Genomic DNA, 57,671 nt, shown 5'->3' on the forward strand with positions numbered 1-57,671 from the left:
GCGCCACAAAACGCAGGAATTCCGGGCACGTATCGCTGAGCATCTTGCCACTATAGATAAAGAAATAGCGGAAAAACAAGCCAATGCAGATAGCGAGGAAGATGTAACCGCAAAGGATACCATATACCAGGAAATAGATATTCTTAAAAAGGAGCGCGACAAGCAACTGGAAGTAGTACTGAAAGAATTACTGCCACAGGCTTTCGCGGTAGTAAAAGAAACAGCCCGCCGCTTTACCAATAATTCGACGCTGACCGCCACTGCTACCAACCTGGACCGCCAGCTGGCAGTGACAAAGGATTATGTTACCATTGAGGGCGATAAAGCCATCTGGAAAAACACCTGGAATGCGGCCGGCAGCCTTGTTACCTGGAACATGGTGCACTATGATGTACAGCTGATCGGTGGTACTGTACTGCATCAGGGTAAAATTGCGGAAATGGCTACAGGTGAAGGTAAAACCCTTGTATCCACCCTTCCTGCTTATCTTAACGCACTGGCAGGACAAGGCGTGCATATCGTAACTGTGAATGATTACCTGGCGCGTCGTGACTCTGAATGGAACGGACCTCTTTTTGAATTCCTTGATATTACAGTAGACTGTATCGATAAGCACCAGCCCAATACACCCGACCGCCGCAACGCGTACCTGGCGGATATTACGTACGGAACCAACAACGAATTCGGTTTTGACTACCTCCGTGATAACATGGTGCACAACCCGGATGAAATGGTACAGCGTAAACACCACTACGCAATGGTGGATGAGGTGGATAGCGTACTGGTGGATGATGCCCGTACCCCGCTGATCATTTCCGGCCCTATCCCCCGCGGTGAAGAGCAGGAGTTCCATGCACTGAAACCACGTATCGAATACCTGGTGGAAATGCAAAAGAAGGCTGTCAATCAATATCTGCAGGAAGCAAAGAAACTGATTGCAGAAGGTAAGGATGATCCGAAAACCGGTGGCCTGGCCCTGATGCGTGCCTGGAGAGGTTTACCAAAGAGTAGCGCGCTGATCAAATTCCTCAGCGAACCTGGTAACAGGGTGTTGTTACAAAAAGCGGAAAACTACTACTTGGCAGATCAGCAACGCGAAATGCCCAAAGTAGATGAAGGCCTGTTCTTCTCTATTGAAGAAAAACAAAACAGTGTAGATCTTACAGATAAAGGTATTCACCTGATCACCCAGGGTGGTGAAGATGCTAACTTCTTTATCCTCCCGGATGTGGGATCTGAGCTGGCAGAAATTGAAAAGCTGCCATTGTCGCCTGAAGAAAAGCTCCAGCGTAAAGATGTACTGCTGCAGGATTTTGCCGCTAAATCAGACCGTATCCATTCCGTTCAGCAGTTACTGAAAGCCTATACTTTATTTGATAAAGATGTAGAGTACGTGGTAATGGACGGTAAAGTGAAGATCGTGGATGAGCAAACCGGCCGTATCCTTGATGGACGCCGTTACTCGGATGGTTTGCACCAGGCGATTGAAGCTAAGGAAAACGTAAAAGTGGAAGCTGCCACCCAGACATTTGCCACCATCACATTGCAGAACTTCTTCCGTATGTATCATAAGCTGGCCGGTATGACCGGTACAGCGTCTACCGAAGCAGGCGAATTCTGGGAAATCTATAAGCTGGATGTGGTAACCATTCCTACCAACCTGCCTATTTCCCGTGTAGATGCGGAAGACCTGGTATACAAAACAAAAAGAGATAAATACAAGGCAGTTATTGAAGAGATAAAGCAACTGCAGGCAAAAGGCCGCCCTGTACTGGTAGGTACTACTTCCGTGGAAGTATCTGAGTTGCTGAGCAAAATGCTCACTTTCGAAAAAGTGCCGCATAATGTACTGAATGCGAAACAGCATGCCCGTGAAGCACAGATTGTGGCGGAAGCAGGTTTGCCGGGCGCAGTGACCATTGCCACTAATATGGCGGGTCGTGGTACGGATATCAAACTCGGACCAGGTGTGAAGGAAGCCGGCGGTCTGGCTATCATCGGTACGGAAAGGCATGAAAGCCGCCGTGTTGACCGACAGTTGCGTGGTCGTGCCGGTCGCCAGGGTGATCCCGGAACTTCCCAGTTCTTCGTTTCCCTGGAAGATGACCTGATGCGTATGTTCGGCTCAGAACGTATTGCGGGCCTTATGGACCGTATGGGTTATAAAGAAGGAGAAGTGATCCAGCACAGCATGATCACCCGCTCCATTGAAAGAGCACAGAAGAAAGTGGAAGAAAATAACTTCGGTATCCGTAAGCGTTTGCTGGAGTATGATGATGTGATGAACAAACAGCGTACTGTGATCTATGCGAAACGTAATCACGCCCTGTTTGGTGAGCGCCTGGCAATAGACATCGACAATGCCTTCTATGATGTGGCGGAAAACATGGTGTCTACCCATAAAGCCAGCGGAGATTATGAAGCCTTCAAGATGGATGCTATCATGAACTTCTCTATTGATACACAAATCACCAGTGAAGAACTGGCGAAGACAGATATTCCAAATCTGGCCAATAAACTGTATTACGAAGGAAAAGATAACTATACACGTAAGGTAAATGAGCTGATCAGCAATACACTGCCGGTAATTGAACGTATCTACCAGGAACAGGGGCACCAGATCGAAAATATCTCTATACCATTTACTGATGGTAAAAAAGGTATTAATGTATTGGCTAACCTGCAGAAGGTAGTGGAAACAAAGGGACATGAAACAATGAATGCCCTGGAACGCAGTATTACCCTGGCTTTGATCGATGAATCCTGGAAAGAGCACCTGCGTGCAATGGACGATCTGAAACAATCTGTACAGAGTGCGGTATACGAACAGAAAGATCCGTTGCTGATCTACAAGTTCGAGGCATTCAACCTGTTTAAGGATATGGACCGGGAAACCAGCCGGGATATTGTATCCTTCCTTACCAAATGCGGTATTCCTGTAAGCAACCAGGAACAGGAAGCTGCACCGGAAATCCGTGAAGGAAGGGAACAGAAAACGGATATGAGCCGCATGCGTGCCTCCCATGAAGAGCTGGCAGAAAACGGCAGTCACCAGAACAGCGGGCCTGAACTTCAAACCGCTGAAGAGGTAAAAGCAGAGCCCATCCGCCACCAGGGACCGCAAATAGGCCGTAACGACCTTTGCCCCTGTGGTAGTGGCAAAAAATACAAACAATGCCATGGTAAGAACGCATAAGCGTATCTGCCCGGAAAATGATAAGGAACGGATTACGGCAACGTAATCCGTTTTGCATTAATTTCGCTTTGTAATCAAGCAAATGAATGATGGAGATTAACCGTTATATAGACCATACCGTATTGAAGCCCACTACCACGCTGGAAGATGTTAAGCAATTGTGCATGCAGTGTGTTGAATACGATTTTGCTGCGGCCTGTGTGCCTCCTTTATACGTGAAGCTGGCTAAACAGTTCCTTGGCGCAACCAATACCAAAATAGCCACTGTTATTGGTTTCCCTTTCGGGTATTCCGCTATTGAAGCCAAAGTTGCGGAAACGGTGCTGGCTATTGTGGATGGCGCTGATGAACTGGATATGGTGATCAATATCTCGGCAGTAAAGAACAAAGACTGGGAATTCCTGGAGAAAGAGATTGCCAATATCATGTACCTGGTACGGGAGAAGCAGAAAGTGATCAAGATCATCATTGAAAGTGGCATATTATTGGAAGAAGAAATTGTGCAGTGCTGCCAGCTGTATGCGAAGTATGGCGTGGATTTCATGAAAACGTCTACAGGATATGCAGAAAGGGGGGCTACCGTGGAAGCTGTAAAACTGATGAGAGCTAATCTGCCTGCTAACATACAAATAAAAGCTTCAGGAGGTATTCGTACCTTTGCCCTGGCGAAAGAGCTGATAGCAGCCGGTGCCACCCGGATCGGCGCCAGCGCCAGTGTAGACATTGTAAAGGAAAGCAAAGAGGTTCAATGATAATTGTTCATACTTAATTATACGTATTCATGCAAAAGTTATTCATCCTGGTGTGTTGTCTGTTGGGGAGTGGAGTGGCCATGGCGCAGGACAATACAATCGCCGCCAATGGAAATGTAAGAGTGGTGAAAGATAGTCGTGTGGATGTGCTGATTAAGAAACAGATCTACATTAACACCCTGGCTATCCGCAACCAGTCCGGTTTCCGGGTACAGGTGATTTCTACCAACAAACGTGGTGATGCCAATGAAGCCAAAGCTAAAGTGATGCAGCTTTTTGGTGATTACCGTACTTATCTCGATTACCAGGCCCCCTATTTTAAAGTGCGCGTAGGCGATTTTAAAACCCGTGAGGAAGCAGCTGAATTACGGGACAAATTATCCGACCTGTTTGCGGGCGGTGTATTTGTAGTACCTGCCATTATTAACGTGTCACTGGATAAAGAACTATCGAATGAAGAACCGTATTAAAGAACTGGCGAAAGCATATGCACCGGAGTTTACTGCTATAAGAAGGCACCTGCATTCCCACCCGGAACTGTCTTTCCAGGAATTTGAAACTACTGCTTTCATACAAAAGCAATTAACTGCCTTTGGTGTTCCTTTTAAAGCAGGTATTGCCGGCACGGGGATCATAGCCCTGATAGAAGGTAAAAACCCTTCCTCCAAAACCATCGCGCTGCGTGCAGATATAGATGCGCTGCCCATCACTGAGGCTAACGATGTGCCCTATAAATCTGCCAATGTTGGCGTAATGCATGCCTGTGGGCATGATGTGCACACTTCCTGTGTACTGGGTGCTACCAAGATATTGAATGAATTAAAAGACGGGTTTGAAGGTACTGTCAAGGTGCTGTTTCAGCCAGGCGAAGAAAAGCATCCAGGCGGTGCCAGCATCATGATTGAAGAAGGCGCCCTTGAAAATCCGCGTCCCGACGCTATCCTGGGGTTGCACGTGCATCCTTCCATGGAAGCCGGTAAGCTTGGGTTTCATGCCGGTAAATATATGGCCAGCGCCGATGAAATTTATATTACCATTAAAGGTAAAGGCGGTCATGCTGCGCAGCCGCATCTTACGGTAGATACCATCCTGGTAGCCTCCCAACTGGTAGTGAGCTTACAGCAGATCATCTCCCGTAACAACAATCCTTTTTCTCCTTCTGTATTATCTATCTGTGCTTTCAATGGTGGATTCACTACCAATGTGATTCCCAGTGAAGTGAAGCTGATGGGAACTTTCAGGGCAATGGATGAAACCTGGCGTTTCAGGGCGCATGAGCTGATACGCAAACAGGCAACCGGCATTGCGGAAGCAATGGGCGCTGAAATTGATATCGAAATATTAGTAGGCTATCCTACTTTGTACAACAATGAAGAAGTAACCAATAAAGCCCGCGGCTTTGCTACGGAATACCTCGGCGCTGAAGCGGTAGGCGATACGGAAATCAGGATGGGAGCAGAAGATTTCGCTTTTTATTCCCAGGTGGTACCGGCATGTTTCTTCCGGTTAGGGACGGGTAATGCTGCAAGAGGAATTACCTCAGGTGTGCATACGCCTACTTTTGATGTAGATGAACAGGCCATAGAGATAGGTATGGGAACAATGGCTTACCTGGCAACACAGTTTTAAAAAGATATAACAACAACGTCCCGATGGAGATCGGGACGTTCATTTTTAACACAAAAATTTGTTATGTAAATTATAAACCAGCTGGAAAGCAGGTTTGTGCATTGATAGAATTTATTGCTAAAGAGTTAATTAAATCGTTTCAGGCTTTTCAGCGATTTGCCCGTTATATTCAGGTTATCTAAGCTATCCACACTAAAATCCCCCGCCTGATAAGGCGCATAAAAGTATAAAGACCCGCGTTTACCCATTGTTACCTTTACAGAGTCCAGCACATTGTCTTCAGTTACTTCCAGCGTATTGTTTTCTTTCCCTGTAAAGGAGAAGCTGTTGATTTTTGAATTATGCATGTATACACGTATCTGTCCGCCGGCGTTGATGCGCAGGCTGGGGGAGTTTACCTCTGAAACGGTAATGGCATAACCTGTTCTGTTGTCGATATAGCGGATAGCGGGACTAAATAACACTACATCGCGTGGTTTGCTGATCTCTATGTAGAGGGTATCACCCAATAGATTGTAGGTAGCATTCTTATAGAATTCGAGCTGATATTCCGGCGATTCGCGGATATAGACAGTAGCTTCACGATCATCAGTTTTTGCCACCGTACTTTTTAGCACCAGCGCCTTAAATGCAGGAATGGTTACTTTGGCGTAATCCGGATCCTGCTTTGGCTGGTGGCTAATAGTGTTTGTAATGCCTTTATTGTAATTGGCTTTTAGTATAATGGCAGAAAGCAGCATGAGTAATACCAGTACGCCTGAAAAGCCTGAGAATAATTTATTGCTGGTTTTCATGTTAATTGAAATTTGATTTTTTAAATTTCTCAAAATGAGGTTTCAGTTCATCGAGGTCAAGATCCAGCAGGTACATGCTTCGGAAAAAACTGGGCAATTCATTCTTTATAAAGGTTTCCTTCTTAAATTGCTTTATTTTCTTCACTGCATCCCCGCTGATAAAATAGCCGATCCCTCTTTTATTCTGGATGATTTCCTGCTGCTGCAGGAGCTCGCAGGTACGCATTACCGTGTTGGGATTTACTTCCAGCGAGACCGCCAGTTCCCTTACTGATGGAATACGCTCCTCCGGCTGCCATTTGGTAAGCAATATCTGTTCGCAGATATAATCTGCGATCTGTACATATATTGCCTGTGTCTCTTTAAATTCCATTTCACAGAGTTTTTAAATTTCTTGATCCTTCAACCGGAAATAAGCAATGGTCCAGAGTACGGGCGCAATCACAAATTTTATTATAAACAGGTAGGTATCCTGCAGCCATTTTGGGATCAGGTATATGGTTGTGTACAAGGAGAAAGGCCCGCCTTCCAGTTTGCCTACCAGCAGGAAGGGTACTGATCTTTTCCAGAATTCATTGCCGAACCCAAAAATAAGTGTGACGATCACACAGTTAATCAGCCACAGCGCGAATCCGAAAACGAAAACGGATAACACTGTTTTGATAAAACTGTACTTGTGGAAGTAGGTGGCGCCCAGCAGGAATGCCGCCTGCAAAATGAAGTATCCATAATAGATGTATACTTTTTCTTTAGGATTGTCCAGGAACAGGTAGTCTTTTTCAATTTTCACACCTATCGCTGCCTGTTGTGCGTTTTCAATAATTTTGAAGCTGAGGTAGCAGCTGATATGATAAGCAATGAAGTATCCGATGCTGCTGATGAGGAACAGGGTGATGAATTTCTCAAACTGTGAAGCTGGCAGCATTAAGAAATCCACACCTTTTTCTTTACTGCCCAGTTCATTAAAGGCCCTGCTGGTGAACAGCATGCCACCAAAGAAGAGGCCAATGTAATAAAAGGGTACCAGACCGCTCAGTTGCCGGAAGGGATCGCGGGCTACAGTTACCATCAGCACTGCTATTCCCGTCATGAGCCCGAATATGGTGAGTATGCCCATCCCGTAAAAGCGGTAATGGTCGGTAAAGTGTTTTTGCAGGTATAACTGCATACGGCGAACATTAAATATATTATTTGGTTGCATGGGTGAATCAGTTGAATATTTCCTGTATAGGTTTATGATTGGTGAGTACTGCATTAAAGAGCAGTTCCATATCTATTTTACTTTGTTCATGGCCTGCATTGCGGGTTATAATGGTATGTCCGCGCACGTTGCTGTCGGCGAAGAGGATGCCGGTGGTTTCTTCTATCCTGCTCACTGTTTTGAAGCTCAGTTTATCCGTCACCGTTTGCACATCTTCCCGGAAAATAATTTTGTGCCCGTCAATGATCACGATGCTGTCGATCAGGTTATCAAGATCGCGTACCTGGTGAGTGGAAATCACGATACATTTATCATTGCTCACCGCGGCGGCAATCACTTTGCGGAACTGGCTTTTGGAGGGAATATCGAGTCCGTTGGTAGGTTCATCCATAATCAGTGCCTTGGTGTTGGTAGCCAGGGCGAAGCTGATCAGCACTTTCTTTTTTTGCCCGTACGACATTTCCGTTAGCTGCTGATCCCTGGGGATCTCAAATTCCTTCAGATAGTTGTAGAATGCGGCTTCATCAAAGTTGGGGTAAAAAGGGGCATAAGTGTTTACATATCTTTTCACACTTACTTTCGGAAGATAGAATTCTTCCGGTACGAGGAATATCTCCCGGAGGAAGGCTGGTTGCCTTTTTGCGGACGGGTAGCCCAGTACTTCGCAGGTGCCGCTGTCGGGGAACAACAGGCCGGCTATTTGTTTAAGGAGTGTGGATTTGCCTGCCCCGTTTTTTCCAAGCAAACCATAAATGTGTCCAGCTTCCAGCTGTAGCTGTAAGTTTTCGAACAGGGGCTTGTTTTTCCGGTAACTGAATGTCAGGGATTGGATGTTAATCATATTTCGTGGTTTAGTGTACTACTTGACTAGTACACTATAAAGATAAGGGTATATTTTGAAATGCAAAATAAATTTTAATGGGAGCGGATTTTGTCCTGGAACACTGATTAGGATGATTATAATGATTACTGTGATTTTGTTTTTGGGGAGATGATAATAAGAGGAGATATAAGCGGGTGTACTACCTATTGGGATTGCCTTCCGAAGGCGAAGTTGTCTTGATCAAAGAAGTACATTTGTTGATTTGAGCTTAACAAAAAAAGGAGATGTAAGCGGGTATTTGTTCGCTTACATCTCCCTTTATATTATCATATCATCTACTTAAAAAATAATCAGGTAATCATTATAATCATCCTGATCAGTGTTCCAGGACAAAATCCGCGTCTACAGCTCGGGATACAGCGGGAACTGCTGCATAAATGTATTCACTTCGCCCCTTACTTTGAGGATCAGCGCTTCATTGTCCGCATCCAGGAGGAGTGCATCGATCCAGTCAACGATCTGACCCATATGGCTTTCGTTCAGGCCGCGGGTAGTGATGGCAGGAACACCGATACGGATACCGGAGGTGATGAATGCGGATTTATCGTCGAAAGGCACCATGTTTTTGTTTACGGTGATATCGGCTTTTACCAGTGTTTGTTCGGCTTTTTTACCGGAGATATTTTTGTTGCGGAGGTCAATCAGCATCAGGTGATTGTCCGTACCACCGGAAATGATCTCATATCCTTTGCTCACAAAGCTTTTAGCCATTGATTGTGCATTCTTCAGGATCTGGTTGGCGTACACGGTATAGTCGTCCGACAGGATCTCGAAGAAAGACACAGCTTTCGCAGCAATCACGTGCTCAAGCGGGCCGCCCTGGATGCCGGGGAATACAGCAGTATCGATGAGAGAGCTCATCAGGCGGGTTTCGCCTTTTGGCGTTTTCAGACCGAATGGGTTCTCGAAATCAGCGCCCATCATGATCATACCGCCACGTGGGCCACGGAGTGTTTTGTGCGTGGTAGTGGTTACAAAATGGCAGTGGGCAAACGGAGAGTTCAGCAATCCTTTGGCGATCAAACCTGCAGGGTGTGCTATATCAGCCAGTACAAAGGCGCCTACCTGGTCGGCTATCTCGCGGATACGTTTATAGTCCCAGTCGCGGCTGTAAGCGGATGCGCCGCAAACAATCAGTTTGGGTTTTTCGCGATTGGCTATTTCTTCCATCTTATCATATTCCACCAGGCCTGTTTCCTTGTTAACGCCATAGAAATGAGGTTGGTAGAGCTTTCCGGAATAGTTTACAGAAGAACCGTGGGTAAGGTGACCACCCATGCTCAGGTCCAGTCCGAGGATTTTATCGCCCGGCTGCAGGATAGCCAGCATAACAGCTGCATTGGCCTGTGCGCCGGAGTGAGGTTGTACGTTCACATAAGCGGCGCCAAATATTTGTTTTGCCCTGTCGATAGCCAGTTGTTCGCTCTGGTCCACAATTTCACAGCCTGCATAGTATCTTCTGCCAGGATACCCTTCGGCATATTTATTCGTCATCACATGTCCCATCGCCTGCATTACCTGTAAGCTGGTAAAGTTTTCAGATGCGATCAACTCGATGCCATGGCGCTGACGCTCCAATTCCTGGCCGATTAAATCAAATATTTGCTGGTCTCTTTGCATGTTGCCTTAAATTTGGTGCAAAAATAAATGAAAGCCAGATCAATTACAAGCTTAAAGCCTTGCGCTTTATGCTTTCCGCTTTTTATGTTAATTTCGCCGCATTCGAGCAGCAATAGCTAATCCTAACTACAACACTAAATGAAGGCAATAATACCAGTGGCAGGGGCAGGCACCAAGCTTCGTCCACATACATATACACAGCCTAAAGCATTAATACCTTTAGCCGGCAGGACCATTCTCAGTATCATCATTGATCAGCTGGTGGATGCGGGTATCACAGAATTCGTTTTTGTGGTAGGTTATCTCGGGGAGAAGATCCAGCATTATGTAGAAAAGAAATACCCGCAGCTTACCTGTCACTTTGTACAGCAGAACAGCCGGGAAGGCACGGGGCATGCTTTATCACTTACCCGCGATGTGGTAGGGAATGATGAAGTATTGATTGTACTGGGAGATACCATCTGTGAATGCGATTTCAAAGAGGTGATCGCTTCTCCTTTTTCCATGCTGGGCCTGAAGAAAGTAGATGACCCGCGTAACTTCGGCGTAGCTGAACTGGATGAACAGGGTAAAATTACCCGCGTAGTGGAAAAGCCACAGATCCCTAAGTCGAACCTCGCACTGGTAGGGCTGTACAAGATCAAGGAAACGCAGCAGCTGTATGAATGCCTGCAAAGCAATATCGACAACAGGATAAAATCGCACGACGAGTTCCAGCTTACAGACGCATTGGAATGTATGATTGAGCACGGCGTACAGTTTAACGGATTTAAAGTATCCAACTGGTTCGATTGCGGCAGGAAAGACACCCTGCTGGAAACAAACGCGATCCTGCTGAAGAAGTACAAACTGGCCAGTAACCCGGTATTACCATATGAAAATACGATCATCATCCCACCGGTGAGCATAGGGGAAGGCTGTAATATCAAAAATGCCATTATAGGCCCTAATGTGGCTATTGGCGATAATACGGTGATCAACTATTCTATTGTGAAAGACTCTATCATCGGTTCTTTCAGCAATCTGTATGAAGTAGTATTGAAATCCTCGCTGATAGGCAGTGATGCCAATATCCGCGGATTGAGCCAGAGCCTGAACATAGGTGACAATACAGAAATAGACCTGGGATAATACCGGCGCATCAAGCTATAGTATATTCGCTTATGAACAACCGTATCACTTCCTTATTCAATATTCAATACCCTGTGATCCAGGCTGGTATGATCTGGGCAAGCGGATGGCGTTTAGCCAGTGCTGTTAGTAATGCCGGTGGACTGGGCCTTATTGGCGCGGGAAGCATGTACCCTCCAGTGCTGCGTGAACATATTCAGAAATGCAAGCAGGCCACTGGTAAGCCTTTTGGCGTGAATGTGCCGTTGCTGTACCCTGATATCGACCAGCTGATAAATATTATCCTGGAAGAAGGAGTACAGATTGTATTCACCTCTGCGGGGAATCCTAAAACATGGACACCGGTATTGAAAGCAGCCGGCATCAAAGTAGTGCATGTTGTATCCAGTGCGGCTTTTGCATTAAAGAGCGAGGCGGCAGGTGTAGATGCGGTAGTAGCAGAAGGCTTTGAGGCCGGTGGCCATAACGGCCGTGAGGAAACCACTACCATGGTACTGATCCCCTCCGTATGCGAACAGGTAAAGATACCTGTTATTGCCGCCGGCGGCATAGGCTCAGGAAAGGCAATGGCAGCAGCCTTTGCACTGGGAGCTTCCGGGGTACAGGTAGGCAGCCGTTTTGTAGCAACGCCCGAAGCATCTTCCCATATAAATTTTAAGCAGGCAGTGGTAAATGCCAAAGAAGGTGATACCATGTTAAGCCTGAAGAAACTGGCGCCGGTGCGGCTTATCAAGAATAATTTTTACCAGGCGGTACAACAGGCGGAAGATAACGGCGCTGACGCCAATGCGTTGAGAACCTTGCTGGGAAGGGCCCGCGCCAAATCTGGCATGTTTGAGGGCAACCTTGAAGAAGGGGAACTGGAAATAGGACAGGTAAGCGCGCTGATACATGATATTAAACCTGCAGCAGCAGTACTGGAAGAAATATGGACAGAGTTCAGGGATACTATCCACCGGTTAAATAGCCTGGAGAACTGAATGGTTACCTGAACAAACGCTCCGGTAACCATCCACAAAAAATTATTGTTTTCTCACCACCCACTTCATCGCTTCTTTCAGCGTGATCTTCTTTCCATACATCAGGATACCTGTGCGGTAGATCCGGCCGGCCATCCAGGTGGTCAGCAAAAAACCGCCGATCAGGCAAACAAACGATAATCCCAGTTGCCAGTAAGGCACGGTGCCCGGAACACCATAAGGCAGGCGGGCCATCATTACCATGGGGGAAGTAAAAGGGATAATGCTGCCCCATACAGCCAGGGAACTGCCGGGATCCTGTACAGCCTTCATCATGATCATGATACCAATGATAATGGGTACCGTTACAGGAATAGTGAGCTGCTGCACATCGGAGGCATCCTCATTTACCAGGCTGCCAATGGCGGCATAAAGGGCAGAATAAAAGAGATAACCTCCCAGGAAATACAATACAAAGCAAGGTACCAGCAGGGCCCAGTTGATACTGCCTACCACATCCCTCATTTTATGGATCATTTCGGCGGTTTGTGCAGAATTACCCTGGGCAGCGGCAGCCTGCACACTTTCAGGCGAAAAGAACAGCGGTATCAGGGAATAGATAGCGGTAATAAGCACTCCCCATATAAAGAACTGTAAGAGGCCTACTGCCGCTATACCGGTAATTTTTCCCATCATCAGCTGGAAAGGCTTTACGCTGGAGATCATTACTTCTGCAATACGGCTCACTTTCTCTTCCATTACGCCTCTCATTACGGAAGTGCCAAACAGCAGGAGCACAAAATAGATGATGAACCCACTGGCATAACCTACGCCATAGGCCACCCAGGAACTGCCTTTCTTTTCATCCTTCCCGTTTTTAAAGGTCACTTCCACATCAGACCTGATCTCGTCCATCTTTGACTGGTCAATGCCCCGCAGCTCCATGCGTTTCTTTTCGATGATACTGTTGATATCCTTATTGATACTGTTCTCTATGGTGATGCTTGCCTGGCCGCTGCTGTAAAATTCAAATCCTGATGGTCTGCTGATATCGAAATCGGGGATATACAGAACCCCTTCGTATCCAAGTTCGCCGTAATGCAGCTTTAGGCTGTCGATGGGCTGATCCTGCACATATTTGAAATAAACGCCTTTGGAGTCCGGGAATTTATTTTCAAACAGCCCGCTCTTGTCCACCACGGCAATGAGCTTGTGCTCACTGGAGGAAGTAGACAGCAGGATGGGTACAATGATCATAGCGGCGAATGCCAGCGGTACCAGTAAGGTGGTAATGAGGAATGATTTTTTACGTACGCGGGTAAAAAATTCCCTTTTTATAATGAGCCAGATTTTTTCCATAAGTAGCAGGTTGATCAGGCCAGCGGCAGAGCAGCTACGGGTGTGTTGCTGTTTTCAGTTTGCTGTACCTGGGTGATGAATACTTCGTTGATAGAAGGCAGGATTTCCTCAAAATAGGTAACAGGAATGTCCTGGCGGATGAAATGCAGCAGGATATCGTTAGTACTGCTGTCTTCATTCATTTTCACGGTAAACGCTTTATCATGTGTTTGCACAATGTTAAAGTGATAGGTAGCCATTTGTGCAGGGTTAGGCATAGTGCCCAGTCCTATTTTGAAGAGTCCCTGTTTAAAGTCCTGCTGGATTTGTTTTACGCTGCCATCCAGTATTTTATGGCCCTTGTTGATCAGCATGATATGATCGCATATCTCTTCCACCTGTTCCATGCGATGTGTGGAAAAGATGATGGTGGTGCCTTGCTGACTGAGGTTGAATATTTCCTGTTTGATGAGGTTGGAGTTGATGGGATCCAGGCCGGAGAAGGGCTCATCGAGGATCAGGAGTTTAGGCTGGTGCAGGATGGTGGAGATGAACTGTACCTTTTGCTGCATGCCTTTACTGAGTTCATCCACGCGTTTATTGTACCAGGAATTGATGTCAAATTTATCGAACCAGTATTTGATCTTCTGCACGGCATCTTTCCGGCTAAGTCCTTTGAGCCGGGCGAGGTAGAGTGTTTGTTCGCCTACCATCATTTTTTTATAGAGCCCTCTTTCTTCCGGCATGTACCCGATGTGTTGCACATCGTTTTCGGGGTCAAATTTTTGTCCGTTGAAAAGGATCTGGCCTTCATCGGGGTAGAAGATGCCTGTAATCATGCGGAGCAGGGTTGTTTTACCGGCGCCGTTTGGGCCCAGCAAGCCGAAGATGCTGCCCTGTTGTATCTCAAAACTGACATCATCCACTGCTATGTGGGTTTCATAATGTTTTTTCAGGTGTTTGACTTCCAGTAGGTTCATGATGAAAAATTAGTGATTAATCCCCAATAAATAATCATAATATTTCTATGATAATTTTGCGGCGATGATAGCAGCTACGCGTTCTCCGTCCATTGCAGCAGACACTATCCCGCCTGCATATCCTGCGCCTTCTGCGCAGGGATAGAGACCGGCTACCTGCGGATGTTCCAGCGTGTCGTTGTTGCGTGGAATGCGTACCGGTGAGGAGGTGCGGGACTCTGTAGCAACCAGCACTGCGTTTTCTGTATAATATCCTTTCATTTTGCGGCCAAATGCTTTGAAGGCGCCGGCGAGGCGCTGGTGCACTACCTGGGGTAATACGCTGCGCAGATCGGCGCTGTTGAGGCCGGGCACATAGGAGCATTCCGGGAGGGAAGCAGAAATTTTTTTGTTGACGAAGTCGGTCATACGTTGGGCCGGCGCAACGAAGTTGCCGCCGCCGGCGTGATACGCCTGTTTTTCAACGGCCTGCTGGAAGTACATGGCTGCAAGCGGGCCGTGATGGGCAAATGGTGCGAAGTCGGATTCATCAACAGTGACCACAATGCCTGAATTAGCGAAGGGGTTGTTCCTTTTGGAAGGCGACCAGCCATTTACCACCAGTTCGCCCGGATCTGTAGCTGCGGGGGCAATTATGCCACCGGGGCACATACAGAAGGAGAATACGCCCCGGCCTTCCACCTGTTCCACGAGGCTGTAGCTGGCCGGCGGGAGATACTCGCCGCGCACGCTGCAATGGTATTGTGCGCTGTCGATCAGTTCCTGCGGATGTTCTACGCGTACGCCAAGTGCAAAAGGTTTGGCTTCCAGCAAAATGTTTTGCTGGTGAAGCATGATAAATATATCGCGGGCGGAGTGGCCTGTGGCGAGAATGAGTTGTTTGCCTTCAAATACCTGTCCTGTAGCGGTTTGTACGCCAGTAACCGCGCCATTGCTGATCTGTATGGCACTTACTTTTTGTTCAAAGTGTACTTCCCCTCCGCTGTTGATGATCTGTTCACGCATAGCCGTGATGATATGCGGGAGTTTATTGGTACCGATATGAGGATGCGCATCGATCATGATTTTATCTTCTGCGCCGAAGTGGACGAATATATTGAGGATGCGGTTTATATCGCCGCGCTTATTGGAGCGGGTGTATAGTTTACCATCAGAGTAAGTACCGGCGCCACCTTCGCCGAAGCAGTAGTTGGAGTCGGGGTTTACAATACCTGTTTTATTAAGTGCGGCGAGGTCGCGGCGTCTTGCACGAACATCCTTACCGCGCTCCAGTATAACGGGTTTTACGCCTGCTTCTATCAGTCGCAGTGCTGCGAAAAGCCCTGCGGGGCCAGCCCCTGCAATGAGCACCCGCGGTGCATTAGCTGGCAGGGAGGGATATACCGGATGGGTATGTGGCCTTTCTTCAAATGGCTCATTGACAAACACCTGTATGGTAAGGATAAAGAATACCTGTTTGGAACGCGCGTCTATAGAGCGTTTTAGGAGGTTGAACCCTGTGATGCTGGATGTTTTTACGCTGAGTGCAGCAGCGGCCTGCTGAATAATGTGGGTATGGGAAGCGGCATCGGCCGGCAGTAATTTGAGAGATATTTGCTGTATCATATTAACGGTTAGGTGTTTATCCTAAAACTGCAGCAAAGATAAGCAATACAGGGTTATGTATAAAAATGAGTAAAGCGAAGACACAAAGGGATTTTATCCGCTTATGTCTTCGCTTCAGCAGCTTTTATACTTTCAGCCTAGAAAGGGAGGTCGTCGCCGCCATCTCCGCCGCTAGCCGGCATTTGAGGAGTATTGTAGTTAGGCATTGGATCTGCGCCCGGAGCAGGTGCAGCCATAACAGATTCCATACGCCATGCATCCAGGTTGGTGATATAATTCACTTTACCATCTTTTTCCCATCTGGTGCCTTTGATATTGAAATAAACTTTAACGTTTTCACCCTCATTGAACCGGTCTACAATACCAGTGCGGTCTTGCACCGACTGAAACTTTATATAGTTGTTGATAACACGGCCATTGATGTCGTCAGACTTCTCAATAACGAACTCTCTTGTTTTAAAAGTTTCGCTACGTTGCACCGTGTTGTACTTCACAATCAGCTTTCCGGTAATTTCAAAACTCATAGAAAAATTATTTTAAATTCAGAAGGGTCAAAGATAAGGTTTTCGACTTAGTGCGGACAAATATTTTTTATTAATCCGGTGCGCGCGGATATAAATAAATACTTTCATAATTACTATCTCTTAATTCATTTTTTTAAATGGAGATACTAACATAGTTTTGCACCCTCTCCCAAAAAAGTGTGAATATCTCAGGCTTTATCAGTGAACGTTTTTTGTTGAGAGAAAGGATACAATATTATTTTATCAATTATATATCCATATTTATGATAAAAAGGAGAATGGAAAAGATAAATGTGCTGTTAATCAATGGGGTTCATAGTAGTGAAAACCTTGTCACGTGTGGGCTGTAAAGCCACAGCAGTAGTGGAAAAAGGGGTTTTGGTACTCTGTAATCAGGAGAATATAAACAAGGGTAGATAAATTTTTTTTTTCAACATTTTCTACAGATATTCGTCGTCCTGTCTGAAAATTTTTCAACATCCTGCGTTGGGGAATTTCGAATTCGAGAACTAAGCATCCTTAATTAAGAAACAACTAATTTTTTTTATCTCAATGAATAAAACTTGCGAACAAGTTTGGGAAAAGTGTCTTAATATAATTAGGGATATAGTAGAATGGCAGCCGTTTAAGACATGGTTTGAACCTATTAAACCCATTAAACTTGAAAACAATGTTTTAACCATCCAGGTCCCCAGCCAATTCTTTTATGAATACCTTGAGGAGCACTATGTGGGATTGTTAGGAAAAACCATCAAGAGAGAATTAGGTAAAGAGGCCCGGTTGGAGTATCGCATTGTAGTAGAGAACGGTACGCCACATCAGCATCCCAGAACAGTAAACATGCCCACGCAGTTTACCAAACCTCAGAAAGACAATGAAGTAGATTTTCCTTTAACGATCCACAACCCGGTTAAGAACCCCTTTGTTATTCCGGGCATTAAAAGGGTACAAATTGACTCGCAGCTCAATCCAAATTATACGTTTGACGCGTATGTAGAGGGAGACAGTAACCGTGTGGCGAGACGCGCAGGTAAAACAGTGGCTGAAAAGCCCGGTGGTACCTCATTTAACCCATTGGTAATATATGGTGGTGTGGGCTTGGGTAAAACACATCTTGCGCAGGCAGTAGGCAATGATGTGAAACGTATACACCCTAATAAAGCGGTGTTATATGTAAGTGCAGAGAAATTCATCAACCAGTTTATTGATCATTCCAAAAATAATATCATCAACGACTTTATCCACTTTTACCAGTTGATAGATGTGTTGATCGTAGATGATATCCAGTTCTTTGCACGTGCAGAGAAAACACAGGATGCCTTCTTCGCTATCTTTAACCACCTGCACCAGTCGGGCAAGCAACTGATCTTAACATCAGATAAGGCTCCCAAAGACCTTGACGGAGTACAGGAAAGGCTGCTAAGCCGTTTCCGCTGGGGGCTCAGTGCAGATATCCAGATCCCCGACTTTGAAACCCGGATGGAAATCCTGGAGATGAAGATGAGGAACGATGGGCTGGAAATGCCGAAGGAAGTAGTGAAATATGTGGCCTATAATATCCAGACCAATGTACGTGAACTGGAAGGCGCGCTCATTTCCCTGCTGGCGCAATCGTCGCTGAACCGTAAGGAAATAGACCTGGAACTGGCGAAGCGCGTATTGAAATCTTTCGTAAAAACATCTTCCAAAGAAATTACGATCGAGAGTATACAAAAAATGGTATGCGAATACTTCGATGTGCCTTATGACAAGCTGTTGCAGAAAACACGTAAACGTGAAATTGTACAGGCCCGGCAAATCACTATGTATCTTGCCAAATCATTTACTAAAAACTCTCTGAAAACAATCGGTGAACATTTCGGAGGACGGGATCATACTACCGTTATCCACAGCTGTCAGACTGTAAAAGACCTGATGGATACAGACAATAATTTCCGTGACAGTGTAATTGAACTACAACAGAAAGTACAACTGGCGGCTATGTAAGCCGGCCTTAGCCCCCTCGTAACCTATTTTAAAAGCCGTGCCGATACAGCACGGCTTTTTTATGCGAAATCCTTATCCGTACTGCTTTATAGCGCTTATTTAGCTGTAGCAGGTAAGTTTTTTTGTAAAAAGATGATTTTGCTTTTGGAGAATATAAAACTTTTCCTATTTTTGCAACCCCTTCAGGGAAATACGGAGAGATGCCTGAGTGGCCGAAAGGAACGGTTTGCTAAACCGTCGTACGGGTTAAACTGTACCGAGGGTTCGAATCCCTCTCTCTCCGCAAAGGGACCAATCATACTGATAGTGATCGGTCCCTTTTTCTTTTGAACCCTTGTTGCCCGAAAAGCTTCCATAACGCAAATACTTCATTTACTTTCGGAATACCTCACCCAGTGTTTTTGCAGTTCTTTTTCACATCTATATCACTGTATACCTTTCCTCTAACAATCAAAAGGCGCTTAAAAATTTTGGTAAGTTGTAGTTATTGTTTTGAAGACAATTTCCTGCTGATGACCGCCAATCACAAAAATGATGCAGGCAGCAGGGGAAGATGCTATCTTTTAAAAGATGGTTATTGCCTGCAACATTCAGGATAAGTAATATTTGTATTTTTATAGCCATTTAACGAATAAAAATGAGAAAGGCTAAAATTTTGCTGCACCAGAACGAGCTGAAAGCTACCGGAGTTGATATGGTGCCGATAAAAGGATTAGCACAAAAAGTACAGACGCCTCACCGAGACGACCATTATATGTTTATTATCCAGCAAAAAGGGCTGTCTGTTTGGGAACTGGATTTTAGCGCCGTTACTTTGAATGGGGCTTCATTATGCTTTATAGCACCCGGGCAGGTGCATCGTTACTTAGGTGGTAAAAGTAGCGAGGGCTGGTTGATCTTTGCAGATACAGCATTAATAGCTAAACCATACCGGGAAATATTCGATACATTTTTGCATAGCCGCCAGGTTGTTCATATCCAGAAGAATGATGACATTTTTTTAATGACATCTGCGTTTAAAAAACTTTTGGGGAATGAAATTATGCCATTGAAAAAAGAGGTAATCAATTCGCTGCTGGATACCATTACCGGTATGATTGCCTCTGAAATTATACCATTCCGGAATTCAACAGGGTTGATAAGTAGCCAGAAATATACAATTGCAATGAAGTTCAGGCAATTGATTAAAGAGCAATATAAAGATTGCAAACTGGTAAAAGACTACGCAGCCCTGCTCAATATCACGCCTTTGTACCTGAACGAGGTGATGAAGGAAATAAGCGGGTTTGCCGCGAGTTATTGGATACACCAGGAAATAGTGCTGGAAGCCCAACGCCTGCTTTATTATACAGGTCTGGATATAAAAGAAATCGCCTTTGAACTGGGCTATGAAGACCATGCTTATTTTTCCCGCTTCTTTAAGAAGAATACCGGTATGACCGCTTCTTCATTCAGGAATAAAAAACCATAATTTGTCCAATTATTGCCATTGAATGGCTACCCGCCAACCCAGCTTCCCACGTTAATTTTGTAATCGTAAAATTTAATAAAATGAATACGATACAAATACAGGGCAAAACAAAAATTATGGAAGTAATTCCTCCGGAGAATAATAACAACACGTTTTATAAAATAGTTATTCCTATCATCCTATCTGTTTTTGCGGTATATCTTACCATTGGAATGTCTCTTGGTATTCTCCCCAATTTCATAAAGGACGAATTGAAGTCCGGCAGTGTTATAGTAGGCGTAGTGATCGGCTTACAATCACTGGCCACATTATTAACAAGAGCTTATGCAGGCAGAGTTACAGATACAAAAGGTGCAAGAAAAAGTAGCAACCTGGGAATAATATTGGTGATCGTAACCGGAATATTTTATATGGCAACCACTGCTTTCCGCCATCATCCTCTTCCCGCACTGGCGCTGATAATGGTATCCAGGATCGTGCATGGCATATCGGAGAGTATGTTGGTAACCGGTGCATTAACCTGGGGCATTGGTTTGGCTGGCACCGGCAAGTCCGGCAAAGTAATGACCTGGAATGGAATTGCCATGTATGCAGGGATTGCCATAGGTGCGCCACTGGGGATCTGGTTACAGCATTCATTCGGCATACAAAGCGCTTTTGCAGCGATTATAATATTGTCGATAGTTGCATGGCTTAGCACCATCGGTCTTCCGGTGCTTGCGCCAGATCCGTCTCATATCAGGACACCCTTTTATAAGATAATCGGGAAAATTGCGGAACAGGGACTGGGTCTGGCATTTTCTTCCATCGGTTTTGCCTGTATCTCCTCTTTTATTGCTTTGCTTTTTATATCCGAAAACTGGGGAGATGCGTCTATTGCTTTTATGGCCTTTGGCTCGTGCTATGTACTTACAAGGATATGTTTCTCTTCATTCCCGGACCGGTTTGGTGGTTATCGTGTAGCACTGATTTCCCTTGTTATTGAAATAGCTGGTCAGCTTTTCATCGGGTTCGCTTCCTCCAGGGAAATGGCAATAACAGGATGTGCCCTTACCGGTGTAGGATTTTCTCTCATATTTCCTGCACTTGGCGTTTTAGCTATTAAGAAAGTAGACTCTCATATGAGGGGAACCGCTCTGGGAGCTTATGCCGCTTTTTTTGATCTCTCTTTGGGATTTGCTGCTCCGGTGGCGGGTATCATTGCCGGTTGGTATAATTACCACGCGGTATATCTGTTTGGAGGTGTTAGCAGCCTGTTAGCGATCGTTATTTTGTTTATTAAAGGAAAAAGATAATAATGGAAACAGCGCAAAAGAAAATTGTACGGTCTCTATTGACTGTTAAGAGAAAGGTTTTCGTTGGTCCGAACTATATACGGGTAATATTCGGTATGTCGGATGAAAAGATAGATCAGTTCCGGGATGTGAGAAGAGGCGACCACAACAAGATATTTATTCCGGCCATGGGCGTATCTGATATTAATGAGATATGGAACTCAGATTTATTTATTGCAAGAAGAACCTATACAACAAGGAATATTGATGTTGTAAATGTGGATCGATTTTGCCGTTCATAGTGATAAGGGGCTGGCATCATACCGGGCGCAGCAGGCCACTAAGGGAGAGGTACTGGGCGCTGCAATGAAAGAAAGCAGCAGGCCTTTGTTTCCGCGAGCTGATAAATACCGGCTGGTGGATTTAAGGAATTATTTTAAGACAGAAAAGGCATGGTTGCCCGGAGAATACGCTGCCACAGCCCATTGGCAAAGCGGATCTTCCGAAGATCAGTGATCCGCATTGCGCAGAATGGAGCGGAAGGGGTAACCTCCCGGAACCGGGTTGAAATAACAGCCATGTTTCAATCCGGTCCGATCAAAGGAAGGCACTACCCCGGAATGTTCCATCTCATCAATATCCGGCCTGCCACAACTCATCCGCCATTTCCTTATTTGCCATAGCGCCCGCAAGATTGCCAACAGCTACCGCATTAGCCACAGAGCGCATCATAGTCGTATTATCGCCGCATGCAAAAACTCCAGGCACATTCGTTTTTTGAAATGCATCTACTTTTATGAACCCTTGCTCAGTAAGCTCACAACCCAGTTTTTCCGGGATGTCTGAATGCTGTACGAAAGCTGGTTTGGCATAAAGTGCTTTTATAGGCTGAGCGTCGTCGTTCCTGAAAACGATCTGCTCAATGCTGCCGTTGTGATGCCGCAGCTCCTCAATTTCTGCTTCAACAACCGGGATACCCTGTTTCTTCAATTGAGCCATTTGTTCATCTGTGAATGCAGATGCGCCATTGGTGTAAATAGTTAGCTTTTTAGTAAGGTTATGTACTAATGGAGCAACGTGCATGGCTACTTCCCCATTTGCGAGAATGCCTGTCACTTCGTTCTTTACTTCATAGCCATGGCAATATGGACAATGTATCACCGAAATGCCCCAGCATTGCTCAAATCCTTTAATGGCGGGCATGATATCTTTGATACCTGTTGCAAAGATCAGCTTCTTTGCATGAAATTTTTCATCCAGCTTCGTGGTTATTTCAAAACCATTTTCCGTTTTCACCGCTGTTTCTGCAAGCCCGTTATGAAACTTAACAGTCGTATACTTTTCCACCTGTTGTTTGGCAAGAGCTGAGATCTCAGCAGGAGTTTTACCGTCCTGTGTAATGAAATTATGTGAGTGCGGGGTTTGCCTGTTACAGGGAAGCCCGCTGTCGATGATCAATACATTCCGTAATGACCGGCCCAGCGCCATTGCTGCGGAAAGTCCTGCATAACTTCCTCCTACTATGATTACGTCAAAGTTTTTACTGTCTGCCATCTTATTTATTTTTGTGGGAGAAATCAATGAACCAGGGATCATTAATGCAGGAATAGCCATACTGCTTTGCTGTATAAACTTTCTGCGATGTAACATCCCGGTCATTATTTTTTACAAAAGTAGATAATAATTTCATTATTGCGACATAATCGCGATAATATTTTTACCTTTGCGTATGAACAAGCGGAATACAAAAACAAAACAGCTGATTTTAGAGACATTGAAAAATGCGGAGACTGCTGTAAGCCAGGATATTTTACAGGAAGAGCTGGGAGATGCAGTGGACAGGGCAACTATTTACAGGGTGCTGAATAGTTTTTGTGATGATGGTATTGTTCATAAGATATTGGGAGATGATGGAAAATATTACTTTGCTTTTTGTGTAAACTGTACTGAAAAGAAGCATCATCACAATCATTTTCATTTCCGCTGCCTGGAATGCGGGAAAATAGAATGTCTGCCGAATGAAGTGGATATCAAACTTCCGAAAGGATACAGATCCGTGAATTTCAATGGCTTTATTTCCGGTTATTGTGCGGCCTGTTCGCCGGGCGCATGAATGAAGGATTGCAGACGCCGGGAATTTTGAACCGGTATAGTAATGCTTTAAGTAAATGAAAGCCTTGTTTCATAAACACGACCTCTTTATTTTTTACTGCCGCCCCGCAGCTGGACCGCACGCTTTGAGGCAAACTAAAAAGTAAAATGGAGGCTTTGAAAACCGCCTAAACGATAACAAGCCTCCACCTGAGCTGGAATAAGCCAGCGAATGTATCAAAATAAATGAACGCACTGAGCTTCGCTGAAACAGCAGCCGACTTCCATTATATACCTCAACGAATCAATACAGCTGCCCCAAGCGGTGTTCTCAGGGATGCAACAGGTAATGTAACAACCCGTACAATACGCTTAGCCCTATCAGGTAAAGAATATTCATCCTGAACTTCAGCATCAGCACCAGTGAAACAATAATCCATATTATGGCCAGGATATCCGGTTTGCTGAATAATACGCCACCGGGAAAAATCACATCTTTCCCCAGATATAAAGTAAGATTCAATATCACTCCTACTACAGCGGCGGTAATTAATCCGAGAATGCCTTCTATGATTTCAATGCCATGCGTTTTCTCAATAACCGGTGCGCCCGCAAAAATCATCAGGAAACAGGGCAAAAAGGTAAAATAAGTAGTGGCAAGTAGTCCGGCAGCTCCCATCCATAAAGAGCCGCCAAAATGGTTGTAACCGGCCATAAAACCCACAAATGATAATACAATGATCAGCGGGCCGGGAGTTGTTTCGGCGAGCGCAAAACCATCGATCATCTGCAGCTTGCTGAGCCAGTGCAGCTTTGTGACGCTGTATTGCGCCACATAGGGCAGTACGGTATATGAACCGCCAATAGTTACAAACGCAGTCTGCGTAAAGAACAATCCCAGGTTTTTCCAGAAAATGAAATCGCTGAAGAACAGCAGGAACAGCCCAAAGGGGAGCAGCCAGAGAAGCACTGTTACACCCAGTAACCTGAGCAACCGGCCTGCCTTGAACTTTCCCCCGGGTGAAACGGTATGCTTGTTCAGCACATAGGTATGCTCTTCATCACCCCCTGCTGCCGTATTGGTTGAACGGTGCTGTAAAGCCGCGGGCCATATCATACGGGCAATAGCTCCTGTAACAGTAGCGCCGCCAATGATGGCCAGCAGGGAAATATTGAAAAAGAAGATACATACAAACGCGACGGCAGCTACCAGGTAGTGCAATGGGCCGTGCAGGGCCTTCTGCCCGATCCTGAACATGGCAATAAAGATGAGGGCAATCACCGCCGGCTTTAACCCGCTGAACATGGCAGTAACCCAGGGAATATTGCCAAAAAGCACATAGATAATACTGAGTGCAAGTAAGATGAACATGGATGGTAAAACAAAGAGAATGCCTGCTGTAAGCCCGCCTTTTTTGCCATGCAGCAACCACCCGATATAGATAGCTAATTGCTGCGCCTCCGGTCCGGGCAATATCATACAGTGGTTCAGGGCATGCAGGAATTTGCTGTTGCTGATCCACTTTTTCCGGTCCACCAGGTTATCATGCATAATAGCGATATGGCCGGCAGTGCCTCCGAAACTTATCCATCCTAATTTAAACCAGAATTTAAGCGCTTCGTTAAACGCCGGCTTTTCTGTAAAAATCTGTTCTTCCATATGATCATTCATTTCGCCATCCGGGTTCCAAGCATATAGCTCCCTTGCAGAAACATCCATTAACCTGCTACTGCTCATTTACGGGATATGAAAATAATTGAATACAACCGGGCTGCACAGCCGGTCGGACGACGAAAAGTAGTATTTACGATTAAAAAAAGACTGTCTGATGGCTTCCGGTAAGCCGCACGAAGATACGAAAATGCCCCCGCTTATGCAAGGTTCCAGGGCATGTTTTACTTCAAAAAAGACTTGTTTCTTTAACCGGAAAAACAGCCGCTGATGAATGACTGAATTAGGTTCTGCCAGCCGGATGCAGGGTATGCAACAGCATCACCGATAAAGAAAACCGGTCAAAAGCAAACCGGTATACAAAGGAATATATACAGTTAACCACGGGAATCATCCGGACTGGATTTTATGAAGGTACTGAGAGATGATGTTTTTATCGGTAGATGTTTTGGCCAGCTGTAATGCAGTGGTAAAGTGGTGCAGTGCCCTGGCGTTATCAATGCCGGTATACAGGTAGCCTAACAGTGAATGAAATAAATGGTTGCCGGAGAGATTAAGTTTCTCAGCCTCTTTGATGGCAGTTGTTTTGCCGCTTACTTTCGATAAGGCATAGGTGCGGTTTAGCGCGGTTACAGGGGAATAAGACAATTGCAGCAACTGGTTATATAATTGGAGGATATTGTCCCACTTGTTTTTTACAGTGGTTTGGGTGCAGTGCCAGTAAGCAATGGAAGCTTCGAGATGATATTTGGAAAGTGCCGTTCCGCGGGCGCTTTCAATGAGATAATAATTACCGCGACTGATCAGTTCATCATTCCACAGGTTCCGGTCCTGTTCCTCGTATAAAATATATGCACCGGCATCGTTGGTCCTGGCCTCAAACCTTGAGGCATGAAAGCACATCAGCGACATCAGGGCATTTACGGCAGGGGTATTGGTAGCTGCATTTTCCAGCATGAAATAGTTGAGCCGCATGGCTTCCAGGCATAGCTCCTTACGCATCACCTGGTGTTGGGTGGTGGAGTAATAGCCTTCATTGAAAAGCAGGTAGATAGTGGTAAGCACATCATCCAGCCGCTGGGCAATGTCTGCTTCTCCAGGCAACGCAATCGTTATTTTTTCAGTTCTGAGTTTCTCTTTGGCACGGAACAACCGTTTATTGATTGTTTCCTTACTGGTTAAGAAGGTAGCTGCTATTTCTTCAATGCCGAAACCGCAGAGGATGCGGAGAGACAAGCCTATCCTGGCTTCAGGGGGAATGGCCGGATGGCAGATAGCAAACATCATTTTCAACTGGCTGTCCTGGATGTTGGCGGCGGAGAGATCAATATCAATTTCATCCGGTGGTGGTGGCTGCAACTTCAGCCCTGCGCTTACTTTTTCGCTGAATATTTTATCTCTTTTGAGATAATCTTTTGTTTTGTTTTTTGCAACTGTATAGAGCCAGGCTACCGGGTTCTCCGGAACGCCTTTTAATCCCCATGTTTCTGCAGCCAGCAGGAAGGTGTCGTTGGTAATATCTTCTGCTGTTTCAATGTGCGGCAGCCCAAATAATTTACAGAGCACAGCAATAATTTTGCTGTACTCTGTTTTAAATAACTGGGGAAGGAGATCGTTATTCACCGGTCCTCAACACTGGATGGTTAATTCATTTTTATCATATCCCTTACCTCTACATGGCCTCCCACAAAAAGAATTGGGCAACCCTCTGCCAGTGTAAGCGCTTCTTCCAGCGAAGTAGCCTTCACTATAAGATATCCTCCTATAATCTCTTTCACTTCTGCATAAGGTCCGTCGGTGACGACGTTGCCGGCCCGGAGGGTTTTGGCTTCCTGGCCCAGCTGAGCGGTGCTGAGGAATTTTCCCTGTGCGGCAATGCCGCCGATCCAGTCCTGCCACTGCCGGATAGCTGCCTGCATTTGTTCCGGGCTTACTTCCCTGTTGGGATCCGGTGCATGTCTGAAGATCATCATGAATTCTTTCATTTTTTTTGCATTTTGAGATGGAATGATGTTGTTTACGACCTTATGACGACTGACATCCGCACAATTGGACAAATACCCGGGAAATTAAGTTAAGGATTTTTGTAGGGACTTACCGGATCACTTTTACCGGATTTTTATCCCAGTTTACCGGGGCGGTTAAAACCGGACAGGATTTGTTTTAAAATCGAACATATTATAAATAATTTAAAGTATACTTGGTTGGTATAAAGATGCGTCGTGTCTGGCATTCTGTTAGTATCCGTCACAAAGATCAATCTGGTCCATATGCTCAGAAGTTATCTGAAAACAGCTATCAGGAATCTTTTCAGGAATAAATTATTTTCCAGTCTTAATATCTTCGGACTGGCTACAGGCATGGCCTGTAGTATCCTTATTTTCCTGTGGGTCCAGGATGAACTCAGTTACGACCGGTTTAATATCAATGCCGGGCATATTTACCGGCTCACAGCCCGTGTAGGGGATATTGAAGCTGCAGTGGTGCCTGTTCCGGCAGCGATGGCCATCAGGGATAATATCCCGATGGTAAAGAATGTTACGCGGCTGTCTGCCCTGCAAAGTATGGTAACAGTGGGCAACCAGAAGTATGAAGAAAAGAATATCTATTATGCCGATAGTAATTTTCTTCGCATCTTCAGTTATCCCCTGCTGCTGGGAGACGCAAGCCGGCTGCTGTCGGGGCCGGATGGCGTAATACTCACCGTGAGCGGTGCAAAGAAATATTTTGGCAGCCCGGAGAACGCTATGGGCAAAACCCTGCACATCGACAATGATTATAATGGCAATGATGTGGTAGTGGCGGGGATATTGAAAGATCCTCCCCATAATTCACACCTGCAGTTCAATATGCTGCTTCCTATCCAGCTCTATGAAAGAACCATAAACCTTGAGCAGGCCTGGGGCAATTTCGATGTATACACCTATCTCCGGATGGATGATCATTTTGATGCTACGCCTGCTGCTTTGGCATCGCTGGAACAGCGCATTATGACGCTTTACCGCCGCCTGGATATATCCAAAACCAACGGTTTCCTGTACCTGCAGCCGCTAACAGACGTGCACCTGCGCTCCCGCCTAATGCTGGATGTGCCGGGGCAGGGGAACTACCAGCAGGTGAAGATCTTTTCACTGATCGCCATTTTTATTTTACTGATTGCCGGGATCAATTTTATGAACCTTTCCACGGCTTTATCCGGGGAACGGGCAAAGGAAGTAGGTTTACGTAAAACAGTAGGCGCTTTGCGGTCGCAACTGGTGATACAGTTCTTAAGCGAATCGCTCCTCCTATCTTTTATATCCCTGCTTTTAGGCCTCGCTATAGCATGCGCGTTGATCCCGTTGTTCAACGAGCTGGCAGCAAAATCTATCTCCATTAATCTGCTGAGCATAAAATTTATTGCAGGTCTTTTAGGGATCGCAACAGGCGTGGGCCTGGTTGCGGGAAGCTACCCGGCGTTGTTCCTTTCATCTTTCAACCCGGTAAAAGTATTGAAAGGCGTAAAAATGCTCCACGGAAGGAAAACTTTTTTCAGGAACAGCCTGATTGTAGTACAGTTCTCCATTGCTGTTGTCCTGATAGTGGGCACCATTGTGGTGTACAGGCAACTGCAGTTTATCCGTACCATGGATATCGGGTACAATAAAGAAAACCTACTGTATGTGCCTATTCCCCGCCTGGGTGATCTGCAGCGGAACCAGGTAGCTTTGAAAGCCGCCATCAGCCAGTATCCTGAGATAGATGATTATACTTTTATCAGCCATCTGCCTACTGATCTTCCAACCGGCACCCGTTCAGTGGAATGGGAAGGGAAAGATCCTCAGTTAAACCTGGTATTCCCGCAAATGTGGGTGGATGATCATTTTGTGAATACTTTCCGGATGCGTATGAAATCCGGCAGATTTTTTTCCAAAGATTTCAAGGGAGATGAAAATAATTATGTGCTCAATGAAACAGCCATAAAAGCAATGAAGCTGAATATGGAAACTGCACTGGGAACCAGAATTACTATGGATAGCCGCACAGGCGTTATCATAGGAATAGTAAAAGACTTTAATTTCAAACCGGTACAACAGCCCATACAGCCGCTGATTGTAAGAAATGGCAGTTCCGGCAATTTTAACGGGAATACGGGATATATTGTACAGCGCACCACTCCCGCCAACATGCAACGGAACCTGGGCGTTATGAAAAAAGTATTTCAGCAGGTATATACAGATTTCCCTTTTTCTTTTGGTTTTGTGAATGAAGACTTATCGCGCTTATACCTGGCGGAGCAGCGTATGGGAAAGCTATTCAATATTTTTTCTGTGCTTTCCGTAATTGTTTCCTGTCTCGGCCTTTTCGGGCTTACCACTTTTGCCACACAGAGGAGGATCAAGGAAATCGGCGTACGGAAAGTACTGGGCGCCAGTGTAGCGGGAATCGTAGGGATGTTGTCGAAAGATTTTATAAAACTGGTAATATTTGCATTGCTCATTGCTTTCCCCGTAGCCTGGTGGGTGATGAACAAATGGTTACAAAATTTTGCCTATCACATTAACATCCGCTGGTGGTTTTTTGTGCTGGCAGGTGTTATCGCCATTGTAATTTCCTTTATCACGGTCAGCTACCAGTCAATAAAAGCAGCCCGGTCCAATCCTGTAAAAAGCCTGCGTTCAGAATAAAACAGCAACTTGCCGGCAATTATTGGTGACGCATCTTCTACTGAACACTGCCAACCTGTGTTATATCCCGGAAAAAATGCAGTGCCATGTAATGGTCTGCAGTAGCGGGTTTTGGCATAATTCTATCTTTTTACTAAAAAAAATTTGTTTTTATGTTAAACATTTCCCTACATTTGCACTCCGCAATTGAAGCAAAGGTGTTGTCGCAAGGGCTGCCGTTTAAGCTAAGATGTGGACTAAGAAGGGATTTCGGGGCGTAGCGTAGCCCGGTATCGCGCCTGCTTTGGGAGCAGGAGGTCGCAGGTTCGAATCCTGCCGCCCCGACTTAGAAAAGAAGCCTTACAGTATAATAGCTGTAAGGCTTCTTTATTTTTGTACAATTCGCGCGTAGAAAGCTGTGTATGGCGCCCCATCTTTAACAGGAAGTTCAGTACCTCAATTAAGCATATCAGAAAAAACAAAAGCCCCTGGTTTGGAAGCCGCGATATACAGGAAATCCGGCAGCCTAAGAATAATATCAGCTGAAACAGAAAAGCTTAAATCTGCCGGAATAACAAAAAACCAGAGAAACTACATCTTCCTCTCCCGAAAACTACTATTATCAAAAAATTGAAATCTCCCTAACGGAAAAAAAAGAGAGATTACGCACTTTCTCCGGCAGCAAAATCGAATATTGCAAGCAATAAGAGTTTAGGATGTTATAGTATTTTAAAAGATTTTACTCCGCAGTTACAGGATCAATAATAGTAGTCACCTCACTGACAGAATTGGCCGGAAACCCGCCCTGCTTTGCATGCTCCCGGATCATTGCTTCATCAGGAGCGATGTAAACACAATAAATTTTGTCGGCTGTTACATAACTATGCAGCCATTGAATTTCCGGGCCCATATTGCTTAAGACACCACAGGAAGTTTGTGAAATTGCTTTTAATTGTTCCCCTGATAGTTTACCTGCACCAGGGATTTCGCGTTCAATAACATACTTAGGCATAACTTTAGATTTTAATTTATCCTATGAAAGTTAAATCCGGATTGTTGTTGGGGCTTTTCGCAGGTTCTGGCGTTTATGGGGGCCAATAGGAGTAGTAAGAAATGTGATACCTAAATGTAAGTAATTATTTTAAAAGAACCGCTCCTTTTCTTATTTCCCTCATCCCTTTACCAAAGTATTTTTTCATCATCCTGTTCAAATGGCTGCTGTCAGTAAATCCCAGCTCCCAGGCAATTTCTGTTATAGGCGCATTGGTGTATAATGCACGGGACGATGCAATTTGTAAACGGGCTTTCAAAACAAAGTCCTGGAAACGTTCAGATGCATTTCTTTGAAAATACTCGCTGAAGTAACTTTCTGCAATATTAAATTTAGCAGACAGATAAGCAGGAGATATTTTCTCCCGGTCTAAAATATTAAAGGATATAAAGTTTATCAGTTCTATAAACCTGCTGTCTTTAAAAGTGCGTCCCTCCAGTATCTTTTTCTGAATATTGCGTGAGAGAATACCAAGAATAGATACCAGGGCATTTTGGATAATAAACGCAGAACAGCTGCTCCTCAACTGGTATTCAAAGAGCACAACATCCAGTAATCTTTTTATCTGTTTTTTCTCACTTGCCTCACTGATCACCTCTCCCGGGTAACGGTCATGATTGCTGAGAATGAAATTCAGCCGGCTAAACCAGGAGCTGTAGTCAACCTGCTGTTTACCATGGGCAGCAAAATAACTTCCGGTAAAACGGATAAAAAGGAAACGGGTCGGCTTTTCTATAATATACATATGACATTTAGCCGCCGGGAGAAGAAAGATACCGTTTTTAGAATATTTCTGTTTGACGTAATTCACACTTTGCAAACCCGCTCCACGGAGAATATATACCAGCTCAAAGAAATTATTCTTCCTGCTTCTATCGCTCCATTCTTCATATTCAGCAATTTCAATAGCAAATGTGTCGTCCAGTTGTTCCATATTCCAAATATACAAACTCTGATCCGGCGGGAAGTACTTTCCAATCAGGTTACTGTTTTTTCAAATGCTGTTACCGTTGATTGATGCCCGGGATCGCCAATTTTGTGAGATAATAAAATTACATGGACTATAAAGCAATCTCGAAAGAAACAGTTGGCTTCTTATATCAATCACATGCCAGTATCAGGAAATCCGGACTTGACAATAAGCTCGTCGCACTGGTGGAGCTGCGGGTGTCTCAATTGAACGGATGCGCATATTGCTGCAGTTTTCACAATACAGAGTTAAGACAAATGGGATTTAGCCAGGATGCCCTTGATAAACTGCCGGGCTGGAAGCATTCAAAGGCCTTTGACCATCAGCAGCAACTGGTTTTGTTATGGGCAGAAGCAATCACATTAATGCGGGATGATCTTCAGCCAATACGCGAAATGTTGGAACAACAATTTACCCAAAAAGAAATAGTGGAACTTACCGCGAGCATCTCCCTCATGAATGCGTTGAACCGGCTTCGTATCACACTTGGAGAGAAGGATTGATTTAATACAGCAGTTCCGGCGCTGCGTTATACTACGTATATCTGTAGCACCTGGTTTTATAATGCTATCTCAAACAGGCTGGAAGTGCCTTCCTTATAGTGTGCGGGCAACTCATCACTTACAACAGGCGCTATAATGCCCAGATAGTTAAAGCCGCAGCTGATATAATAATTGTTCAGTTTATCATTGCCACCACCTGTATCCATCCTGATATAGCTTTTACCCGTGCGGAGTGCATATTCCCTTGCCCATTGCACAATATGCCTTACATACCCGTTGCCCCTGAAGTCAGGATGAGTGGCAATACGGTGAATGTACACGGCTGGATCTTTATCCTTTTCCTTCCAGATGAATGGATCTTGTAAAGTAATGGAAAAGATACAGGCAATACGGTCATCTTCCATTATTTTAAACAATCGCTGTTCACTGATATCTGTTTCAATCAAAGCCCTGTCGAACCCTTTCCAATGTTTCTCCGCTACTTTCTTCTGGTGTTGTTTGCCGGCTTCATAAAGACTAAAAATAATATCGATATCTTCCCGTGTACTGTTAATTATCTGCATCATAGAACAAATATTGAGACCGTAAAATTCAGTTATTCGCTGTAAATAAAACAGATTCAGTTTTGTTTATTTTCACCATATCAGATTTGTTGCGATGCTTATCAGTGAAGCTTCTCTGAATTATTTCTATCTTTATAAAATAATAGGGAATTAATAATGAAACTGACAATATCGGGCTACTCTACAGCGCTGTTTTCCACCTGGTACTTCCTGGAGGAACTTGGTATTTTAATGGATGCAGGAGATGGGTTAACCGCCGCACTTTTACAAAAGAGCAGGAAAATTAATTACGTGTTTATTTCTCATGCCGACAGGGATCATCTGACCGGTCTGTTGCAGTTGAACCAGCTGAATGCAAGGGACGGCCTTCCGGTGATCTGCTATCCGAAAGACAGCAGCTCTTTCCCGGCGATGGAGGAGTTTTCAAAGAGATTTGATCCTCATATTTCCGGTGTGCAATGGAGGCCGGTGGCGCCAGGTGATGAGATATGGGTGAAAGACGATATTGTGGTGATCCCTGTTCGTAATGAGCATGTAACTGCCGGTGAACATATTATCAGGAGCCTGAGCTATAAGGTAATGCAGGTAAAACAGAAAGTGAAGCCGGAACTGGCATCACTTCCGCCGGAAACCATCCGGCAGATCATTATGGACCAGGGAAAAGAAAGCACCACTATTGAGGTAAGAACCAACCTGGTAGGTTATTCCGGCGATACGCCTGTACAGGACCCCGAACGCTGGAACAATACCGGCGTCCTGATACACGAAGCTACTTTTCTGGCCGGCGAAGGAGATGTAAAAGTGATTGCCCATAAAAACAAACATAGTAAACTGGAAGAAGTGATGGATATGGTAAGGCATATCCGGGTAGAACAGCTGGTATTGGGGCATTTTTCATCGAGATACAGCGCCGAACTGATTGATCATAGTATTAAAACATTGTGTGATAAATACGGTATCAGTATTCCCGTGTTCCGTTTACTGCCTGGTATAACGGTAAGGGATATACTTTCCGGCACGCCTGTTAATAAATAGACATGCGTCTTTTTTCAGAAGTATTTGTTTTTGTGGATATTTATTTCCTACATTTGCATCCCGCTACACAACGGGGCGTAGCGTAGCCCGGTATCGCGCCTGCTTTGGGAGCAGGAGGTCGCAGGTTCGAATCCTGCCGCCCCGACTTTAAAAAAGCCTTCAAATTTCTGAAATTTGAAGGCTTTTTTATTTGATACCTGATCAAGGTCCGAACTATTGCACAAAGTTGTATCTATATGAAAGGATAAACTACGATATAGAATGAGAGATCACGTTCGGGAAAAATGGGGATCACGCATAGATATTATTAGTACCAAATTTTCGGACACAAGCGTCGAGGTATCAAGGTAATATTAGCGCAATACAAGTCATAGTATCATTAGAATAGGATGATCGTTATAAAAGGGCTGCGCATTGGAATTGCCCCTGGAGACGCAGGTGATGAACCATGTTTTCATCTTGTTTAGTTTTTGGCTACTTAAAATTGGCGCAAATTGAGTTGGTTGGTTATACTGATAACACAGGAGATTTTACCAAAATCAAAGATTTGGATACAAAGAAGAAGGATTAAGCTACAAGGAAGTAGGTTAAGTTGTGGAGATTTGCAGTATGAAAACGATTCTAATCACAGGTGCCAACAAGGGTGTTGGTTTGGAGACAGCCAGGCAACTGGCACTGCTAGGTAATTTTGTATACCTGGGCAGCAGAGATATTAAAAAAGGACAGCAGGCTGTTGAACAATTGAAGGCAGAGGGGATTGACAATGTAACGGCTATCCAAATTGATGTAACGGATATTGTTTCAATTGAGCGGGCAAAAGCTGAACTGGAGAAACTGGACGTATTGATTAACAATGCGGGTATTTCCGGAGGGTTGCAGCAGCGGATGTGTGACAGTAGTATGGCTAGTATCCGGGCTTTGTTTGACACCAATTTCTTTGGGGCGATACAGACTACACAGGTAATGCTACCGTTGTTGCGTAAATCGGCGGCACCGGCTATTGTCAATATATCCAGTGAGGTAGGGTCATTGAGCATGCATATGAGTCCGGGTAAGAGTCCTCACTGGGATAGTATTTCGACTTATGGTGCAACGAAGACAGCATTGAATGCGTTTACGGTGATGTTGGCAAATGAACTGCGGGAAGAAAATATATTGGTGAATAGTGTGACACCGGGGGCAACACAGACGGATCTGAATTATTTTAAGGTGGGCAAGACAGTTGCAGAGGGTGCGCGGCCAATTGTGGCCCTGGTGATGCAGCCGGATAGAGGGGTGACGGGCAGGTTCTTTAAAGATGGCGGGGAAGTTGCGTGGTGAAATTGTAATTTTATATTTATGAAAAGCAATCATGTCTGCCGCGTAACGTCGATCAGTGAGTTTTACAAGGTGCGGAATCTGGGCGCGCCTGATCATCCATTGATAAGTTTGGTGGATTATAGTTTGAGCAGGCATTCAAAGGAGATGAACAGCATTAGCTGGATGCCTGATTTTTATTGTATTGCGTTGAAGCGGGGTTTGGATGCCAGGATTATTTACGGTCAGCAGGAGTATGATTTTGATAAAGGAGCGATGTTTTTTATAGCGCCCGGGCAGGTGTTTAAGGTAGAGGTGAATACGGATGCCCCGGGGAAGTCGGGATGGATGTTGCTGGTGCATCCTGATTTATTCTGGAATCTGCCATTGGCCCAAAGTATCAGGAAGTATAAATACTTTGGGTATTCTGTGCGGGAGGCGTTGTTTCTTTTGGAGAAGGAAGAGAGTATTCTTAATGGAATTGTGCAAACGATCCGGCAGGAATACCTATCTGTTATTGATAAATTCAGTCCGAAGATTATTGCTTCGCAGATTGAGGTATTATTGAATTATGCGGAGCGGTTTTATAACCGGCAGTTTCTGACACGGGAGGTGAGTAATCACCGGGTATTAGAAAGATTAGAGGCGCTATTGAATGAATATTTTGAGCAGCCGATTTTACAAAATGGGTTGCCTACGGTTCATCATCTGGCGGAGCAGTTGAATCTTTCTCCGGATTATCTGACTACCTTATTAAAGGTAACAACGGGTCTTAGTACGCAGCAACATATTCATGAGATGCTGATAAAGAAGGCGAAGGAGAAGTTGACGGGGACCCAATTGTCGGTGACAGAGATTGCTTATGCGTTGGGGTTTGAGCATTCACAGTCATTTAATAAATTGTTCAAGGCGAAAACGAGTTTGACGCCATCGGCGTTCAGGCAGGCGAACTGTTGAGGATTTCTTTTTCAATGCTGACCAAGTTATCGGATATCTCAAAAGATCGACAGCGCTTGGTCAAAAAATCGGGAAATAAAAAAGTATGATAACCGATTATATGTTGTTGAATAATAGCGGGTAAAAAATTACAATAGCCTTCGGCTTGAATAACGAGGATCATTCTGCTCTTAAACTTTTTACAGGATTAACAATTGCTGCTTTTATAGATTCATAACTAACAGTTATCCAAGCGACGCCCAAAGCAGCCACGGATGCCGTGAAATATACTAACCAACCAACATTTATATGGTATGCGAAACCAGCCAACCAACTATTAACTGCATAATATGAAAGTGGTATTGATATAACTATGGCAACCAGGATCAACCTGGTGAAATCGGAGGATAATAAATAGACGAGGTTTAATATTGAGGCCCCCAACACCTTCCGCACGCCAATTTCTTTGGTACGTTGTTCGGCCATAAAGGCGGATAAACCATATAAACCAAGGCAAGAGATAAAGATGCCCAGGAGAGCAAAAATGTTAAAAATGTTACCCATCTGTTGTTCACCTCTATAGAGATTGGCCATATCCTGATCGAGGAAATCAAATTTGAAGGGGTAGGTTGGGTTGAGCTGCTGGCTTATCTTTGACAGCGCCTGTATGGTTGCGTCAGTTTTGCCTGGCAATGTTCTCACCACTACAAAACCGCCGTCTTTATTATAGCGCAAGATCAGCGGCTCTATAGCCTGTTGCACCGGTTTAAAATTAAAGTCCTTTACAACACCAATGATCGTACCCTTAATTCCCGTAAATGAAAACGCCTTACCAACTGCTGTGGCTGCATTTAAGCCCATAATGCTCAGCATTTTTTCGTTGACCATGAAATTATTTGAGTCTGCCGGAAATGATCTCGAAAAACTTCTACCATTTACTAACTTCAGCTTAAATACATCTATAAAATCCTCATTAACATCCATCAATTGATAAACTATTTGTAAGTTAGGATCTTTACCTTCCCAGTTTGCACTTCCATTTCCGGAAAGCAGATTGGTGGGCAGGTCAGAAGTGATGGCGAAATCTCTGGTAAGTGGATTTTGTTTTAACTCATTTTTTAAGGCATGCTGTTTATTCCAGAGTTCCCCTTTGGTGGGCATATATAAAAGGTTGGCCTTTTCAAAGCCAGGGTTACGGTCTTTTACGAATTTAAGCTGGTTATAAATAACCACAGTGCCTACCAGCAATATGATAGATGTTGTGAATTGGATGACGACCAAAGCGTTACGAAACAGCAAACTGCCACCCATTGATCTTACGTTTCCTTTGAGTGCTTTAACTGGGTTAAAGCCGGAGAGAAATAAGGCCGGATAGCTGCCCGAAACCAATCCGGCTAACAGCGCTATACCCAGGAGGCTTAACCAAAAACTGGCATCTGAAAAAGGAATAGCCAATTTTCTATCGGCTATTTCATTAAATGCCGGCAAAAATAACCAGACAACCGCAAGCGTAAGAAATAGCGAAAGAAATGAAATAAAAACAGCCTCGCTTAAAAACTGGAGGACCAGTTGTCTGCGTATGGCTCCTGCGACTTTACGCAAGCCAATTTCTTTCGCCCTCCGGGCCGAGCGTGCCGTAGCCAGGTTCATAAAATTGATACAAGCCACTACAAGTATCAAAATAGCAACGATAAAAAAGATATTTACATATTGTGCATTCCCGTGGCCCGGGAAATCCCCCAGTCTTGCAGGTGCAAGATGGATTTTAGTTAGAGGCTGCAATTGGAATACAACCTGCATTGAACTATGATTTTGAAATAGCTGTGTCATTTGCTTTACCAGCCTGGATAAATTGGCAGCAGAAGGGTCAAAACTTTGAGCTAGTTGAATATAGGTGTAAAAATTAAAGTTCTCCCATTTATTACCTTTCGGATATTTATCCGCTTTTTGTAAGATAGCCATTGGCATGATAAAATCAAACTGCAGGTCTGAATTTGCCGGAATGTTGGCCAAAACGCCTGTTACCACCACATATTCACGATTGTCTTTTCGTAAGATCTTACCGATCGGGTTTTGGTTCCCAAAGTATTTTGCAGCCATTTCCTGCGTTATTAAAACGCCATTCTCTTGTTTTAACGCCGTACCACGATCACCCTGTACAAGTGGAAAAGAAAATACATCCATGAAACTGGGGTCAGTGTAGAACACGCGTTTTTCTTCAAATTTCTTGTTGCCTGCTTCAAGCAGAACTGTGGAGATCATGCTTAACCTGACGGTATTTTTAACAACCGGTATTTCTGCTTTTAGCCCGGCGGCCATAGCTTCCGCGTTTACCGCAACTTTATAATCACCAAAATCGCCGGTGATACGATATATCTGGCCGGCATTTTTATGTAACTTGTCATAACTCAATTCATTTTGTACCCAAAGCAAGATCAGTATACTCGATGCCAGGCCTATTGTTAAACCTGATATATTAATAATCGAATAAGCTTTATCCCTGATGATATTCCTGTAGGCGAGTTTGAAATAAGTTCTAAACATGCACGTATGATATTCTTGAATTGATACTATAGTGACTATCAATCGACTAAAATACATGCCAGTTACATAACATATTGACAATAAGTATTTCATACATTTTGGGATCCGGTGTATCGTTCGATAACGTACAGCAGGTGTGCGATTTTGTCGAAATTGTATTGTCCTGATATCGCTCTGCTCAGATGAGATTTGTAAGATTAAATTGTAGCATCCATTTAACCATTGAAAGACCAAATTCAGTCTTTTACAATTTAGTAGTATGTCGAAATTATGAAGCGTGTATTGATCCACACTCATACCGCCGCTGATAATTAGTTTGTCGCCAAAGTTAATGCACCTGATCAATTCCCCCGGTAACCGGTCCGCCTACATTATCAATAATACTATTTACGCTTTATTTCCGGTAATCTCCATGATGCGTTGTGCGATATTACCCTGTTCTGCGGAAAGGTCTATTACCACGGTGGCGTCTATTGGCTGACACCACTCATGATCTTATTAACGATGAGCCAGGTGTCATTGACCCGGTGCAATGACAGGAAATCATGATAGAGAACATCATACGCTTTTACATGTACTTCGGCAATGGCGATAGAATTTACCACTTTAATATTCAGGATATCTCCTTTGAATGGTTTGCCGGAATCCTTTGGGCTTTGCCGATTCGCTACTACATCCAGCCATTCATCCAATGTTTTGGCATAAGGTTGTCCTTTTACATCGCCAAACAACAGGGTGCCAGGGTGAAAGATGCGTTTCAGCTTACTCAGATCACCCTCATAACTACCTCCAAAATAGTATTCTTCCAGTGCCTGCGCAATGGCCGTTTCATCTGTTTGCTGTGTTGTCATTTGCTTCAGGTATTTAGTGCAAGGTATGACGGATGCAAAAGCAAATTGTGTGATGTAGGTCACATTTTTTCAGATGGCGTAATGTAGGTCCTGATCACATCTCAGGGGTTATGCAGGCGGCTGAGCGTTTCTCTCGAAACACCCAGATAAGCAGCTATTAATCGTTTAGGCACCATATTATACAACTCAGGGAATAACGTTATCAGTTCTTCATACCGGTATTTCACATTGTTGTTCATCGTACTCAGTAATCTTTTCTGTGAAGCCACATATTCCCCTGTCATACGGGCGCGGAAAAAATGTTCCACCTGGGGGATTCTTTTACATGCTTCTTCACGGGCGTTGTTCGACAGGCACAACACTTCTGTATCTGTGATGCAACCAACACCGATGGTAGCTTTTTCCCTGTTGTATAAGGCGCTGTAATCAGAAGCCCAACAGGCAGGCATAGCAAACTGCAGAACAAACATTTTCAGGTTATCATTTATATAGAAGGTTTTTATACAACCACTCAATACGAAGTATTCACAGTCTACCCTATCGCCTGCAGTAATAATATATTCTCCTTTTTTATAAGATTTAGCGGTGAAATAATTAAAGAAGTCATCGTGCTCATTATCCGAAAGCTTAGCGGTTTTCGCTATATGCTCTTTTAGTAGTTGCTTTGGATCCATACCTGTTAAGGGTTTAAACAAATTGAATTTTGGTATTGTAAAATCTTAAAGTTACAAAGTGAGATAGCTACATCCCTGCTCCGCGTTCTGCAGAGCAACGTCTTTAAAGTTTCAGAACGTGTTTCGGCAAGTTACCTTTTTCATAAATATTTCACTGAACCTTACAAGAGACTCAGCGATTTAAAATGTAACTTATAGAATAAATGCTATTTTCATAAGATAACTTTTTCGTTGCGCACGTTTCCAGGGTTGCAAAGTGGCTTACAAATAATTGAATATCATATGCCTGTGTTTACCGGGCCAATCCATTAAGAATAAGTTCGAATGCTGCACAGGTAGGTCAACCAGCCTTAAAACGAATGCAATAGTATGTTTAAAGTTTTTTATTTTTTATCGGTCAGGTAAGTTAACCTACCATATGCCACCAGGTCCGCGAATGCCCTATTTCAAGGGAACATTTTCATTTTCATACAAATAAATTTTGGATTATTGAAATTTATTACATTTACACTTAACATGTAATTAATAAACCGATGTTACTTTTGGGCGCACATGACTGCTAATCATATACCGGAAGCCCAGGCGATAATCCCATCAGGGCGTATTAGTGCGGCGCTTACATTCCACTGGTTGCCTGAAACATACCCGATTTGGTTGCGATAATTACCAGCCGAAACTCAAAGTTTAGAACGCTGTGGCCTGTCCGAGGGTGTGTACCACCAAGATTGTAGTGTGTAAATATGCCCGATACCCTTCCCGCAATATAAGTGGCGCCATCGCGTGTATTGATAGGGTCGCGGAAATGGCATTCAATGCATGGGCATGCAGATCGGAGTCATAATGGCAGCCCTAGCGCGGAGCAATCCGGTACCTACAGGCCAATCGGATGCCGTTCGGCGTATCTGCCCCAACTTGACGGAAGAAATAGAATTCATTCTCGTTTGTCCTGTGTTTATTTTGAGCAAAAACGTTGTCCGGCGTATATATGACACGCATGGCTTTCATTGGCAAGGGGAGTTTAGAGTATAAATCCGTCAAAGCTCAATTTTTCAGGATACATCGAATATTATAATTTCCCGCTTCTTTTCAATATCCCCGGTTTTATAAACATAATCCAGCTTTAAGAGGTCGTCCAGCCTCTTATCTAGTAGGCCGCTTTTTGCAGCAAACAAAGGAATAGCCAATGTTAAGCCGGATTGTATTGGACTAGAAAGATGAAAGAACTACTGTCTGAAAAAATATTATTCTGACAAAGGCTCCGAAGAAGTCATATGCCAGGTTAATAGATGACTTATCAAATTGAGAAAGGAGGTATACTGACTTTGGCAAGGGGAATTACTTCTCAAAAGTAAGTAAGGGAGACGGAATTCTCCATTGCCTAATTTCCCCATGCTTACTATAAAAAATTTTAAAAAGAACAGGCGAAATGACTTCCACCTGTTGTTATATGAATGTTTCACAAAAAATTAAAACAGATTGAGCAGCGTACTTTATTGCTGTTTTTAATCAAGGAGGGCCGTCGATTCCTCGAATTTCGGGGTCTGCTTAATTAGGCCTAATGTTTCTGGATCAGGTAAAGGACATAGATAAATAGCGGTAACAAGTCGTTGTTGAAGCACACAAAACGATAGCATGTCTTGCAATAACTCTTTGCTCACCTTCTTATCTTTAATGAGATTGGCATACAAGAGCCATATGTTATTTATGGCATCTGATATATTATACTCAGAATATAAATCATTTATGATCTCCAAAAATTCTGAACTGACATGTAACTTAATCGATAATTTCTCCATCATAAAAACAATAATTTAATCGTAATACACGTGGGCTTCTTACTTTAATTCTTATCTGGCAGTAGAGTATTATTCTGCTCCATAAAGGCCGCGTGATAGCCCGTGAAATTTAAATAGTTCGGCGTAAACTTTTCGGATCATGTGTTTTTCGGCATTGGAGAAACTTTGAATAACGTGGCTTTTCTCACCGTTAACTATTCTGACTGATGGTTGCAGATATCTGTAGTGCGTAGGAGTTGATAAACCGCATTCCCTAGTAATTTGCTCCCTAAAACGAACCGGCAAGTCTGTTAACATTTTGTGTAGATCAAAAAGCATATTGCCGGGATTTGTAAGTAGGTTGTGGTTTGTTTCTTTGCTCATATTCTTTTGTAAGGTTTTTTTGTTTGTCATAACCGATATTTTTAGAAAGTGATTTGTTCTCGATGTCTGATAAGCACATAGATAGTCGCTTCCATATGGCATGAAAGTGATGTTCCTCTGAAAGATTAAGAAGGTTAGAGAATTTATAAGGAGAGCCGAAGTCTTTTATAAATAAAAAGGCGCGGTACTCACTCGCTTTTCTCCATTGAGCTTGGCCACGCATGGATACTAAACAAGCAAGCCCATGCGCCTACACTGGTGAACCAGTGGTAACATGAGCATTGCTGTTTCTGTTCTGGGCGCGGCCAAGCTCACCGGAACGAAAAAAGGCAATGCGATTAATAAGTTTGAGGTCGCAAAGCTAGTTATTTTAACATGAATTGTTTGACATCTGATGATGTGTTATAAATCAATAGGTTAATCAACTTTTCATTTTTATTCTATGTGCTTTTCATTAACAAAGATAGCGTTTTTTTAATAATTAGGGTTAAAGCCCTAATTATTATTTAAAAAATCCTGCCATTTTTCATTTTTGAAATTATGGAGGAGACTAACGAAATGGAATTATTAAAACAATTGGGAGAAAACCTTCGAAGGACGAGGGAAGGAAAGAAATTTACGTTACTCCAAATTGAAGCATGGAGCGGTATTGATAAAAGTGATGTAAGTAAAATTGAACGTGGAATTATTAATCCGACCTATACTACTTTAATTAAGTTATCGGAGGCGTTGGAAGTGCCTTTATATAAAATACTTTCAATGGAATAGTTGATTGCTTTTTATCTCGTTGTAATAACGTTGATATACTTCTCATCATTTACCCTATCAAAAGGCCTGTTTGAAATGATGCTTTTTGATCAGCCTCAACAAAGTGAAATTTTTATTTCTTGGGTATGATATGCCCCTAAATAAATCGCTTGGACATCAAGCGCATTCAAGAGAATCATTTTTTCTTCTATATCCCTAGAGGCTTTCTTAAGCCTTTGCCTAGCGCGATCAATGAAGTCATTGACGGTTTGGATTTCTGAGGGCCTTGCTTCTACATACCCTCCTTTGGGATTCCATTTTCGTAGATAACCTTTTCTTTTAGGGATAGCTCCGTGTCTTCCTTGTCCTATGTAATACGGGGAAAAAGAGAAGCAACTTTTTTATCTGCCTTATCCCTTCTTGCGATGAAATCGATGCCAGAGTGTGTTGGTCTTGCACAGTTCATAAATTTTAAGGTTGTTGACTACCATTCACTTTCCTCTCTTTCTGTTCAGCAATCTGACTGCGAAATCCGACGCCAAAGGATACCCTAGGCCCTCAATAATATGATCTAACTTATTGGTATTAAATTAGCTGCGCGAGGTTTCATGAGTAAAATTTAAGATCAAAATTTACTTATGAGTTACTTACGGATAACTTGATATTGGCAAAAACAAGAAGGCCTGCAAACATTAAGTTTACGGGCTTTTAATTCGACTATAATGTCAAAAAAGTCGCCTCCCTGTACAAATTTTCGAACTTATTTTTAATGGATTTAAGACGGCTTGGTAGTATAGCTATTTAATAGCCAATCACTTGCAAGCCTTTTCTATTGTGCATAATTAATGTGAATCTGAAAACGTGTGCATGAAAAATTTAATGTGCGAAGGAAAAACAAATTGATCAGGTAGATTATTTAGCCTCATTGGGTCACCAACCGCTAAAAATAAGAAACCAAGACTGTTGGTATCTATCCCCATTGCGGAATAAAAAAACATCATCCTTCAGAGTAAACCCGCAGTTAAACATCCGGTACACAACCTAAAAATGTGATACGAAAATTCCAGCTGTTGCTTTTCCCGGAACAAGGTGCGAAATTGTTTTATAGGGTTGTTGGGGACCATTGATTCCTTTGGTAGTAATGCTGCTCCTCACGAATTTGTACAAATTTAATATTCATCGGAGCGACAACCAGACGGGAATAAACTGCAACAATTGGAAATGACAGGATAAAAAAAGCGTGGAATCATTTGCATCACCAGCAAGAAAGGTTGTGAAAAGGTTAATGGATAGCGCCTATATTCACACCAAAGAATAAATAATACTTCACGAACATATTTCTAGCTGTCTAGCTGTTAATTACACTATACTCGCAAATATAAAAAACATCGTAACTTTCTACTGTATATAGAGAAAATTAGACTAAACAACAAAAGCCAGACTTCGACAATACAAATGAATTACTCTAAATGAATATTATAATAACAAAATAGTAAAATAGCAAGATTTGAAGAAGCGAGACCAGCAAATACCACAAAATGAAATTGTGGTATTTCAAAATAAATTACTATCCTGGTATAAGTCTTTTGGACGTCATCATTTTCCTTGGAGAAGTAAAAATTTGGATACTTATCAAATTGTTATCTCCGAAATTTTACTCCAACGTACAAAGGCTGAAACCATTCAAAATTTCTATAATACTTTCTTAAGTACTTTCCCTAATTGGCAATCAATTGCAAGAGCGGAACCAAGTTTTATAGAAGAGTTCCTCCGGCCAATAGGACTGTATCGGCAAAGGGCCAAACGTATAAAAGACTTATCTAATGAAATGGTGCGACTTAAAGGTCAATTTCCCAGAAAAAGATCTGATTTAGAGGAAATCCCTTTTTTAGGTCAATATATCGCCAATGCAATAGAGTTACAAGTTTTCAATATGCCCAGCGCCCTGTTAGACGTTAATATGGCCCGAGTCTTGGAACGATATTTTGGTGAAAGGAAATTGTCAGATATTAGATATGATCCGTATTTACAAAATTTAGCATTCAGGGTTGTAAACCATACACTTTCCAAAGAAATAAACTGGGCTATACTTGATTTTGCATCTAGCGTTTGCAAAGCTAAAAAACCGCTATGTGAAAAATGTTTATTATCAACATCTTGTACTTTTAAGAATAAAGTATTAAATTGAGTATCTTTGCAAAGATTCTTCAGAATAATTATGATGCAAAAATATTCCTATATTGACCTATTTGCAGGTTGTGGTGGTCTTTCTCTTGGTTTGCACTATGCAGGTTGGAAAGGACTTTTTGCTATTGAGAAAAGCCCGGACGCTTTCAGTACATTAGAATATAATTTAATAAACAATAAGCAGCACTTTGACTGGCCGGACTGGCTACCTAAAGAACATTTGGAAATAGATAAAGTGCTTGATGACTATAAGGAACAATTAATCGGGCTGAAAGGTAAGGTCGATTTGGTGGCAGGAGGCCCTCCCTGTCAAGGATTTTCAACTGCAGGTAGACGTAAAGAGGATGATGTACGGAATGGGCTTATTCGTTCATATCTAAAATTCATAATGTATACCAGGCCTAAGGTTATTTTTTTTGAAAATGTAAAAGGGTTCACCCTCGAATTCAAGAAGAATAAAGCTAACCAAAAGAAGGCCACACAAGCTAAGGGAATAGCCTATTCTCAATATGTGCTGAGAGTGCTTCGCTTTTTTGGATATGAAGTGGAAGGAAGGATGATTGATTTCTCCAAATATGGAATCCCTCAAAAAAGAACCAGATTTATACTGGTAGGCATACAGAAAGACATAGCTAAGGAAAGATGTCTTCAAGCAAAGGATTTCTTTAAATTGATTACAAAAAGGAAAAAATACTTTCTGGAGCAAAAGAGCCTACCGCAGAATCCCAATCTCGGTAATGCTATTTCCGATCTCTTGAAAGCAAATGGTACTGGAATAACCCCTGATAGGTCAGGTTTTTTTACTGGGCTATATGCAACGCCAAAATCCAATTATCAAAAATATCTTCGAACTGGCATTGATCCCGCAGAAATGCCTGATAGTCATAGTTTTCCGAATCATAAGCCGCATGTAGTTCAGCGATTTAAGTATTTTTTAAAGTACCAGAAGGCGAATAAAAATATTAGTGCTAAAGCAAGAGCTCAGTTTCAAATAAGCAAACACACCATAATACCACTTGCAAAAAAAGGTAAAACACCAACAATTACTACCTTACCAGATGATTATATTCACTATTCTGAGCCACGCATTCTTACAGTGCGTGAGTATGCGAGAATTCAAAGCTTTCCTGACTGGTATAAATTCCGTGGCAAATATACCACTGGAGGTAAAAATAGAACTAAGGAGGTTCCCCGCTATACCCAAATTGGTAATGCCATTCCCCCTTTATTCGGAGAGCAAAGTGGCTTGATTCTAAAACAGCTAATCTCAACATGAAGAAGGAATTTTTCAAAGTCAGCTCAGGATTAAAAGATTTGATAGGAAGTGAGCTAATTACTGATAATTTTGTTGCCGTATTTGAGTTGGTAAAAAATTCTTTTGATGCTGGGGCTACCGAGGTGAAATTGACTTTTGAAAACATATACTCTGATAATGCCAAAATCATTATTCAAGACAATGGTAAAGGCATGAATGAAGAAGATTTATTGACTAAGTGGTTGTTTGTAGCCTATTCGGCAAAGAAAGACGATACTGAGGACAAAGAAATAGATTATAGAGATAAGATTCAGCCAATAAGGTATTACGCAGGTGCCAAAGGCGTAGGTCGGTTTTCTTGCGATAGACTGGGTCGCTATCTGAATCTGATATCTATTAAAAAAGAGCCTAAGGCAAAAATTGAAAATATTTTTGTTGATTGGAAAAAATTTGAAGAAGACCAAAAGAAGGAATTTATAACTATCCCAATAGATCATGAGGTTCTACATAAAACCAACTATAAGATCAAGCATGGTACTATTCTTGAAATTACCGGGATAAATAATGGCGACTGGAATCGAGAGAGCTTCATTAAACTAAAACAAAAATTATCCAAACTTATCCGCCCTGATCTGAACAAAAGTAGCACCAAAGATGAGTTCAAAATAATATTAAATGTACCTGATGAGGCAAAAAATGATGAAATAGAAATTGACAAAGGGAGAGCTAAAAGAGAGCCAGAGGGCTATTTTCATTATCATACAATTAATGGTGAAATTAGGAATTTCATCTTTGATGAACTTGGAATTCGAACGACTAAGATTGTAACCTCAATTGATGCAAGCGGAAATTTCATAGAGACTTCACTTACTGATAGAGATACATTTATTTATAAAATCAAAGAAAAGAATAAATACTCTCTCTTACAAGATGTTACTATAACACTTTATTTCTTAAATCAGCCAGCGAAAACTATCTTCTCCCGAAGAATGGGGATCCAACCTGTTGAGTATGGAAGCCTTTTTGTCTATAAGAATGGGTTTCGGCTTTATCCTTATGGAGAGCGGGGTGATGATTCTTTAGGCGTTGACAATCGTGCGGTGCAAGGCTATAACCGCTATATTGGCTTACGGAATCTTATAGGCCAAATTGATATTCAGGGACAAAATAGGGAATTGCGAGAGGCTACCAGCAGAGATGCTGGTATGGTAAAGACAAAAACATATTTCCAGCTTGTTGACACAAGCCCTTATGCAGATAGTATATTACTGACTACGCTTAAACGCCTCGAAAAATACGTAGTTGAAGTAACTCAATGGGGGATTAATGATGAAGGGTTTGAAATTGAAAATGATAAAGCGGGGAAAGAGAGGTTAGTGAAACTCATTTCAAATATTTTCGATGACAAAACCCTCGTATCAATTGATTATAATAAGGACATTGCAAATATACTTGATCAAAAAGAGGACAAGAGCGCTAAACGTCTTCTTGCAAATGTTAAAAGGATAGCGATTGAGTCAGAAGATAAGCAGTTGCTTACTGATGCAAAAAAGCTTGAGCGAAAAATAAGTAAGCAGACAAAAGCTCTTGAATCTGCCACTGAGGAGTTAAGGAAAAAAGAAGAAGAAGGTAAATCTCTTAAAAGCGAACTTGACTCACAAGAGAGTGAAACTTTATTTGCTCGCGCCGTTCTTGGTTCAGAAACAAAAGAGCTTATAAGTATCCAGCACCACATTTACCGACATTCAGCACAATATATTTCTAATTTTTTGAACCTCTTAATTGATTCAATCAACAAGGATGCGCCCAAGGATAAACTGCTTGATTTAGCAAACAAAATTGCCTTTGAAAATAAGAAGGTGATTACACTTTCAAGATTCGTATCAAAAGCTAATTTTGATACAACTACCACTAAGATAAAAGCTGACTTAGTAAAATTTGTTAATGAATATGTTACCAATGTATATCTTGAATATAAGCATCTTGCTGTAAATAATCACAATTTATCCATTACACACAATACACCGAAGGGCGTAAAATATGAGGTGTCTTTTAAGCCCATTGAGCTGATAATAATACTAGACAATTTATTAACCAATGCGTTTGTTGCAAAGGCAAAGAATGTTACACTAAATTGGGAGAAGGAAAGTGAATCGACAATGATTTTGAAAATAAGAGACGATGGAATCGGTATACCCGATAAAAATGTGGATAAAATTTTTGACTTTAGATTTACTACAACCAATGGTTCTGGTCTCGGTCTTTATCACGCCAAAGATATTATAAATAAGATGGGAGGTACTATAGCCGTAAACAATAAACTCAAAACAGGAGTTGAGTTTATTATAAAATTCAAAAAATGAAGTTACATTATAAAATCTTGTGGATTGACGACAATATTGATAGTTTTGTTGATGCCGGGATTAATACTGAATTTGAAAATTACTTGGAAAGCCTTGGCTTCGATCCAATTATTAGCTTGTTTGAAACTGGAGATAAAGCTCTTGAGAAATTATCTGAAGATAAAAAGTACGATCTGATTCTCTCTGACTATAACATAGCAGGAGGTGAACAAGGAGACTCCCTAATAAGAAGAATTAGAGAAGGAGATGTATTTACTGAAGTGTTATTCTATTCTGCTCAACCCAATTTTGATGATGTGGCACAAAAGTTATATCAAGACAGAGTCTCATTTTTAAGCTTGGTGGGGGATGATGGATTCAGGTATTTTAAGGAAAAAACTTATTGGCTCATTAATCTTACTATATCAAAAATACAAGAGCTTAATAATATCAGGGGGCTTGTAATGGCTGAAACAAGCGAGTTGGATAATACCATAGAGGGCATATTAATCGAACTAATGACTAAGGATAATGAGATCGCTAAAAGACTAAGAACGTACGCCATTAAGAAAATAGAAGAAAATAATACTCAAAGAATACAAAGCGTTTCTACAATAAATGATTTATCAAACATAGACCTGATAAAAAATCGACTTTTATTTGACGCCAATAAAAAATCTCGTACTTTGAATGAGTACCTTAAGATTACTGGACTGAGTTATCAAAGTGATACTCTGAAAAATTTCCATTCAAATTACGAGAAAGATGTATTGCTTATAAGGAATGATCTTGCGCATGCAAAGAGTGAAGTAATTGATGGGGTGGAGTGTCTTATTGTTACCAGAAAGGGAGAAGAACACCCGACAAAAATAGATCAAGAAAGATGTATTCAAATAAGAAGAGACCTACACAAATATACCTCAATACTAAAAGAAATACGTGATTCTTTAATTGCAATAGATGGCGAACAATAGCTCCACTTGATAGCAATATTTTTAACTTCTCCATAGACCTTATTGTTAATTCAACCTAAAAGCCCCATTTGGGGGGGGCAATTAAGCCCTATTCTTTCTTTCCGCCAATAGCTTCTCTTGCATTTCAACCTTTTTCCGTTCTGGTTGTAACAGGCGATACTATCTCATAAACTGTGTAAATATTAAGAATCGAGTTTTTGGCTTTGATTTTAATTTTAAATCATATGCAGTTTTGTGAAGACAGGAGATTTTTTTTAGACGACTTTGTGAAGCACAGCAGCACAGGTACATGACCTTCTAGCCCAGATTCAGAAGGTAATAACTGGAGATCCAGGAAATGAACATTTTTGCCCATTGCTGTCTGCCAGTGCTCTTTTTACTTCTGCAGTGAAATCAGCTCTTTTGGGGCAGAATTATTCATAACTATCTCTAAACTAATGTTTTTTTGGAATTTAAAAAATAACACTAGCTTTTAACTCAAATGAAAGTAAATTCATATTTTTATATAACTAATAACTTTTTTTAATCAAAATCAAATATTATAATTATGAAAAAACTAATTTTAAGTATTCAACAATTTGAATATGTTGAGTTATTAACAAGAGAACAACTTAAACAAGTTTTAGGCGGCAATATTTATACTAAAGGTAATGATACATGTGTAGCGAGTGTTGATTGTGGACCACGTCAAGGATTGATTTATTGTGAAGGCCCTCTTGGAACCTGCTTTGAAGGGGGGAGTGTAGGAACGGAATGGGTCAAATGCAACAATGTGACTTATTCCTGCTAGTGATTATTTCCCCAAACGTTATTAGATGTAAAATGTTGCGGATGACGTTTGGGGATTTTTAAAGAATTGCTTCTCATGCTTATGTAGACATTTATTTCAACTATCAAAAAGTTCAATCTTTACAATTATTACGCACAAGTAAACATATATTATTTACCTCTAGTTGAAAATAGATTAAGCATCAAAAGACTAATACAAGGGAATTATTCAAAAACTACGCAGTCGCCTGTTTGGTTACTAAATTTGGTAGTAGATATTTTCTCATTTAGAATTCCAATTATGATGGCAGTTAATTGCTATTACTGGGTAACAAGCGCCGCGATCTCCATTATTTCACTGATGCAAGTTATTTTTGTTACTTTCATGAAATCTGACGACTTTAAAGCCAGGAAAAAGAAGGGTATGATTTTATTTTAGTTTTGTAATTGCTAAAATAATCTGTTGCCATTTATCCCGATCTGGTTTTGAGACATAGTAAAACCGACCTTTAGGTTCGTATAAGAAACCTCCATATCCACTAACCTTTAATTTTATTTTTTTCCCATCCTTAAATTCCACTACTAACAAGTATTCGTCCATCCAGGTCGCAATTTTGGTGTCTTTGCAAACTGAACTTTGAAGAATTTTCAGCGCCTCATTGTTTCGCAGATGAGGCATTTTAGATATTTCGTCCCAACTGGTCTGTTCTGTTGATTTATCAGGAGGGAGATTATAAAAATCGAAATTTTTAGCCTCATGCCAATTCACGCAGCCATTTGATGGCATTTGGAGGCTGGAGAATATTATTAAGAAGATCAATGTATACATATAGTAGAATTTATGTTAGTTACAAGGTGCGCTATTTTCTGGTGATTTCCCACCATTTAGAACTTTGCCTATAATCTTTTCTGAGTTAAAAATCCGGATGTCTTCACCCAGGTCGGCAGGATTAGGACCTCCGCCTAACGGCCATGCTCCGTTGGTTCGGGGAATCTTTAAACCTGCTGTATTCACTACATCGATACAAGCAGTTGTACAATTATTCCAATTCAGATTATAAGGTCCCCGCACCTGGGCCTTAAACGCATCTAACATGGTTTTGAACTGAGCCGGCGAAACCTTAAAGGTAATGGAAACTGTATATGGTAGATTCGAATTGTCCGCAACCGCGCCTTCCGTTTCTGGAATAAATGGGGATACCATAGTGCCGGGATAAAAACCTACTGATCTTGTGACAGCAGGCAGACCAGCAGAAGTTTGTGAAAAGGTTAAGAAGGCATGGCCCACTGTTAGTGTTTGCAAATCAAGTTCCGCGGGAGATCGGTGCCCATAGGCGTCGGAAATAACGATGCGAGAGTTTGGGATGGGTTGTTTAACGCAGACGCTTACACTATAATTGGAAGAATTGTTAATCGTAAAGCAACTTAGATACTTTGGCAGATCATGGATTAATCTATTCGCTGGTGGGCTGACATAAAAGTGAGTAAATCTAAGCGCAGCAATATCTGTATAGCTAAACTTCGGATTCCCCACGGGCTTGGGAATGGAAGGTATCCCTCCGCCAGCATCAGGTAAATCTAAACATTGCCTGGTGGTATAGTTGTAATTACAACCTAAACTAATACCATGAAAATAAACGCAGCTATACCAATCAGTTTCTGTGCATAAGGTGCCTCCTAAAGTCCTGGAGAGGTTTCCATTGTGGTTTAAGAATTCAATACTACTGGGGTAGTCTTTTTTTCCATCAGATAGCAAGCTGGATTTAAGTTCCCCTTTATTATCAAATACTAATATTGATAGCTTATATTCCGGGTTTCCATTAAACCACATAGCAACAACCTCAAAATAGATATCACCATTCGTATTTTTACGAAACAATAGATAGCGATCCATATTCGGTGAATAAATATTGCCAGCATCGTCAATCCTTCGGCCTAAAGTTGGAGCCAAACTAACTAACAGGCAGTTTTCTCCGCTGATCTGCTGCTGATAGGTATTTTCCCAGAGAACGCTCATCGGTAATGAGTCTATGATGGTGATTAAATCTTTACTGCATACACTATTATAATTTAATAAATAGCTATTCTTGGCATTGGCAACGGTCAATTCAACTGGGGAATAAGTATTCTTTTTTTGACAACTAAAAAGAAGTGTTGTTAAGAGTAATAAAGTACCGGTGTATTTCATTAGAATTAGCTTGTGCTTGGAAAATAATTATACCTAAAAAGGAAAGAAGGCATTTACGTGCTTTCTCTGAATAATATGGCCCGCATTTTTATCCAGGACTGTTTCTGTGTGTCCCAAGAGTCTCTCTTTGTCAAGGCCACAGTATCGCCACATCGAGCCCGCTTCCTTCCTCATCCCAACCCTCTCTTAATCCTCGAAAGAGTTTCTCTTGCAATGCCGAGATAACTGGCCAAATACATATTAGGCACTCTTTCCACTAGCGCCGGAAAATACTTCAGTAGAAAATTATACTTTTCTGCGGCGGTTTGGTTTCTCATGCCCACTAATCTTTTCTCTGATAGGCAGTAATAGTGTTCAGTTAAACGTCTGCCTATAGTATTGAACTCCAGATGCTTTTTATAAAGATCCATCAGATCGTCATGATGAATGTAGCAGAGTTCACAATCAGAAAGTGCCTGTATTGATTCACTGCTTGGCTCTCTTTGAAAGAAGGAGGATACGGCAATAATAAAATCCATTTCTTTCATGAACCAGCTGCATATGTCTTTGCCTTCTTTTTCATAGTAGGCTCGTAGCAATCCTTTTGATACAAAATATAGGTGATCGCAAATTTCTCCCTGTTTGAGTAAGATTTCCTTTTTCTTATAATTTTTGTATTGTAATTTTTGGCTGATATCTTTTTTGAGGTCTTCCGAAACGTTGCCAATTTGGGAAATGGTCTCAAATAGTGGTTCCATATGGTTGATGTTTAAAAATAGGTGATGATACGGCTACTTAATAAGTAGCCGTATACCGGGGTTACGATATGCAATGCCTGGTTTATTTTATTCTTCCATAACAGTTGCGTTAGGTGCATTTTTTTTCACGGATTCAATACCTGCATCCCTGGAGGTGGTGGATTCATATATTTCGCTGTTTCCGATTATTTGCCCATTGAGTGCTTTTAAAACGAAGTAGGGCTTCCCATTTGAAGATGTCAATCGTTCATAGCGGGCATCATTAGAGGCGTTGGTTTTCACGGATTCAATGCCGTTATTGCATGCGCTTTTGGAGGTGTACATTTCACTTGTAAGAATCGTTTGTCCGTTGTCGGCTTTAAGATTAAAGTAGTGTTGCCCGTCTTTAGCTGTTTTAATAACGAATTTACCCATAGATCTGTGGTGTTTAGTAAAGTTAGGAATGGTTATATAATTGAGTATGTTTAAACAAATCAGGTTATTTAATGATTGCTACAGGGGCGATTTTTTAATGATTGTATACATGTAACGTTGGAAAAGTATAATTGTTCAATGAAGCTGGAAAATTTCAATAAGTTCTTGATTGAAATGATAATCCATGTGACATATATCAATATTTTTTATCAATTCAAAGTTTTAAATTGCAGCTATTGGGTAATGCCATGATATGAAAAACTACCCCGGGAAGAATGCTTGAAAGAAACAGCCATAATATGCAATAGCATTGTTTTATTTGTAACCTCCTTTTACGTTTATGATACTCGACATTTTAACCAAGGAAGACTTTGAATCCTTTAAGAAAGAGTTACTAGAAGAAATACGTGATTTAGCTAAAACAGAGGGTCTCCGGCCCCGTAAGCTGCTCAAATCTTACGAAGTATGTGAAATACTGGGCATTTCTTACGGTACGCTTAGAAAGATGAAGGAGAATGGTATCCTACCTGCCACCAAACTTGGAGGAGAATTCCGGTTTGATTACGATGAGATACAAAAGCTGACGAAAGTTATTAAAGAAAAACACAACTCTCGACCATGAGTGCCCCTGAAAGAATCAATTATATCAGGCATCTGACGGCCTTTTTTGCTCAGGTGCAGAAAGATGACTGCCTGCACGCTAATCATATAAGCCTTTATATGGCGCTGTTCCAGCTGTGGAATCAGCAACACTTCCCAACAACTTTCCCGGTGCTTCGTGAAGAAGTGCTGAGTCTTTGTCGTATTGGTTCACGTAGCACTTACTCGCGTTGCCTGAAGGACCTGGAGCGTTTTAACTATATCATCTATAAAGCGGCCAAACACCCGTTTGCACCAAGTATGGTGAGCATCAGGACTGACGTTTTTGATAAACAACTACCGTCTGCAGAAGATGCTGATGTGCTCAAAAATGAGCCGATGACCGGCCCAAAAATGAGCCGATATCATGCCCAAAAGTGGGCCGGTAACGTGCCCAAAAATGGGCCGGTATCCGACACAAAAATGGGCCACATTTATTATAAACATATAAACAGTAATAAACGAGAGGGAGAAATCAAGCTCGCGCCCTCAAAAAAAAGTAACAAAAATGAATTTACAAATTCCCGGCATGGAACAGATGCACCCGGCGCGGAAAATGAAGATGCTTTAACCCTAATACCCCCTGATCTCCGGCAGGTAAAAGAATTTTTTCATGTGCAAAACTACTCTGAACAGGAAGCCAGCAAGTTTTTCCATCACTACCAGGCCAATGGCTGGCGCCAGGGTGGTAAAGCCCTTATTACAGATTGGCGGGCTGCTGCTCATAAATGGATGCTGAATATTAATCAACTAAAATTTAATAGCAATGATTACTACACCAAACCATCAAACGGAGCAGGACCGCTCCACATCAACGAAAACAAAAGCTATACAGACCCGCTATGATTACCACCAGCTCATGCAGCAGCTGGTGGAGCTTGGGAAAAAATTGTGTTGTCCGCATTTCATGGTAGACGATATTGATCGTCCTGTGGTCCTTAAACTCCTGGCTTATTTTCTTCGGGATGAAGCGGTGGCACCTGCGGAAGGTATAGACCTGCATAAGGGGATACTGCTTACCGGGCCTATAGGCTGTGGTAAAACAGCCATCATGCATCTGATGAAGCGATTGTCGCCTGAGTCCTACCAACCCAAGATAATCTCTTGCCGGCAGGTTAGCTTTGAGTTTAGCCGCATTGGGCACGATATCATCAGCCTGCATACCAATAGGGCATTCTTTCCTTATACTAGTGTACCAAGGGTGCATTGTTATGATGACTTGGGACTGGAACAGGTACTGAACTATTGGGGAAATAGTTGCAACGTGATGGGAGAAATCCTGTTATCCCGGTATGACCTGATGATCTCCAATAAGATGATTACCCATGTAACCACGAATCTGAACAGTGCGGAGTTAGAGAATAAATACGGAAACAGGTTGAGAAGCAGGATGAGAGCTATGTTTAACCTGCTTTCGTATGATCCTGCCTCCAGGGACAAGAGAAAGTAATTTACGATGAATACGGAACACATTGTGCTCTGGGCCAAATAAAGGGAGAGGCACCCGCAAATGGCGGATGCCTCTCATCAAACAATCCGTGAGGTGTTACACCTTAACCCGGCTGTTCTTGCAATAACGGCTATTCTCCTTCTTTAAGGACTGCTGCCTGGCTTACACCACTCATCACGGTACCGGCTACCGCGAGGTATCCCGCTATTTTAATAACAATAGCCGGTATGGCCGGTACTCCCATTAATGCCCCACTTACTGCTGTGAGCAGGAGGCCGATATTGCGTAGTTTGCTGAAAAACGGCGGAGTTGCTGCCGTGAGTCGCTCTGTAATTTTCATACACAATTTTTAAAGGTGAATTAATACAGTCATTAGAGGTCCGTCGTGTTTTTACGGTCCCGGTGGAGGAGGAACAGCTCCGGAAATACTCACCAGCGACAGGGCGTTGAACGTCCCGTTTTTAAGGCCGTACTTCGTACCATTCACCTCTTGATAAAACACGATACCTACCGCCAGAAACAGCGGCTGCGTACTATTAGCCGCTACGTTGATGGTTAGGCTTAGCGCCTCTGTTGCCGTTCCATTAATAGGCAGTGCTGTGCTGTCCGCAGTGCCATTCACGAATGTACCAGCCTCGAAGTCGATCGCGGCACCGGCAGCAATTACCTTAAAGTGCGTAGCACCCCCGGGTACAGCTACCATGTTGATGGGAATGAAGGGGGGCAGATCTACTTTGAGTACACCCGTAGCCCTGTCAATAGATGGCGTAAAAGGCGCAAACAACGTGCTGCCAAGAGAGGCGTTAGCATTAAAGTTAAAGCCGGTCAGCAGCTCGGCTTCGCCATCAATGACATTACGCTGGCCTCTGGGGTTGGTGGCATCTGCCCGGATGACTTTCATCATGTCGCGTACCATACGTGAAAACATATAGCTGTCGCTGATGTTTAGGAGCACCGATTGGAAGGCGGTACGTAGCAGTTTGGTTGCTTTCCCCGCCCTGCCAAATTCGGCGCCATTTTCACGCGTACGTTCAAACGCGGGATCATTTTTAATGCGGTTTGCGTCAATTCCCGATTTTTCCCGTGCTCTTGCCCCGGACTTTGATTTGAAAAAGGTAATGTTGCCAATCGTACCTTTTAAAGGAATAATACCGCTTTGTTCTGCCATTGGATATTAATTTTGAATAAAAGAAAAGGGTTTCTCATAGCCAACCCTGTTAGGCTTTCACCTGCGCAGTGTGTAAATTGGTAGTTAACTGCATCAAACCTATGCCGCTATTTTAAGTAAAAAAAATTTCCACATCAATTATATAAGATTGGTACAATTTGACTAACAAGGGAGAACATCGTTTGTAGTAGTATGATAAAATATGTCAAAGCAGGTATCTCTGAAAATCCCGGCATAGTGACTAAAGAAACAAAAGAAACGGAAGCGGTTTAATGCTGGCTGAGTGCTAGTGGAATGCTAGTAGAATGAGCTTTTAATGCTAGTTTAAAGCTACTGAAAAGCTAGGTTCACATACATCTTAGTCATATTTATCCACATGTTGAACAACACATACCCCGTAGCTAATAAATACTGGTTATATGTTGGTAAAGCGCATTTTATGCGCGAATATTAACTGACTAAAAATAT

51 protein-coding genes and 3 tRNA genes (1 of these 54 only partly in view) are annotated in these 57,671 nt (G+C 42.6%); 28 read left to right on the forward strand and 26 right to left on the reverse strand.

Going from position 1 to position 57,671, the window contains the following annotated elements:
* The 4 genes from secA to ABIE50_RS05885 form a co-directional block, all read left to right on the forward strand.
* Window positions 1-3,196, forward strand: partial view of a preprotein translocase subunit SecA gene (secA, locus tag ABIE50_RS05870; protein WP_209867085.1) — the 3' portion only. 128 nt of this gene lie to the left of the window's left edge; the window shows 3,196 of its 3,324 coding nt (coding positions 129-3,324); its start codon lies beyond the left edge, outside the window; it ends in the stop codon at window positions 3,194-3,196.
* 86 nt (window positions 3,197-3,282) lie between these two features.
* Window positions 3,283-3,948, forward strand: coding sequence for a deoxyribose-phosphate aldolase (deoC, locus tag ABIE50_RS05875; RefSeq protein ID WP_354027888.1), 666 nt, complete (start codon window positions 3,283-3,285; stop codon window positions 3,946-3,948).
* 29 nt (window positions 3,949-3,977) lie between these two features.
* Window positions 3,978-4,418, forward strand: coding sequence for an SPOR domain-containing protein (locus tag ABIE50_RS05880; RefSeq protein WP_142684021.1), 441 nt, complete (start codon window positions 3,978-3,980; stop codon window positions 4,416-4,418).
* Complete coding sequence (locus ABIE50_RS05885) at window positions 4,402-5,577, forward strand: M20 metallopeptidase family protein (RefSeq protein ID WP_209867083.1); 1,176 nt, start codon at window positions 4,402-4,404, stop codon at window positions 5,575-5,577. Before ABIE50_RS05880 ends, ABIE50_RS05885 begins: the two co-directional genes overlap by 17 nt.
* A 125-nt stretch (window positions 5,578-5,702) precedes the next feature.
* Here ABIE50_RS05885 and ABIE50_RS05890 read toward each other — a convergent pair whose 3' ends face one another.
* From ABIE50_RS05890 to glyA, 5 genes are all read right to left on the reverse strand, one after another.
* Complete coding sequence (locus ABIE50_RS05890; RefSeq protein WP_209867082.1) at window positions 5,703-6,371, reverse strand: hypothetical protein; 669 nt, start codon at window positions 6,369-6,371, stop codon at window positions 5,703-5,705.
* 1 nt (window position 6,372) lies between these two features.
* Window positions 6,373-6,744, reverse strand: coding sequence for a GntR family transcriptional regulator (locus ABIE50_RS05895; RefSeq protein ID WP_209867080.1), 372 nt, complete (start codon window positions 6,742-6,744; stop codon window positions 6,373-6,375).
* 12 nt (window positions 6,745-6,756) lie between these two features.
* Complete coding sequence (locus ABIE50_RS05900; protein ID WP_209867078.1) at window positions 6,757-7,572, reverse strand: hypothetical protein; 816 nt, start codon at window positions 7,570-7,572, stop codon at window positions 6,757-6,759.
* Window positions 7,573-7,579: 7 nt separating this feature from the next.
* Window positions 7,580-8,413, reverse strand: coding sequence for an ABC transporter ATP-binding protein (locus ABIE50_RS05905; protein WP_209867076.1), 834 nt, complete (start codon window positions 8,411-8,413; stop codon window positions 7,580-7,582).
* A 384-nt stretch (window positions 8,414-8,797) separates the two neighbouring features.
* Complete coding sequence (gene glyA / locus ABIE50_RS05910) at window positions 8,798-10,075, reverse strand: serine hydroxymethyltransferase (protein WP_209867074.1); 1,278 nt, start codon at window positions 10,073-10,075, stop codon at window positions 8,798-8,800.
* 138 nt (window positions 10,076-10,213) lie between these two features.
* On the opposite strand from glyA, the gene ABIE50_RS05915 reads away from it, so the two are divergent.
* Together ABIE50_RS05915 and ABIE50_RS05920 are read left to right on the forward strand one after the other, a co-directional pair.
* Window positions 10,214-11,206 (forward strand): sugar phosphate nucleotidyltransferase, encoded by a 993-nt coding sequence (locus ABIE50_RS05915; RefSeq protein ID WP_209867072.1) that lies wholly within the window; start codon window positions 10,214-10,216, stop codon window positions 11,204-11,206.
* A 32-nt stretch (window positions 11,207-11,238) separates the two neighbouring features.
* Window positions 11,239-12,186, forward strand: coding sequence for an NAD(P)H-dependent flavin oxidoreductase (locus ABIE50_RS05920; protein WP_209867070.1), 948 nt, complete (start codon window positions 11,239-11,241; stop codon window positions 12,184-12,186).
* Between the two features lie 42 nt (window positions 12,187-12,228).
* On the opposite strand, the gene ABIE50_RS05925 is transcribed toward ABIE50_RS05920, so the two are convergent.
* The 4 genes from ABIE50_RS05925 to ABIE50_RS05940 all read right to left on the reverse strand — a co-directional run bounded on the left by ABIE50_RS05925 (window position 12,229) and on the right by ABIE50_RS05940 (window position 16,612).
* On the reverse strand, window positions 12,229-13,524 hold the full coding sequence (locus tag ABIE50_RS05925; protein ID WP_209867068.1) for an ABC transporter permease: 1,296 nt from the start codon (window positions 13,522-13,524) through the stop codon (window positions 12,229-12,231).
* A gap of 14 nt (window positions 13,525-13,538) precedes the next feature.
* On the reverse strand, window positions 13,539-14,483 hold the full coding sequence (locus ABIE50_RS05930) for an ABC transporter ATP-binding protein (RefSeq protein ID WP_209867067.1): 945 nt from the start codon (window positions 14,481-14,483) through the stop codon (window positions 13,539-13,541).
* Window positions 14,484-14,528: 45 nt separating this feature from the next.
* Window positions 14,529-16,088: an NAD(P)/FAD-dependent oxidoreductase gene (locus ABIE50_RS05935; protein ID WP_209867065.1), complete on the reverse strand. Its 1,560-nt coding sequence runs from the start codon at window positions 16,086-16,088 to the stop codon at window positions 14,529-14,531.
* 137 nt (window positions 16,089-16,225) lie between these two features.
* Window positions 16,226-16,612, reverse strand: a complete 387-nt coding sequence (locus tag ABIE50_RS05940) for a DUF3127 domain-containing protein (RefSeq protein WP_142684009.1) — start codon at window positions 16,610-16,612, stop codon at window positions 16,226-16,228.
* A gap of 552 nt (window positions 16,613-17,164) precedes the next feature.
* On the opposite strand from ABIE50_RS05940, the gene dnaA reads away from it, so the two are divergent.
* The 5 genes from dnaA to ABIE50_RS05965 all read left to right on the forward strand — a co-directional run bounded on the left by dnaA (window position 17,165) and on the right by ABIE50_RS05965 (window position 21,859).
* Window positions 17,165-18,598: a chromosomal replication initiator protein DnaA gene (gene dnaA / locus ABIE50_RS05945; protein ID WP_079469646.1), complete on the forward strand. Its 1,434-nt coding sequence runs from the start codon at window positions 17,165-17,167 to the stop codon at window positions 18,596-18,598.
* A 194-nt stretch (window positions 18,599-18,792) separates the two neighbouring features.
* Window positions 18,793-18,881: transfer RNA gene (locus ABIE50_RS05950), tRNA-Ser, on the forward strand.
* Between the two features lie 354 nt (window positions 18,882-19,235).
* On the forward strand, window positions 19,236-20,069 hold the full coding sequence (locus tag ABIE50_RS05955; protein ID WP_209867063.1) for a helix-turn-helix domain-containing protein: 834 nt from the start codon (window positions 19,236-19,238) through the stop codon (window positions 20,067-20,069).
* A gap of 80 nt (window positions 20,070-20,149) precedes the next feature.
* Complete coding sequence (locus ABIE50_RS05960) at window positions 20,150-21,364, forward strand: MFS transporter (RefSeq protein ID WP_209867061.1); 1,215 nt, start codon at window positions 20,150-20,152, stop codon at window positions 21,362-21,364.
* Between the two features lie 255 nt (window positions 21,365-21,619).
* On the forward strand, window positions 21,620-21,859 hold the full coding sequence (locus ABIE50_RS05965; protein ID WP_209867059.1) for a hypothetical protein: 240 nt from the start codon (window positions 21,620-21,622) through the stop codon (window positions 21,857-21,859).
* A 117-nt stretch (window positions 21,860-21,976) separates the two neighbouring features.
* On the opposite strand, the gene ABIE50_RS05970 is transcribed toward ABIE50_RS05965, so the two are convergent.
* Complete coding sequence (locus ABIE50_RS05970; RefSeq protein ID WP_354027889.1) at window positions 21,977-22,993, reverse strand: NAD(P)/FAD-dependent oxidoreductase; 1,017 nt, start codon at window positions 22,991-22,993, stop codon at window positions 21,977-21,979.
* Window positions 22,994-23,072: 79 nt separating this feature from the next.
* Between ABIE50_RS05970 and ABIE50_RS05975 the strand changes: the two genes are divergently transcribed.
* A complete protein-coding gene (locus ABIE50_RS05975; RefSeq protein WP_142684005.1) occupies window positions 23,073-23,456 on the forward strand; it encodes a Fur family transcriptional regulator in 384 nt (127 codons plus the stop codon).
* 309 nt (window positions 23,457-23,765) lie between these two features.
* Here the strand turns inward: ABIE50_RS05975 and chrA are convergent, their stop codons facing one another.
* The 3 genes from chrA to ABIE50_RS05990 all read right to left on the reverse strand — a co-directional run bounded on the left by chrA (window position 23,766) and on the right by ABIE50_RS05990 (window position 27,091).
* Window positions 23,766-25,094, reverse strand: coding sequence for a chromate efflux transporter (gene chrA, locus ABIE50_RS05980; RefSeq protein ID WP_209867057.1), 1,329 nt, complete (start codon window positions 25,092-25,094; stop codon window positions 23,766-23,768).
* A 402-nt stretch (window positions 25,095-25,496) separates the two neighbouring features.
* Window positions 25,497-26,729 carry an RNA polymerase sigma factor gene (locus ABIE50_RS05985; protein WP_209867055.1) on the reverse strand — a complete coding sequence of 411 codons (1,233 nt, stop codon included), beginning with the start codon at window positions 26,727-26,729 and terminating at the stop codon, window positions 25,497-25,499.
* 20 nt (window positions 26,730-26,749) lie between these two features.
* Window positions 26,750-27,091: a YciI family protein gene (locus ABIE50_RS05990; protein ID WP_209867053.1), complete on the reverse strand. Its 342-nt coding sequence runs from the start codon at window positions 27,089-27,091 to the stop codon at window positions 26,750-26,752.
* A gap of 285 nt (window positions 27,092-27,376) precedes the next feature.
* On the opposite strand from ABIE50_RS05990, the gene ABIE50_RS05995 reads away from it, so the two are divergent.
* Together ABIE50_RS05995 and ABIE50_RS06000 are read left to right on the forward strand one after the other, a co-directional pair.
* The gene (locus ABIE50_RS05995; RefSeq protein ID WP_209867051.1) at window positions 27,377-29,773 is read left to right on the forward strand and encodes an ABC transporter permease; all 2,397 of its coding nucleotides are present in this window, start codon (window positions 27,377-27,379) and stop codon (window positions 29,771-29,773) included.
* A gap of 250 nt (window positions 29,774-30,023) precedes the next feature.
* A tRNA-Pro gene (locus ABIE50_RS06000) sits at window positions 30,024-30,097 on the forward strand.
* Between the two features lie 394 nt (window positions 30,098-30,491).
* Here the strand turns inward: ABIE50_RS06000 and ABIE50_RS06005 are convergent.
* On the reverse strand, window positions 30,492-30,764 hold the full coding sequence (locus ABIE50_RS06005; RefSeq protein WP_209867050.1) for a DUF4242 domain-containing protein: 273 nt from the start codon (window positions 30,762-30,764) through the stop codon (window positions 30,492-30,494).
* A 124-nt stretch (window positions 30,765-30,888) separates the two neighbouring features.
* Window positions 30,889-31,737: an AraC family transcriptional regulator gene (locus ABIE50_RS06010; RefSeq protein ID WP_209867048.1), complete on the reverse strand. Its 849-nt coding sequence runs from the start codon at window positions 31,735-31,737 to the stop codon at window positions 30,889-30,891.
* Window positions 31,738-31,859: 122 nt separating this feature from the next.
* Between ABIE50_RS06010 and ABIE50_RS06015 the strand changes: the two genes are divergently transcribed.
* Window positions 31,860-32,276: a carboxymuconolactone decarboxylase family protein gene (locus ABIE50_RS06015; protein ID WP_209867047.1), complete on the forward strand. Its 417-nt coding sequence runs from the start codon at window positions 31,860-31,862 to the stop codon at window positions 32,274-32,276.
* Between the two features lie 56 nt (window positions 32,277-32,332).
* Here the strand turns inward: ABIE50_RS06015 and ABIE50_RS06020 are convergent, their stop codons facing one another.
* Window positions 32,333-32,842: a GNAT family N-acetyltransferase gene (locus ABIE50_RS06020; protein ID WP_209867045.1), complete on the reverse strand. Its 510-nt coding sequence runs from the start codon at window positions 32,840-32,842 to the stop codon at window positions 32,333-32,335.
* A 153-nt stretch (window positions 32,843-32,995) separates the two neighbouring features.
* Here ABIE50_RS06020 and ABIE50_RS06025 point away from each other — a divergent pair, with 153 nt between their 5' ends.
* The 4 genes from ABIE50_RS06025 (at window position 32,996) to ABIE50_RS06040 (ending at window position 36,127) form a co-directional block, all read left to right on the forward strand.
* Complete coding sequence (locus tag ABIE50_RS06025) at window positions 32,996-33,874, forward strand: MBL fold metallo-hydrolase (RefSeq protein WP_209867043.1); 879 nt, start codon at window positions 32,996-32,998, stop codon at window positions 33,872-33,874.
* A 71-nt stretch (window positions 33,875-33,945) separates the two neighbouring features.
* Window positions 33,946-34,019: transfer RNA gene (locus ABIE50_RS06030), tRNA-Pro, on the forward strand.
* A 464-nt stretch (window positions 34,020-34,483) separates the two neighbouring features.
* A complete protein-coding gene (locus ABIE50_RS06035) occupies window positions 34,484-35,194 on the forward strand; it encodes an SDR family NAD(P)-dependent oxidoreductase (protein WP_209867042.1) in 711 nt (236 codons plus the stop codon).
* A gap of 18 nt (window positions 35,195-35,212) precedes the next feature.
* A complete protein-coding gene (locus ABIE50_RS06040) occupies window positions 35,213-36,127 on the forward strand; it encodes a helix-turn-helix domain-containing protein (RefSeq protein ID WP_209867040.1) in 915 nt (304 codons plus the stop codon).
* Between the two features lie 159 nt (window positions 36,128-36,286).
* On the opposite strand, the gene ABIE50_RS06045 is transcribed toward ABIE50_RS06040, so the two are convergent.
* The 4 genes from ABIE50_RS06045 to ABIE50_RS06060 form a co-directional block, all read right to left on the reverse strand.
* Window positions 36,287-38,650, reverse strand: a complete 2,364-nt coding sequence (locus tag ABIE50_RS06045; protein WP_209867038.1) for an ABC transporter permease — start codon at window positions 38,648-38,650, stop codon at window positions 36,287-36,289.
* Between the two features lie 470 nt (window positions 38,651-39,120).
* The gene (locus ABIE50_RS06050; protein WP_209867036.1) at window positions 39,121-39,501 is read right to left on the reverse strand and encodes a nuclear transport factor 2 family protein; all 381 of its coding nucleotides are present in this window, start codon (window positions 39,499-39,501) and stop codon (window positions 39,121-39,123) included.
* Window positions 39,502-39,602: 101 nt separating this feature from the next.
* Window positions 39,603-40,175 (reverse strand): Crp/Fnr family transcriptional regulator, encoded by a 573-nt coding sequence (locus ABIE50_RS06055; RefSeq protein WP_209867035.1) that lies wholly within the window; start codon window positions 40,173-40,175, stop codon window positions 39,603-39,605.
* 1,865 nt (window positions 40,176-42,040) lie between these two features.
* A complete protein-coding gene (locus ABIE50_RS06060; protein ID WP_209867033.1) occupies window positions 42,041-42,364 on the reverse strand; it encodes a hypothetical protein in 324 nt (107 codons plus the stop codon).
* Window positions 42,365-42,874: 510 nt separating this feature from the next.
* Here ABIE50_RS06060 and ABIE50_RS06065 point away from each other — a divergent pair.
* From ABIE50_RS06065 to ABIE50_RS06090, 6 genes are all read left to right on the forward strand, one after another.
* Complete coding sequence (locus tag ABIE50_RS06065; RefSeq protein ID WP_209867031.1) at window positions 42,875-43,102, forward strand: helix-turn-helix domain-containing protein; 228 nt, start codon at window positions 42,875-42,877, stop codon at window positions 43,100-43,102.
* 1,486 nt (window positions 43,103-44,588) lie between these two features.
* Window positions 44,589-45,269, forward strand: a complete 681-nt coding sequence (locus ABIE50_RS06070; RefSeq protein ID WP_209867029.1) for a hypothetical protein — start codon at window positions 44,589-44,591, stop codon at window positions 45,267-45,269.
* A 6-nt stretch (window positions 45,270-45,275) separates the two neighbouring features.
* Window positions 45,276-46,544: a DNA cytosine methyltransferase gene (locus tag ABIE50_RS06075; protein ID WP_209867027.1), complete on the forward strand. Its 1,269-nt coding sequence runs from the start codon at window positions 45,276-45,278 to the stop codon at window positions 46,542-46,544.
* Complete coding sequence (locus tag ABIE50_RS06080) at window positions 46,541-48,886, forward strand: ATP-binding protein (RefSeq protein ID WP_209867025.1); 2,346 nt, start codon at window positions 46,541-46,543, stop codon at window positions 48,884-48,886. The genes ABIE50_RS06075 and ABIE50_RS06080 overlap by 4 nt, the downstream gene beginning before the upstream one ends.
* Complete coding sequence (locus ABIE50_RS06085) at window positions 48,883-49,839, forward strand: response regulator (RefSeq protein ID WP_209867023.1); 957 nt, start codon at window positions 48,883-48,885, stop codon at window positions 49,837-49,839. The genes ABIE50_RS06080 and ABIE50_RS06085 overlap by 4 nt, the downstream gene beginning before the upstream one ends.
* A 547-nt stretch (window positions 49,840-50,386) precedes the next feature.
* Window positions 50,387-50,629, forward strand: coding sequence for a hypothetical protein (locus tag ABIE50_RS06090; RefSeq protein WP_209867021.1), 243 nt, complete (start codon window positions 50,387-50,389; stop codon window positions 50,627-50,629).
* Between the two features lie 408 nt (window positions 50,630-51,037).
* On the opposite strand, the gene ABIE50_RS06095 is transcribed toward ABIE50_RS06090, so the two are convergent.
* The 4 genes from ABIE50_RS06095 to ABIE50_RS06110 all read right to left on the reverse strand — a co-directional run bounded on the left by ABIE50_RS06095 (window position 51,038) and on the right by ABIE50_RS06110 (window position 53,946).
* Window positions 51,038-51,436, reverse strand: coding sequence for a hypothetical protein (locus ABIE50_RS06095; protein WP_209867019.1), 399 nt, complete (start codon window positions 51,434-51,436; stop codon window positions 51,038-51,040).
* Window positions 51,437-51,451: 15 nt separating this feature from the next.
* Window positions 51,452-52,795, reverse strand: coding sequence for a hypothetical protein (locus tag ABIE50_RS06100; protein ID WP_354027890.1), 1,344 nt, complete (start codon window positions 52,793-52,795; stop codon window positions 51,452-51,454).
* A gap of 170 nt (window positions 52,796-52,965) precedes the next feature.
* Window positions 52,966-53,532, reverse strand: a complete 567-nt coding sequence (locus tag ABIE50_RS06105; RefSeq protein WP_209866484.1) for a Crp/Fnr family transcriptional regulator — start codon at window positions 53,530-53,532, stop codon at window positions 52,966-52,968.
* A gap of 87 nt (window positions 53,533-53,619) precedes the next feature.
* Window positions 53,620-53,946: a YegP family protein gene (locus ABIE50_RS06110; RefSeq protein WP_209866486.1), complete on the reverse strand. Its 327-nt coding sequence runs from the start codon at window positions 53,944-53,946 to the stop codon at window positions 53,620-53,622.
* Between the two features lie 340 nt (window positions 53,947-54,286).
* On the opposite strand from ABIE50_RS06110, the gene ABIE50_RS06115 reads away from it, so the two are divergent.
* The 3 genes from ABIE50_RS06115 to ABIE50_RS06125 are packed head-to-tail and all read left to right on the forward strand — an operon-like array spanning window position 54,287 to window position 56,035.
* Window positions 54,287-54,568 (forward strand): excisionase family DNA-binding protein, encoded by a 282-nt coding sequence (locus ABIE50_RS06115; RefSeq protein WP_209866488.1) that lies wholly within the window; start codon window positions 54,287-54,289, stop codon window positions 54,566-54,568.
* Entirely contained in the window at window positions 54,565-55,431 is an 867-nt protein-coding gene (locus ABIE50_RS06120; RefSeq protein ID WP_209866490.1) for a hypothetical protein, read from the forward strand. The genes ABIE50_RS06115 and ABIE50_RS06120 overlap by 4 nt, the downstream gene beginning before the upstream one ends.
* Window positions 55,352-56,035, forward strand: a complete 684-nt coding sequence (locus ABIE50_RS06125) for a hypothetical protein (RefSeq protein WP_209866492.1) — start codon at window positions 55,352-55,354, stop codon at window positions 56,033-56,035. The genes ABIE50_RS06120 and ABIE50_RS06125 overlap by 80 nt, the downstream gene beginning before the upstream one ends.
* A gap of 130 nt (window positions 56,036-56,165) precedes the next feature.
* On the opposite strand, the gene ABIE50_RS06130 is transcribed toward ABIE50_RS06125, so the two are convergent.
* Window positions 56,166-56,375 (reverse strand): hypothetical protein, encoded by a 210-nt coding sequence (locus ABIE50_RS06130; RefSeq protein WP_209866494.1) that lies wholly within the window; start codon window positions 56,373-56,375, stop codon window positions 56,166-56,168.
* A 51-nt stretch (window positions 56,376-56,426) separates the two neighbouring features.
* Window positions 56,427-57,203, reverse strand: a complete 777-nt coding sequence (locus ABIE50_RS06135) for a hypothetical protein (protein ID WP_209866495.1) — start codon at window positions 57,201-57,203, stop codon at window positions 56,427-56,429.
* Window positions 57,204-57,671: the final 468 nt, after the last annotated feature.

This window comes from Chitinophaga sp. OAE865, assembly GCF_040546735.1.
In the GTDB taxonomy this organism is placed as follows: domain Bacteria; phylum Bacteroidota; class Bacteroidia; order Chitinophagales; family Chitinophagaceae; genus Chitinophaga; species Chitinophaga polysaccharea_A.

Coding starts and splice junctions, on each gene's coding strand:
- ABIE50_RS06110 (WP_209866486.1), bottom strand. CDS start 53,946: ATGGGTAAATTCGTTATTAAAACAGCTAAAGACGGGCAACACTACTTT.
- ABIE50_RS05915 (WP_209867072.1), top strand. CDS start 10,214: ATGAAGGCAATAATACCAGTGGCAGGGGCAGGCACCAAGCTTCGTCCA.
- ABIE50_RS06050 (WP_209867036.1), bottom strand. CDS start 39,501: ATGACAACACAGCAAACAGATGAAACGGCCATTGCGCAGGCACTGGAA.
- ABIE50_RS05890 (WP_209867082.1), bottom strand. CDS start 6,371: ATGAAAACCAGCAATAAATTATTCTCAGGCTTTTCAGGCGTACTGGTA.
- ABIE50_RS05925 (WP_209867068.1), bottom strand. CDS start 13,524: ATGGAAAAAATCTGGCTCATTATAAAAAGGGAATTTTTTACCCGCGTA.
- ABIE50_RS06035 (WP_209867042.1), top strand. CDS start 34,484: ATGAAAACGATTCTAATCACAGGTGCCAACAAGGGTGTTGGTTTGGAG.
- ABIE50_RS06095 (WP_209867019.1), bottom strand. CDS start 51,436: ATGTATACATTGATCTTCTTAATAATATTCTCCAGCCTCCAAATGCCA.
- ABIE50_RS05975 (WP_142684005.1), top strand. CDS start 23,073: ATGAACAAGCGGAATACAAAAACAAAACAGCTGATTTTAGAGACATTG.
- deoC (WP_354027888.1), top strand. CDS start 3,283: ATGATGGAGATTAACCGTTATATAGACCATACCGTATTGAAGCCCACT.
- ABIE50_RS05970 (WP_354027889.1), bottom strand. CDS start 22,993: ATGTTACATCGCAGAAAGTTTATACAGCAAAGCAGTATGGCTATTCCT.
- ABIE50_RS05880 (WP_142684021.1), top strand. CDS start 3,978: ATGCAAAAGTTATTCATCCTGGTGTGTTGTCTGTTGGGGAGTGGAGTG.
- ABIE50_RS05990 (WP_209867053.1), bottom strand. CDS start 27,091: ATGAAAGAATTCATGATGATCTTCAGACATGCACCGGATCCCAACAGG.
- ABIE50_RS05935 (WP_209867065.1), bottom strand. CDS start 16,088: ATGATACAGCAAATATCTCTCAAATTACTGCCGGCCGATGCCGCTTCC.
- ABIE50_RS05965 (WP_209867059.1), top strand. CDS start 21,620: ATGTGGATCGATTTTGCCGTTCATAGTGATAAGGGGCTGGCATCATAC.
- ABIE50_RS05995 (WP_209867051.1), top strand. CDS start 27,377: ATGCTCAGAAGTTATCTGAAAACAGCTATCAGGAATCTTTTCAGGAAT.
- ABIE50_RS06085 (WP_209867023.1), top strand. CDS start 48,883: ATGAAGTTACATTATAAAATCTTGTGGATTGACGACAATATTGATAGT.
- ABIE50_RS05930 (WP_209867067.1), bottom strand. CDS start 14,483: ATGAACCTACTGGAAGTCAAACACCTGAAAAAACATTATGAAACCCAC.
- ABIE50_RS06015 (WP_209867047.1), top strand. CDS start 31,860: ATGGACTATAAAGCAATCTCGAAAGAAACAGTTGGCTTCTTATATCAA.
- dnaA (WP_079469646.1), top strand. CDS start 17,165: ATGAATAAAACTTGCGAACAAGTTTGGGAAAAGTGTCTTAATATAATT.
- ABIE50_RS06020 (WP_209867045.1), bottom strand. CDS start 32,842: ATGATGCAGATAATTAACAGTACACGGGAAGATATCGATATTATTTTT.
- ABIE50_RS06025 (WP_209867043.1), top strand. CDS start 32,996: ATGAAACTGACAATATCGGGCTACTCTACAGCGCTGTTTTCCACCTGG.
- ABIE50_RS05920 (WP_209867070.1), top strand. CDS start 11,239: ATGAACAACCGTATCACTTCCTTATTCAATATTCAATACCCTGTGATC.
- ABIE50_RS06135 (WP_209866495.1), bottom strand. CDS start 57,203: ATGGCAGAACAAAGCGGTATTATTCCTTTAAAAGGTACGATTGGCAAC.
- ABIE50_RS06090 (WP_209867021.1), top strand. CDS start 50,387: ATGAAAAAACTAATTTTAAGTATTCAACAATTTGAATATGTTGAGTTA.
- ABIE50_RS05905 (WP_209867076.1), bottom strand. CDS start 8,413: ATGATTAACATCCAATCCCTGACATTCAGTTACCGGAAAAACAAGCCC.
- ABIE50_RS06080 (WP_209867025.1), top strand. CDS start 46,541: ATGAAGAAGGAATTTTTCAAAGTCAGCTCAGGATTAAAAGATTTGATA.
- ABIE50_RS06125 (WP_209866492.1), top strand. CDS start 55,352: ATGATTACTACACCAAACCATCAAACGGAGCAGGACCGCTCCACATCA.
- ABIE50_RS05895 (WP_209867080.1), bottom strand. CDS start 6,744: ATGGAATTTAAAGAGACACAGGCAATATATGTACAGATCGCAGATTAT.
- ABIE50_RS06115 (WP_209866488.1), top strand. CDS start 54,287: ATGATACTCGACATTTTAACCAAGGAAGACTTTGAATCCTTTAAGAAA.
- chrA (WP_209867057.1), bottom strand. CDS start 25,094: ATGGAAGAACAGATTTTTACAGAAAAGCCGGCGTTTAACGAAGCGCTT.
- ABIE50_RS05900 (WP_209867078.1), bottom strand. CDS start 7,572: ATGCAACCAAATAATATATTTAATGTTCGCCGTATGCAGTTATACCTG.
- ABIE50_RS06105 (WP_209866484.1), bottom strand. CDS start 53,532: ATGGAACCACTATTTGAGACCATTTCCCAAATTGGCAACGTTTCGGAA.
- glyA (WP_209867074.1), bottom strand. CDS start 10,075: ATGCAAAGAGACCAGCAAATATTTGATTTAATCGGCCAGGAATTGGAG.
- ABIE50_RS06060 (WP_209867033.1), bottom strand. CDS start 42,364: ATGACAAACAAAAAAACCTTACAAAAGAATATGAGCAAAGAAACAAAC.
- ABIE50_RS06040 (WP_209867040.1), top strand. CDS start 35,213: ATGAAAAGCAATCATGTCTGCCGCGTAACGTCGATCAGTGAGTTTTAC.
- ABIE50_RS06010 (WP_209867048.1), bottom strand. CDS start 31,737: ATGGAACAACTGGACGACACATTTGCTATTGAAATTGCTGAATATGAA.
- ABIE50_RS06055 (WP_209867035.1), bottom strand. CDS start 40,175: ATGGATCCAAAGCAACTACTAAAAGAGCATATAGCGAAAACCGCTAAG.
- ABIE50_RS06100 (WP_354027890.1), bottom strand. CDS start 52,795: ATGAAATACACCGGTACTTTATTACTCTTAACAACACTTCTTTTTAGT.
- ABIE50_RS05960 (WP_209867061.1), top strand. CDS start 20,150: ATGAATACGATACAAATACAGGGCAAAACAAAAATTATGGAAGTAATT.
- ABIE50_RS05955 (WP_209867063.1), top strand. CDS start 19,236: ATGAGAAAGGCTAAAATTTTGCTGCACCAGAACGAGCTGAAAGCTACC.
- ABIE50_RS06120 (WP_209866490.1), top strand. CDS start 54,565: ATGAGTGCCCCTGAAAGAATCAATTATATCAGGCATCTGACGGCCTTT.
- ABIE50_RS05885 (WP_209867083.1), top strand. CDS start 4,402: ATGAAGAACCGTATTAAAGAACTGGCGAAAGCATATGCACCGGAGTTT.
- ABIE50_RS06005 (WP_209867050.1), bottom strand. CDS start 30,764: ATGCCTAAGTATGTTATTGAACGCGAAATCCCTGGTGCAGGTAAACTA.
- ABIE50_RS05940 (WP_142684009.1), bottom strand. CDS start 16,612: ATGAGTTTTGAAATTACCGGAAAGCTGATTGTGAAGTACAACACGGTG.
- ABIE50_RS06065 (WP_209867031.1), top strand. CDS start 42,875: ATGGAGGAGACTAACGAAATGGAATTATTAAAACAATTGGGAGAAAAC.
- ABIE50_RS06045 (WP_209867038.1), bottom strand. CDS start 38,650: ATGTTTAGAACTTATTTCAAACTCGCCTACAGGAATATCATCAGGGAT.
- ABIE50_RS06130 (WP_209866494.1), bottom strand. CDS start 56,375: ATGAAAATTACAGAGCGACTCACGGCAGCAACTCCGCCGTTTTTCAGC.